At 56.6% G+C, this 53,650-nt stretch carries 64 protein-coding genes and 8 pseudogenes (2 of these 72 running past the window's edge); 39 read left to right on the forward strand and 33 right to left on the reverse strand.

Features of this window, described 5'->3' with window-relative positions:
- The 8 genes from CLG94_RS03005 to CLG94_RS03040 form a co-directional block, all read left to right on the forward strand.
- Positions 1-777, forward strand: partial view of a hypothetical protein gene (locus tag CLG94_RS03005; protein ID WP_107561413.1) — the 3' portion only. 75 nt of this gene lie to the left of the window's left edge; 777 of the gene's 852 nt are visible here — the last part of the coding sequence; its start codon lies off the left edge, out of view; its stop codon occupies positions 775-777.
- A 281-nt stretch (positions 778-1,058) separates the two neighbouring features.
- Complete coding sequence (locus tag CLG94_RS03010) at positions 1,059-2,618, forward strand: glycosyltransferase (RefSeq protein ID WP_107561414.1); 1,560 nt, start codon at positions 1,059-1,061, stop codon at positions 2,616-2,618.
- A gap of 384 nt (positions 2,619-3,002) precedes the next feature.
- Positions 3,003-3,530: an SPASM domain-containing protein gene (locus CLG94_RS03015; RefSeq protein ID WP_107561415.1), complete on the forward strand. Its 528-nt coding sequence runs from the start codon at positions 3,003-3,005 to the stop codon at positions 3,528-3,530.
- A 579-nt stretch (positions 3,531-4,109) separates the two neighbouring features.
- Complete coding sequence (locus CLG94_RS03020; RefSeq protein ID WP_107561416.1) at positions 4,110-5,042, forward strand: GDP-L-fucose synthase family protein; 933 nt, start codon at positions 4,110-4,112, stop codon at positions 5,040-5,042.
- 27 nt (positions 5,043-5,069) lie between these two features.
- Entirely contained in the window at positions 5,070-5,648 is a 579-nt protein-coding gene (gene cysC, locus CLG94_RS03025) for an adenylyl-sulfate kinase (protein ID WP_107561417.1), read from the forward strand.
- Between the two features lie 228 nt (positions 5,649-5,876).
- Positions 5,877-6,656: a hypothetical protein gene (locus tag CLG94_RS03030; RefSeq protein ID WP_133174612.1), complete on the forward strand. Its 780-nt coding sequence runs from the start codon at positions 5,877-5,879 to the stop codon at positions 6,654-6,656.
- The gene (locus CLG94_RS03035) at positions 6,653-8,590 is read left to right on the forward strand and encodes a glycosyltransferase family 2 protein (RefSeq protein ID WP_107561419.1); all 1,938 of its coding nucleotides are present in this window, start codon (positions 6,653-6,655) and stop codon (positions 8,588-8,590) included. Before CLG94_RS03030 ends, CLG94_RS03035 begins: the two co-directional genes overlap by 4 nt.
- Positions 8,591-8,615: 25 nt before the next feature.
- Positions 8,616-9,836, forward strand: coding sequence for a hypothetical protein (locus tag CLG94_RS03040; protein WP_133174613.1), 1,221 nt, complete (start codon positions 8,616-8,618; stop codon positions 9,834-9,836).
- A gap of 445 nt (positions 9,837-10,281) precedes the next feature.
- On the opposite strand, the gene CLG94_RS03045 is transcribed toward CLG94_RS03040, so the two are convergent.
- From CLG94_RS03045 to CLG94_RS13395, 4 genes are all read right to left on the reverse strand, one after another.
- Positions 10,282-10,638, reverse strand: coding sequence for a hypothetical protein (locus CLG94_RS03045; RefSeq protein ID WP_153062381.1), 357 nt, complete (start codon positions 10,636-10,638; stop codon positions 10,282-10,284).
- 31 nt (positions 10,639-10,669) lie between these two features.
- The gene (locus CLG94_RS03050) at positions 10,670-10,912 is read right to left on the reverse strand and encodes a hypothetical protein (RefSeq protein ID WP_107561422.1); all 243 of its coding nucleotides are present in this window, start codon (positions 10,910-10,912) and stop codon (positions 10,670-10,672) included.
- Positions 10,913-10,992: 80 nt separating this feature from the next.
- On the reverse strand, positions 10,993-12,237 hold the full coding sequence (locus tag CLG94_RS03055) for an IS256 family transposase (RefSeq protein WP_107561423.1): 1,245 nt from the start codon (positions 12,235-12,237) through the stop codon (positions 10,993-10,995).
- On the reverse strand, positions 12,131-12,505 hold the full coding sequence (locus CLG94_RS13395) for a hypothetical protein (protein ID WP_193450628.1): 375 nt from the start codon (positions 12,503-12,505) through the stop codon (positions 12,131-12,133). The genes CLG94_RS03055 and CLG94_RS13395 overlap by 107 nt, the downstream gene beginning before the upstream one ends.
- Before the next feature lie 115 nt (positions 12,506-12,620).
- Between CLG94_RS13395 and CLG94_RS03060 the strand changes: the two genes are divergently transcribed.
- The gene (locus CLG94_RS03060; RefSeq protein ID WP_107561424.1) at positions 12,621-15,392 is read left to right on the forward strand and encodes a hypothetical protein; all 2,772 of its coding nucleotides are present in this window, start codon (positions 12,621-12,623) and stop codon (positions 15,390-15,392) included.
- Here CLG94_RS03060 and CLG94_RS03065 read toward each other — a convergent pair.
- Positions 15,377-15,769: pseudogene (locus tag CLG94_RS03065) on the reverse strand (transposase); the annotation flags it as partial. The gene CLG94_RS03060 and the pseudogene CLG94_RS03065 sit on opposite strands and share 16 nt — an antisense overlap.
- A gap of 85 nt (positions 15,770-15,854) precedes the next feature.
- Between CLG94_RS03065 and CLG94_RS03070 the strand changes: the two are divergent.
- Positions 15,855-17,233: pseudogene (locus CLG94_RS03070) on the forward strand (IS3 family transposase); the annotation flags it as partial.
- A 119-nt stretch (positions 17,234-17,352) separates the two neighbouring features.
- On the opposite strand, the gene CLG94_RS03075 reads toward CLG94_RS03070, so the two are convergent.
- Both CLG94_RS03075 and CLG94_RS03080 read right to left on the reverse strand, forming a co-directional pair.
- Positions 17,353-17,610 (reverse strand): hypothetical protein, encoded by a 258-nt coding sequence (locus CLG94_RS03075; protein ID WP_133174615.1) that lies wholly within the window; start codon positions 17,608-17,610, stop codon positions 17,353-17,355.
- Positions 17,611-17,624: 14 nt separating this feature from the next.
- Positions 17,625-18,131, reverse strand: coding sequence for a helix-turn-helix domain-containing protein (locus tag CLG94_RS03080; RefSeq protein ID WP_161953990.1), 507 nt, complete (start codon positions 18,129-18,131; stop codon positions 17,625-17,627).
- A 135-nt stretch (positions 18,132-18,266) separates the two neighbouring features.
- Here CLG94_RS03080 and CLG94_RS03085 point away from each other — a divergent pair, with 135 nt between their 5' ends.
- The 9 genes and pseudogenes from CLG94_RS03085 to CLG94_RS03125 form a co-directional block, all read left to right on the forward strand.
- The gene (locus tag CLG94_RS03085; RefSeq protein WP_161953991.1) at positions 18,267-19,196 is read left to right on the forward strand and encodes a lysylphosphatidylglycerol synthase transmembrane domain-containing protein; all 930 of its coding nucleotides are present in this window, start codon (positions 18,267-18,269) and stop codon (positions 19,194-19,196) included.
- Position 19,197: 1 nt separating this feature from the next.
- The gene (locus tag CLG94_RS03090) at positions 19,198-19,854 is read left to right on the forward strand and encodes a hypothetical protein (protein ID WP_107561429.1); all 657 of its coding nucleotides are present in this window, start codon (positions 19,198-19,200) and stop codon (positions 19,852-19,854) included.
- Between the two features lie 14 nt (positions 19,855-19,868).
- A complete protein-coding gene (locus CLG94_RS03095) occupies positions 19,869-20,744 on the forward strand; it encodes a glycosyltransferase family 2 protein (protein ID WP_161953992.1) in 876 nt (291 codons plus the stop codon).
- Complete coding sequence (locus CLG94_RS03100) at positions 20,741-21,385, forward strand: class I SAM-dependent methyltransferase (RefSeq protein WP_107561431.1); 645 nt, start codon at positions 20,741-20,743, stop codon at positions 21,383-21,385. Before CLG94_RS03095 ends, CLG94_RS03100 begins: the two co-directional genes overlap by 4 nt.
- 73 nt (positions 21,386-21,458) lie before the next feature.
- Positions 21,459-22,262: a class I SAM-dependent methyltransferase gene (locus CLG94_RS03105; RefSeq protein ID WP_107561432.1), complete on the forward strand. Its 804-nt coding sequence runs from the start codon at positions 21,459-21,461 to the stop codon at positions 22,260-22,262.
- A 10-nt stretch (positions 22,263-22,272) separates the two neighbouring features.
- A complete protein-coding gene (locus CLG94_RS03110; RefSeq protein ID WP_107561433.1) occupies positions 22,273-23,301 on the forward strand; it encodes a FemAB family XrtA/PEP-CTERM system-associated protein in 1,029 nt (342 codons plus the stop codon).
- Positions 23,298-24,179, forward strand: a complete 882-nt coding sequence (locus CLG94_RS03115) for a polysaccharide deacetylase family protein (protein WP_161953993.1) — start codon at positions 23,298-23,300, stop codon at positions 24,177-24,179. The genes CLG94_RS03110 and CLG94_RS03115 overlap by 4 nt, the downstream gene beginning before the upstream one ends.
- Before the next feature lie 49 nt (positions 24,180-24,228).
- Positions 24,229-24,423 (forward strand): annotated as a pseudogene (locus CLG94_RS03120) (transaldolase); the annotation flags it as partial.
- A 92-nt stretch (positions 24,424-24,515) separates the two neighbouring features.
- Positions 24,516-24,701: pseudogene (locus CLG94_RS03125) on the forward strand (GDP-mannose 4,6-dehydratase); the annotation flags it as partial.
- Positions 24,702-24,818: 117 nt separating this feature from the next.
- On the opposite strand, the gene CLG94_RS03130 reads toward CLG94_RS03125, so the two are convergent.
- From CLG94_RS03130 to CLG94_RS03140, 3 genes and pseudogenes are all read right to left on the reverse strand, one after another.
- Entirely contained in the window at positions 24,819-25,259 is a 441-nt protein-coding gene (locus CLG94_RS03130) for a type II toxin-antitoxin system VapC family toxin (RefSeq protein WP_320414606.1), read from the reverse strand.
- Complete coding sequence (locus tag CLG94_RS13940; RefSeq protein ID WP_161953994.1) at positions 25,169-25,408, reverse strand: type II toxin-antitoxin system Phd/YefM family antitoxin; 240 nt, start codon at positions 25,406-25,408, stop codon at positions 25,169-25,171. The genes CLG94_RS03130 and CLG94_RS13940 overlap by 91 nt, the downstream gene beginning before the upstream one ends.
- 82 nt (positions 25,409-25,490) lie before the next feature.
- A pseudogene (locus CLG94_RS03140) lies at positions 25,491-25,754 on the reverse strand (integrase core domain-containing protein); the annotation flags it as partial.
- A gap of 177 nt (positions 25,755-25,931) precedes the next feature.
- On the opposite strand from CLG94_RS03140, the pseudogene CLG94_RS03145 reads away from it, so the two are divergent.
- From CLG94_RS03145 to gmd (CLG94_RS03160), 4 genes and pseudogenes are all read left to right on the forward strand, one after another.
- Positions 25,932-26,117: pseudogene (locus CLG94_RS03145) on the forward strand (GDP-mannose 4,6-dehydratase); the annotation flags it as partial.
- A 142-nt stretch (positions 26,118-26,259) separates the two neighbouring features.
- A complete protein-coding gene (locus tag CLG94_RS03150) occupies positions 26,260-26,682 on the forward strand; it encodes an AbrB/MazE/SpoVT family DNA-binding domain-containing protein (protein ID WP_133174617.1) in 423 nt (140 codons plus the stop codon).
- Entirely contained in the window at positions 26,679-26,936 is a 258-nt protein-coding gene (locus CLG94_RS03155; RefSeq protein WP_107561439.1) for a hypothetical protein, read from the forward strand. The genes CLG94_RS03150 and CLG94_RS03155 overlap by 4 nt, the downstream gene beginning before the upstream one ends.
- Positions 26,937-27,103: 167 nt before the next feature.
- Complete coding sequence (gmd, locus tag CLG94_RS03160; RefSeq protein WP_239993097.1) at positions 27,104-28,213, forward strand: GDP-mannose 4,6-dehydratase; 1,110 nt, start codon at positions 27,104-27,106, stop codon at positions 28,211-28,213.
- Here the strand turns inward: gmd (CLG94_RS03160) and CLG94_RS13945 are convergent.
- Together CLG94_RS13945 and CLG94_RS03170 are read right to left on the reverse strand one after the other, a co-directional pair.
- Positions 28,145-28,504, reverse strand: coding sequence for a DUF5615 family PIN-like protein (locus tag CLG94_RS13945; RefSeq protein ID WP_107561440.1), 360 nt, complete (start codon positions 28,502-28,504; stop codon positions 28,145-28,147). The genes gmd (CLG94_RS03160) and CLG94_RS13945 overlap by 69 nt on opposite strands.
- A 9-nt stretch (positions 28,505-28,513) precedes the next feature.
- Positions 28,514-28,759, reverse strand: a complete 246-nt coding sequence (locus CLG94_RS03170) for a DUF433 domain-containing protein (RefSeq protein ID WP_107561441.1) — start codon at positions 28,757-28,759, stop codon at positions 28,514-28,516.
- A 346-nt stretch (positions 28,760-29,105) separates the two neighbouring features.
- Between CLG94_RS03170 and CLG94_RS03175 the strand changes: the two genes are divergently transcribed.
- Positions 29,106-29,543 (forward strand): GDP-mannose 4,6-dehydratase, encoded by a 438-nt coding sequence (locus CLG94_RS03175; protein ID WP_432264754.1) that lies wholly within the window; start codon positions 29,106-29,108, stop codon positions 29,541-29,543.
- 159 nt (positions 29,544-29,702) lie between these two features.
- On the opposite strand, the gene CLG94_RS03180 is transcribed toward CLG94_RS03175, so the two are convergent.
- From CLG94_RS03180 to CLG94_RS03190, 3 genes are all read right to left on the reverse strand, one after another.
- Positions 29,703-30,116, reverse strand: a complete 414-nt coding sequence (locus CLG94_RS03180) for a putative toxin-antitoxin system toxin component, PIN family (protein ID WP_107561442.1) — start codon at positions 30,114-30,116, stop codon at positions 29,703-29,705.
- A 12-nt stretch (positions 30,117-30,128) separates the two neighbouring features.
- Positions 30,129-30,365 carry a ribbon-helix-helix protein, CopG family gene (locus CLG94_RS03185; RefSeq protein WP_107561443.1) on the reverse strand — a complete coding sequence of 79 codons (237 nt, stop codon included), beginning with the start codon at positions 30,363-30,365 and terminating at the stop codon, positions 30,129-30,131.
- A 461-nt stretch (positions 30,366-30,826) separates the two neighbouring features.
- A complete protein-coding gene (locus tag CLG94_RS03190; protein WP_107561444.1) occupies positions 30,827-31,177 on the reverse strand; it encodes a hypothetical protein in 351 nt (116 codons plus the stop codon).
- Between the two features lie 197 nt (positions 31,178-31,374).
- On the opposite strand from CLG94_RS03190, the gene CLG94_RS03195 reads away from it, so the two are divergent.
- Positions 31,375-31,848, forward strand: coding sequence for a hypothetical protein (locus tag CLG94_RS03195; RefSeq protein ID WP_153062382.1), 474 nt, complete (start codon positions 31,375-31,377; stop codon positions 31,846-31,848).
- Positions 31,849-32,212: 364 nt separating this feature from the next.
- Positions 32,213-33,467, forward strand: a pseudogene (locus tag CLG94_RS03200) (ISL3 family transposase).
- A gap of 155 nt (positions 33,468-33,622) precedes the next feature.
- Here the strand turns inward: CLG94_RS03200 and CLG94_RS03205 are convergent.
- Both CLG94_RS03205 and CLG94_RS12960 read right to left on the reverse strand, forming a co-directional pair.
- Positions 33,623-34,801: a glycosyltransferase gene (locus CLG94_RS03205; RefSeq protein WP_333783536.1), complete on the reverse strand. Its 1,179-nt coding sequence runs from the start codon at positions 34,799-34,801 to the stop codon at positions 33,623-33,625.
- 110 nt (positions 34,802-34,911) lie between these two features.
- Positions 34,912-35,562: a hypothetical protein gene (locus CLG94_RS12960; protein ID WP_153062383.1), complete on the reverse strand. Its 651-nt coding sequence runs from the start codon at positions 35,560-35,562 to the stop codon at positions 34,912-34,914.
- A gap of 48 nt (positions 35,563-35,610) precedes the next feature.
- On the opposite strand from CLG94_RS12960, the gene CLG94_RS12965 reads away from it, so the two are divergent.
- On the forward strand, positions 35,611-36,015 hold the full coding sequence (locus tag CLG94_RS12965; RefSeq protein ID WP_161953996.1) for a hypothetical protein: 405 nt from the start codon (positions 35,611-35,613) through the stop codon (positions 36,013-36,015).
- Between the two features lie 167 nt (positions 36,016-36,182).
- On the opposite strand, the gene CLG94_RS03215 is transcribed toward CLG94_RS12965, so the two are convergent.
- From CLG94_RS03215 to CLG94_RS03225, 3 genes are read right to left on the reverse strand one after another with little or no spacing between them, the layout of a single operon-like run.
- Positions 36,183-36,374: a hypothetical protein gene (locus CLG94_RS03215; RefSeq protein WP_107561448.1), complete on the reverse strand. Its 192-nt coding sequence runs from the start codon at positions 36,372-36,374 to the stop codon at positions 36,183-36,185.
- Positions 36,371-36,664: a DUF5615 family PIN-like protein gene (locus CLG94_RS03220; protein WP_107561449.1), complete on the reverse strand. Its 294-nt coding sequence runs from the start codon at positions 36,662-36,664 to the stop codon at positions 36,371-36,373. Before CLG94_RS03220 ends, CLG94_RS03215 begins: the two co-directional genes overlap by 4 nt.
- Positions 36,657-36,941: a DUF433 domain-containing protein gene (locus CLG94_RS03225; RefSeq protein WP_107561514.1), complete on the reverse strand. Its 285-nt coding sequence runs from the start codon at positions 36,939-36,941 to the stop codon at positions 36,657-36,659. The genes CLG94_RS03220 and CLG94_RS03225 overlap by 8 nt, the downstream gene beginning before the upstream one ends.
- 513 nt (positions 36,942-37,454) lie before the next feature.
- Here CLG94_RS03225 and CLG94_RS03230 point away from each other — a divergent pair.
- Complete coding sequence (locus CLG94_RS03230) at positions 37,455-37,763, forward strand: nucleotidyltransferase domain-containing protein (RefSeq protein WP_107561515.1); 309 nt, start codon at positions 37,455-37,457, stop codon at positions 37,761-37,763.
- Between the two features lie 91 nt (positions 37,764-37,854).
- Complete coding sequence (locus CLG94_RS13235; RefSeq protein ID WP_161953997.1) at positions 37,855-38,010, forward strand: hypothetical protein; 156 nt, start codon at positions 37,855-37,857, stop codon at positions 38,008-38,010.
- Between the two features lie 299 nt (positions 38,011-38,309).
- Here the strand turns inward: CLG94_RS13235 and CLG94_RS03235 are convergent, their stop codons facing one another.
- Entirely contained in the window at positions 38,310-38,657 is a 348-nt protein-coding gene (locus CLG94_RS03235) for a type II toxin-antitoxin system PemK/MazF family toxin (protein WP_107561450.1), read from the reverse strand.
- Positions 38,635-38,844, reverse strand: a complete 210-nt coding sequence (locus tag CLG94_RS03240; protein ID WP_107561516.1) for a toxin-antitoxin system, antitoxin component, Xre family protein — start codon at positions 38,842-38,844, stop codon at positions 38,635-38,637. Before CLG94_RS03240 ends, CLG94_RS03235 begins: the two co-directional genes overlap by 23 nt.
- A 354-nt stretch (positions 38,845-39,198) precedes the next feature.
- Between CLG94_RS03240 and CLG94_RS03245 the strand changes: the two genes are divergently transcribed.
- Entirely contained in the window at positions 39,199-39,651 is a 453-nt protein-coding gene (locus CLG94_RS03245; RefSeq protein WP_107561451.1) for a transposase, read from the forward strand.
- 55 nt (positions 39,652-39,706) lie between these two features.
- Complete coding sequence (locus CLG94_RS03250) at positions 39,707-40,030, forward strand: hypothetical protein (protein ID WP_107561452.1); 324 nt, start codon at positions 39,707-39,709, stop codon at positions 40,028-40,030.
- 364 nt (positions 40,031-40,394) lie between these two features.
- Here CLG94_RS03250 and CLG94_RS03255 read toward each other — a convergent pair whose 3' ends face one another.
- Complete coding sequence (locus CLG94_RS03255; RefSeq protein ID WP_107561453.1) at positions 40,395-40,700, reverse strand: hypothetical protein; 306 nt, start codon at positions 40,698-40,700, stop codon at positions 40,395-40,397.
- Positions 40,701-40,703: 3 nt separating this feature from the next.
- A complete protein-coding gene (locus CLG94_RS03260; RefSeq protein ID WP_107561454.1) occupies positions 40,704-41,039 on the reverse strand; it encodes a hypothetical protein in 336 nt (111 codons plus the stop codon).
- Between the two features lie 350 nt (positions 41,040-41,389).
- On the opposite strand from CLG94_RS03260, the gene CLG94_RS13950 reads away from it, so the two are divergent.
- Together CLG94_RS13950 and CLG94_RS03275 are read left to right on the forward strand one after the other, a co-directional pair.
- The gene (locus CLG94_RS13950; protein ID WP_133174620.1) at positions 41,390-41,845 is read left to right on the forward strand and encodes a transposase; all 456 of its coding nucleotides are present in this window, start codon (positions 41,390-41,392) and stop codon (positions 41,843-41,845) included.
- Between the two features lie 103 nt (positions 41,846-41,948).
- Positions 41,949-42,461 carry a hypothetical protein gene (locus CLG94_RS03275; protein WP_133174621.1) on the forward strand — a complete coding sequence of 171 codons (513 nt, stop codon included), beginning with the start codon at positions 41,949-41,951 and terminating at the stop codon, positions 42,459-42,461.
- A 34-nt stretch (positions 42,462-42,495) separates the two neighbouring features.
- On the opposite strand, the gene CLG94_RS03280 is transcribed toward CLG94_RS03275, so the two are convergent.
- From CLG94_RS03280 to CLG94_RS13240, 3 genes are read right to left on the reverse strand one after another with little or no spacing between them, the layout of a single operon-like run.
- A complete protein-coding gene (locus CLG94_RS03280) occupies positions 42,496-42,855 on the reverse strand; it encodes a DUF5615 family PIN-like protein (protein ID WP_107561458.1) in 360 nt (119 codons plus the stop codon).
- Entirely contained in the window at positions 42,852-43,148 is a 297-nt protein-coding gene (locus tag CLG94_RS03285) for a DUF433 domain-containing protein (RefSeq protein WP_107561459.1), read from the reverse strand. Before CLG94_RS03285 ends, CLG94_RS03280 begins: the two co-directional genes overlap by 4 nt.
- Positions 43,132-43,272 (reverse strand): hypothetical protein, encoded by a 141-nt coding sequence (locus CLG94_RS13240; protein ID WP_161953998.1) that lies wholly within the window; start codon positions 43,270-43,272, stop codon positions 43,132-43,134. The genes CLG94_RS03285 and CLG94_RS13240 overlap by 17 nt, the downstream gene beginning before the upstream one ends.
- Before the next feature lie 546 nt (positions 43,273-43,818).
- On the opposite strand from CLG94_RS13240, the pseudogene CLG94_RS03290 reads away from it, so the two are divergent.
- A pseudogene (locus CLG94_RS03290) lies at positions 43,819-44,283 on the forward strand (GDP-mannose 4,6-dehydratase).
- Positions 44,284-44,596: 313 nt separating this feature from the next.
- On the opposite strand, the gene CLG94_RS03300 reads toward CLG94_RS03290, so the two are convergent.
- Positions 44,597-44,863, reverse strand: coding sequence for a hypothetical protein (locus CLG94_RS03300; protein ID WP_107561460.1), 267 nt, complete (start codon positions 44,861-44,863; stop codon positions 44,597-44,599).
- A gap of 377 nt (positions 44,864-45,240) precedes the next feature.
- On the opposite strand from CLG94_RS03300, the gene CLG94_RS03305 reads away from it, so the two are divergent.
- The 3 genes from CLG94_RS03305 (at position 45,241) to CLG94_RS03315 (ending at position 46,647) form a co-directional block, all read left to right on the forward strand.
- Positions 45,241-45,750, forward strand: a complete 510-nt coding sequence (locus CLG94_RS03305) for a transposase (RefSeq protein WP_107561461.1) — start codon at positions 45,241-45,243, stop codon at positions 45,748-45,750.
- A 169-nt stretch (positions 45,751-45,919) separates the two neighbouring features.
- On the forward strand, positions 45,920-46,195 hold the full coding sequence (locus tag CLG94_RS03310; RefSeq protein WP_107561462.1) for an AbrB/MazE/SpoVT family DNA-binding domain-containing protein: 276 nt from the start codon (positions 45,920-45,922) through the stop codon (positions 46,193-46,195).
- The gene (locus tag CLG94_RS03315) at positions 46,192-46,647 is read left to right on the forward strand and encodes a PIN domain-containing protein (protein ID WP_107561463.1); all 456 of its coding nucleotides are present in this window, start codon (positions 46,192-46,194) and stop codon (positions 46,645-46,647) included. Before CLG94_RS03310 ends, CLG94_RS03315 begins: the two co-directional genes overlap by 4 nt.
- A 495-nt stretch (positions 46,648-47,142) precedes the next feature.
- Here the strand turns inward: CLG94_RS03315 and CLG94_RS03325 are convergent, their stop codons facing one another.
- Positions 47,143-47,703, reverse strand: a complete 561-nt coding sequence (locus CLG94_RS03325; protein ID WP_107561465.1) for a Uma2 family endonuclease — start codon at positions 47,701-47,703, stop codon at positions 47,143-47,145.
- 877 nt (positions 47,704-48,580) lie between these two features.
- Between CLG94_RS03325 and gmd (CLG94_RS03335) the strand changes: the two genes are divergently transcribed.
- Entirely contained in the window at positions 48,581-49,621 is a 1,041-nt protein-coding gene (gmd, locus tag CLG94_RS03335; RefSeq protein WP_107561466.1) for a GDP-mannose 4,6-dehydratase, read from the forward strand.
- Between the two features lie 458 nt (positions 49,622-50,079).
- Entirely contained in the window at positions 50,080-50,463 is a 384-nt protein-coding gene (locus CLG94_RS03340; RefSeq protein ID WP_107561467.1) for a cupin domain-containing protein, read from the forward strand.
- A gap of 41 nt (positions 50,464-50,504) precedes the next feature.
- Here the strand turns inward: CLG94_RS03340 and CLG94_RS03345 are convergent, their stop codons facing one another.
- The 4 genes in view from CLG94_RS03345 to CLG94_RS03360 are tightly spaced (at most 9 nt apart) and all read right to left on the reverse strand, a layout consistent with a single transcriptional unit that may run on beyond the window.
- The gene (locus CLG94_RS03345) at positions 50,505-51,731 is read right to left on the reverse strand and encodes an NAD(P)/FAD-dependent oxidoreductase (RefSeq protein ID WP_107561468.1); all 1,227 of its coding nucleotides are present in this window, start codon (positions 51,729-51,731) and stop codon (positions 50,505-50,507) included.
- Positions 51,732-51,740: 9 nt separating this feature from the next.
- Positions 51,741-52,388 (reverse strand): YceI family protein, encoded by a 648-nt coding sequence (locus tag CLG94_RS03350; RefSeq protein ID WP_107561469.1) that lies wholly within the window; start codon positions 52,386-52,388, stop codon positions 51,741-51,743.
- A complete protein-coding gene (locus tag CLG94_RS03355; RefSeq protein WP_107561470.1) occupies positions 52,349-53,071 on the reverse strand; it encodes a methyltransferase domain-containing protein in 723 nt (240 codons plus the stop codon). The genes CLG94_RS03350 and CLG94_RS03355 overlap by 40 nt, the downstream gene beginning before the upstream one ends.
- Positions 53,065-53,650: the 3' portion of a type III polyketide synthase gene (locus CLG94_RS03360; RefSeq protein WP_107561471.1), read on the reverse strand. Its footprint extends 440 nt past the window's final position; 586 of the gene's 1,026 nt are visible here — the last part of the coding sequence; the start codon falls outside the window, past its right edge — the gene reads right to left on this strand; it ends in the stop codon at positions 53,065-53,067. Before CLG94_RS03360 ends, CLG94_RS03355 begins: the two co-directional genes overlap by 7 nt.

The following is a 53,650-nucleotide window of genomic DNA, read 5'->3' on the forward strand; positions in this document are numbered from 1 at the left end:
CGAATCTACGGGTGGGTGGAGAGGACAAAGCCACTGGTTCTCGCCATCACGGACGGGTCCGGTGGGGTTAAGGCAGATCGGACAGAGTCAAGCCGCACCCTGCTGGCGGAGACTGGGGCCAAAGCCGGACCGATCTTCGGGCGGCTTTCCGATAAGGAGGCATATAGCGCCATTCTTCGGAAAGATGTGGGGTTGTTCACGGGCCTTGCGGAGGAGGCAGCCGATATCTATGATCGTGCGGGAGTCACTGTGGTGGTAAGCGATGCGGCGGAAGGATTCAACCCGGTCCACGATCTGTGCCGGCTTATGGCCGATGCGGCGGTACGGCTTATGGAGGGGCGACGGCAGGCTAGGGTTCCAGTGTATGAATTCGACCTGGTCACCCCCCCGTGGGAGACCCAGGCATGTGATGCAGAGATCAGAATCAACCTGACCGACGGTGAGCTTCGCAGAAAGATTGAGGCCGCTGAGCGATACAAGGAGCTGCGCGGCGAGATCAAGCGGGTGCTGGAGAATACCCCTGCCGATGCCTTTCGAGAGGAGATTTTCAGGCCTGGAGGTCGCCGGCTGGGGCCTCCGGGTAAGCCGTTCTATGAGGGCTTTGGCGAGTGTCGTATTGCCGAGGGACTGTATGATCAGGTCATCAGGCGTGACATTCACTTAAAGCCAATTGCCGAGGCTCTGGCAGGATTAGGACGGCTGGCAAGAGGGTGGCAGCGTGAAGCCTCTCAAGATTCTCATTGCCAATATCACCATGGCGAGCCGGACAGGGACTGAGATCAACGTGCGGGATCTGGCTAAGAAACTGATTCGCCGGGGGCACGCTCCCGCCGTCTACAGTCCACATCTTGGCGAGATCACCCACGAAATCGGGCTACCACTATTCCGGTGATCGAGAACCTTTCCCTAATTGGTGAGATGCTAGATATCATCCACGGGCATCACCACCCCGCAATCTCGGAGCGCGTACTGACCTGGCGCGCCACGCTCACACCGTCTAAGCGCGAGGAGTTTGCGAGCGTTGCGGGCGATCTGCTGGATGCTTTGGGGTACGAACCATGAGCCGGCCACTAACGGTATTGCTCACCAACCTCTTTCTGAGTGGTCGCTCCGGAACCGAGATCCAGACGCGGAACATTGCGCTTGAGTTGCTTCGGCAGGGGCATCGGCCGCTGGTCCACGCGCCCGCGCTCGGCCCAATCGCGATGGAACTCAGGAACGCATCGATCCCCGTGGTCACGGATCTGAACGATATCACGCAGCCAATCGACATCGTGCATGGCCATCACCTGCCGACTACGGTGGCCGCGGTGGCACGCTTTCCGGAGACTCCTGCCATCTTCGTCTGTCATGACTTTACTGCGTGGTACGATTCCCCGCCTCAATTCCCGACGATCCGTCGCTATGTGGCTGTCGATGAAACCGTGTACGACCGACTTACTCTTGAAAGCGGCATTCCGACGGACAAGGTGTGCGTCCTGTTGAATGCTGTGGATATCAATCGTTTTGTGCCAGAGGCGTCGCTGCCACCGCAACCTCGACGCGCCCTCGCGTTCGCCAAGAACCAGGGGCACATCGCTGCGATACAAGCGGCCTGCGCGCAACGGGGTATTCATCTCGACGTTATTGGCTACTCGGTTGGCCGCACCATCGACGCACCAGAGCACGTCATTCCGGGCTACGACCTCGTCTTCGGCTCGGCGCTTTCGGCAATGGAAGCGATGGCGTGCGGCCGGGCAGTGGTGGTCTGCGATGGCCGCGGACTGGCGGGGATGTGCGACGTATCAAGATTTGCCGACTGGCGCCGGTTGAACTTCGGTTTGCGCACGCTGCGCCAGCCCCTGACGCCACAGACGATCGGGACCGAGATCGACCGCTACAACGCAATACAGGCAACCGAAGTCACCACGCGGCTGCGAGCGGAGGGCGGCTTAGCCGCGTATGTTGAACAATTGACGCTACTGTACCGGGAAGTGCTGGAAGAGCAGCGCCGGACGCCGCATTCAGCACATGAGCTTTCGCGGGCCATGGTTACATACCTGCAGGATTGGTATCCCAATGACGCGGGCCCCTGGCCTTGGGTACGCGAACGCCGCTTACTTTTGGACACAATCGATGATCTATCGTACGGGGTACTGTGTGCGCCGCTGGACACGCCCCTGACTTTCGGTAGCGGAGAAACTCGTCGCTGGTGGTGGAGAATACGCGGATTCTCGATTCCTGAAGACTGGGGAACGTGGACCGACGGGAGCCCGGCCATCGCCATGTTTCGTGTCGGCCAAGCCTGCGAACTGCACGCGAAATTCGTCATGCATCCGTTTGTGCCCGATGAAAACCGCGAACTTTCGGTAGATGTCACGGTCAATGGCCTGCTGCTGGATACCTGGGTCTTCCGCGGACCAGCCGGTATCGAGCCGCGAATGCGTTGCTTGCGCATTCCCGAGAAGGTTATTGGCGAGGACGGCGTAATCTGGTTGATGTTCGCCATCAAAAACTCTCGCTCGCCAAATCAGCTCGGCTTGTCGGACCTGGATCTGCGTTCGCTCGGAATCGGATTGCGGGAGGTGACGCTGCGAGCGTGGAATGCGTCAATGACTTTGAGACACTTTTTGCATTAATTTAGTGAGCAAGCACGTACGGTTTTGGCAGGGGCGAATTCAATTGTCATGATCCCGTCATAGGTGTTCGCCCTATGTGTAAAGGACTTGAATCTACTGAGGGTTCATTGATCTTGAGGGTGCAGGGCAGGATCTGGAGCGGTTCATTCAACAATCAAGAATTGCTGGTACCGACCCGCGGTCTGGCGAACTATTGGCTCGCATCGCCGAATTAGGCAGCGTCAAAGAATAACATGCACATATTCATGATCCGAAAAATGCGCAAACCCCCTCTTTCCCCCTTTCGAAAGGGGGATGAAGGGGGTTTGTTGCTTTGGTAGATGTAAATGTTAATTGTTGACGCCTCCTTAGAGGGCAAGGTGGTCGACCTGCAGAAGATATGCGATGAGCGGCAGGAAGTCATCGTGGGCCTCGAAGGCGGCGCGGGAACGGCTGGATTGCCGCCAACTACATCATGGATCCGGGCAACCTGGCCGAGGTGCCCGACTTCGTGCGGCTCGCTGCCTCTCTCGGTCTGTGTGCGGTAAGTTTTTTCACGGCCGTTTATATCCCGACATGCGGCTTGCCCCGCTGGACGTATACGTACGTGACCAAATCCGGATCGAAGCTCGGCAGGTCAGCCGGGAAACCGGCGTAACCGTCCGCTTCGCGCGCTCCCGATCGACGCCGCCACCGCAGTGCCCGTTCATGAACAGCGCCTACCTGTGGCTCACCGGCGAGGTCGTCGCCTGCGATCGCATGGAACCGCCCGGTCGACCATGGCCGACCCGTATCTTCGGTAACGTCCGCGAAGCGCCGCTCTCTGAGATCTGGAACCGGCCCGAGTACCGGGCGTTCCGACAGGGGGTACTCTCGGAAAACCTGCCCAGTGAATGCCGCGGCTGCACCTTCTGCGACAGTGTGGTCTGCTGAAACGTCGAGCCCAAGCACCGCGATGCTTGGGCTCGTTGACCTCGACTTTATACCCAAACCGTCATGAGAAACCTACAAGCGAAAGATTGAAGAACGGTAGGTAGGAATTCATAATAGTGCTATATTACAGTATTCGTAATCGTATTAGGCTTTTAACAGTTGAAAACTGACTTAACAAGGACCATGACGGCAAAACTAGGCGTCAGTGAAGGAAGCCGAAACTGTTCAATGAAACCAAGCGATACGGGAGTTTAACTTGACATGCTCCCATGTTTCCATGAGAATACTGGCAACCTTCTTACCGTTGTCCTCTGAACTCTTGCTGTTGAATCTACTGAGGGTCGATACCCCGCGGCTTGCCGCGAGTTCGTCATACCGGCGGAAGCCGGTATCCAGAGGGCCCGACTGGATTCCGTGTCAAGCACGGAATGACGGGCCAGAACAGAAGGCGATACTCCGCGGCTTGCCGCGGGGAGGCTTCACCGAGGAGCCTGGAGTTCGGCCTGAGCGCCTGGCAAGACGAGGCTAACCGCAGGACAATAGGCCTCTCTACCGGAGGGAGATCGAAGGGGATGGCCGATGGATGACTTGCAAGGGAAGCGAGTCCTGGTAACTGGAGGCGCGGGGTTCCTCGGCTCTCAAGTGGTGCGACAGCTCAGAGCGCGAGGATGCGGGGAGCTGTTTGTCCCCAGGAGTGCCCAATACGACCTGACGAGCGAGCAGAAGATCACCGAGGTCTTGAGAAGTGTCAAGCCTGACATTATTATCCATCTGGCCGCGGTGGTCGGCGGAATCGGCGCCAACCGAGAGCGGCCGGGAGAGTTCTTTTATAAGAACCTGATGATGGGGATTCAGCTCATGGAGCAGGCCCGCCTTCACGGCATCGAAAAGTTTGTCGCGATCGGGACGATCTGCGCCTACCCCAAATTCGCCCCAATCCCTTTTCAAGAGGGGGACCTCTGGGACGGCTATCCGGAAGAAACTAACGCACCCTATGGTCTGGCCAAGAAGATGCTCCTGGTCCAGGCGCAGGCCTATCGGGATCAGTACGGATTCAACGCCATCTATCTGCTGCCGGTCAATCTGTACGGTCCAGGCGACAACTTCGACCCCGCCTCGTCGCACGTGATCCCGGCCCTCATCGGGAAGTGCTGTGACGCCATCACTACCGGTCAGCGAGAGATCATTGTCTGGGGGACTGGGAAAGCCACGCGGGAGTTCCTCTATGTCGAGGATGCCGCCGAGGGAATCGTTCTAGCTACCGAGCGGTACAACAAGCCGGACCCGGTGAATGTGGGGGCCGGCTTCGAGATCTCGATTCACGACCTGGTCCACCTCATCGCCAAGTTGACCGGCTTTACCGGGACCATCACCTGGGACACGACGAAGCCTGACGGGCAGCCGCGTCGGTGCCTGGACACTTCCAGAGCCGAGCGAGAGTTCGGGTTCAAGGCCAGGACGGCGTTCGATGTGGGATTGCAAAAAACTATCGAGTGGTATAGAGCGGTATAACTTTGCCGGACTGATTGTGATCAAACGATGAGCGCTAATGTTGATGGCTTCACCTTGTGGTTTACCGGCCTTTCTGGGTCAGGCAAGACGACCCTGGCCCGACAGGTGTGGCGTGAACTCCGCGCCCGAGGGCTCAAGGTTGAAGTGCTGGATGGCGACGTCGTCCGCCAGAATCTGTCCAAGGGGTTGGGCTTCAGCAAGGAAGACCGCGATACGAATATCCGCCGGATCGGTTTCGTCTGCAACCTGCTCAGCCGAAACGGAGTAATTGCCATTGCTGCGGCCATTTCACCTTATCGCGCGGTGCGCGACGAGGTTCGTGCCTCTCAGGACACCGGTCGCTTCGTCGAGGTATTCTTGGATTGCCCAATCGAGCTGTTGATGAAGCGTGACGTGAAGGGGTTGTACCAGAAAGCTCTCACCGGAAAGGTTGAGAACTTTACCGGCATTTCCGATCCCTATGAGCCGCCTGAGAATCCGGAGATCGTCCTCCATACCGACCAGGAGACCGAGGAGCAGAGCATGGCAAAGATTCTAGCTTGGCTGGAAGAGAGGGGCTATGTGCCACCCTACCACGATCACGCCCCGGAGCGAGCATGTCCTTGAATCTGACTTCCCCATGAGAAAGAAGCGCAGGGCGAGGAACCACCGGTGCCAGTTCCAGGCCGTCATTGATGATTCGTGGATTCGTAGCATTAGACGTATGTGAGGTGAAGGTGCACCCCAAGGACGGAGTAGATGTTTCGGCACTGAACCCATAAGATGCGGCCCCTCTCTGCCAACACAGGGGGAGTTTAAATCTCGTTGAGGATCAGAATTCAACCTAAAAGAAACATGAAAACTATTCCTGTTATATATTCCTTCGCGCGCTCCGGCGGAACGCTGGTGAATCAACTTCTCGGTGTACATCCCGATTGTCTGGTTTTGTCGGAGGTCAACCCTGCTGGTTCAGTAGTTCCCGTGGCAATGCAAGCGGCTGACTGGTTAGGGTTCGTTGAGACGACTGAGGTAGGCCGATTCCAGGAATTGCCGTATTCACAGCAAATAGCTCTATTAGACGCACGTGCCAAATCCAAAGGTAAGACGCTGATTATTCGCGATTGGGTAACGGTCAACTATCTTCCGGGTGCGGGCGGCAGTACAATGGGGCCAAGCTACATTCTTGAGCAGTCTGTCTATCTGGCACGAGCAGGGTATTCGTTACAGCCATTAGTGCTTACGCGTAAAGCCAAGAGCGTGTATTGGTCAATCAGGCGTAACTTCATGCATATGGTAAATTTGACGGTAGAGGAATTTGCCTTGTCCTATCTTGCCTATGCCAATGCGGTTAGCAGCTTTCATCGTATTAGTTTGGAGTCATTGCAATCGGCTCCCCGTGAAACGCTGATTCAATTATTGCAAGTAATAGGAGTCTCTATAGACTATGTTGATATGCAACTTAAGACTTTTGCTGATTTTCGCCAGTGTACGGGAAATAACACATTAACAGTGCCATCTGCAACCAGTTATGAGCGTCACATTGTTCAGGTTAGTCAGGATTCTGTAGGTAGTATTGATACTTTGAATGCGGAGGTTTTAATAGAAGCAGATCGTCTCATGGGATACGAACTATGAGGTCTGATGAGCAGCAGGTTTTGTGGAGTATTCTCGATACCCGTGACAAAACTCTACAGATAATGACCACACAACTGGTGAAAAAAGAGGCCATTATCCAACAACTAGCTGCAGCCCTGAGCGAATCACAGGCCGCTATGGCTGAGTTGACAAAGGATCTTCCCTCTGTGTCAATATGTCCGGGAAACTATTCGGAGCCAACCGCGGTTGAACGAATTCTGTCAGAGCGCGTGCAAAGTCTCACTGACCAAGTTGTAAAAAAAGAGGAAGTTCTCCAAGAGCTTCATGTCGAGGCGGAGCGCCGACGGGAGGCGCTTGAGGCCGTGACAACCGACCGCGATGCCTGGGAGGCCCGCTACCAACAGCTCTCCGCAGAATACGAGGCAGTGTCCCAAAGCCCTCTTCTGCAGTCCAAAATCCAGCACACAATCGAGCTCGAGCGTGAATTGGAGCAGAAGGAAAAAGTCATCCAAGAGCTTCACGCCGAGACAGAGCGCCGACGGGAGGCACTCGAGGCCGTGACAACCGACCGCGATGCTTGGGAGGCCCGCTACCAGCAGATGGTCGCCGAAGCAGAGCGCCGATGGGAGGCGCTCGAGGCCGTGACGGCGAAATTGTATACCGTTGCTCAGGGGTCCTCTCCAATACCTTCGGGAAATCTGGCGGCATCGGTTGAAGAAGCACCGGCGAGCCAAATAGGGAGAACTCTCGCAGGATCTCTTACGCAAGCCACAGTTACTCCGGTAGGCCCTCTGGTGTCGATTGTCACACCGTCGTATAACCAGGGCCGCTTTATTGAGGAGACGATCCTGAGTGTTCTCACTCAAGACTACCCCAATATCGAGTACATCGTGATTGATGGCGCCTCAACCGACAATACCCTGGACATCCTCAAAAAGTATGAGGGACGGCTCACCTGGATCTCCGAGCCGGATCTGGGTCAGTCGCATGCCATCAATAAGGGCTTCCGAATGGCCAAGGGTGAGATCCTGGCTTGGCTGAACTCTGATGATACCTATCTTCCCGGGGCGATCGGCAAAGTCGTACAACATTTCCAGGCGAATCCCGCGGCGATGATGGTCTATGGCGAGGGGTATCTCATCGACGAACACAGCCGGATTAAACAACGGTTTCCATATACAGAAGAGTTCAATCTGTGGAAACTTATTTATCTGTGGGATAACATCCTCCAGCAGACGGCCTTTTTTCGAGGCCAAATCTTCGATCATATCGATTTGCTGGACGAAAACCTTCACTACGGAATGGATTGGGATCTCTGGATCAGGATCGGCAAGAAGTTCCGAGTCGATTACATCCCGGAGTATCTGGGCAATCTTCGCGAATACTCGGAAGCCAAGACCTTTTCTGGGGGTACCACGCGCTTTAATGAACTCGTGTCCTTAATGAGACGACACGGGACCATGCGATTTCCACCAGCGTATTTTACCTATGGTTTCGGTACCTATAACAGAACTATGTTCGGCCGTCTGGCGCATCAATATCCACACGCGTACCGGTTCTTGTTTTCGATGCCCCGCCTGTTAGGTCAGCGCGTCTGCAGCCTGATAACACGCTATCTGGTGACCCATTCCCAGGGCTATTATAGTGACGGTTGGGCCACGCCGAAGGCCCATTTCCTACTGGTGAATCCCGGTCAGGCGTCTTATTTGAGACTTGAAGGCGAATGTATCAATTTGCGGCGCGGCTTCTACACCGTCATCCGTGCTCGAGCCAATGGTCGCCCTCTTGGAGACCCGATCACCGTCTTTCCTGGACACTTCAAACTGGAATGGCCGATACCAGAAGAGATGCGATCTTCAGACATTTTTGAGGTGACGCTGCTCTCAACCCGCTGGCATCGCCCCCCACTAGCCGGAGCCAATACCGATCGGCGCAGGCTGTCCTATCGAGTTACGCGAATTGCTGCGGAGTAGGCGATTGCTCGCAGGGCGCATCGCCATGAATATTAAGCAGCCATTCGATCTATTCATCATTACGTGCGGCCGCGACATCAAGTTGCTGCGCCATTTTTTTCTCAGTTACGAGTTGTTCTTCCGGAATCCAGGAAAAATCCATCTCTTCATCTGGAAGAAAGAAGAACATCTTTTCGACCAAATCAATCGCCCGGGCAACCTCGTCATTCACTACAAGGATGCAGTAGAGGGTTTGGGTGAGGACGACTTTCGCAATCAGATGTATCTCAAGCTGATCAGCGATCAGTATGTCGAGACAAACTGGTACTGGGTGGTCGATTCGGATTACTTGATTTGTTCACCGCTGGGGATCGAAGATTTCTTCCATGATGACAGCGCGTACTGGTTCTTCAGACCATGGAGTGGATTACCTGAGCAGTCATGGCGAACTGGATCCGAGCGCTTTCTCGGAAAAGAGATTCCGTATCTGTTCATGGACGCACAGTCATACGTCTTGAATCGGGAGGTGCTACGCGATCTGCGTGCATCATGTGACGTAAGCAGGATTTTGTCCTGCAAGCCTTTGCCTAGTGAGTTTGTAATCTACGGCGCCTTTGCATACAGTCAACATCACGAGAAATATCGCTGGGTCAATCTGGACCGTGACGCTACTCTTTGTGCTGCTTATGTAGTCAACCAGCGTCCCCCAACATATTGCGAACTGGATGAAGGCGTCAATTTATCTTCGATTGGTAGCGCTAAGTATGCGGTGTTGTGGTCTCACTGGGATAAATCTGAGCAAAAAATGGTAGAATTTCTCATTGACGCACAGATTCGTGAATTTGGGGAAGTGCGAGTTGAGCCCGACGCTCAACCTCTTTATCTTGAACTCCAAACCAGCAGCTTGTCACGCGATGACTTCATTGCTATCGGCGGAGCATATTCGGACGGCTGGGTAAAAGCAGAGTCGGTTTTCCGTCTTACAGTTCTTATGCCCTGCGAACTCGTACTCAAGCTTAAAGTACCGTTGTGTTTGTTACATAACACCACGAGGTTATCTCTTCAGACAGACGCTACCGTTCGAAATTTTACGCTCACCAGGAGAAATCACATCTTACGCATTCCTCTTAAGTCAGACGTCGATAACATTGTTCGTTTACATTTCTCTGGGGGGATGCCAGAACCTGACGGGGGGCGAAGATTGTACGCTCAACTTACCCAAATGTTTGTACAGCCATATGGCTGGAACCCACTGCGGCGAACCTAAAGGATTTTAAGTATGGTTGCGTTTTCAATCACACTTTGTTTATGCCTGTATTTCGCGATTGTTGGTTATGCGATCTTGCGGGTTGTTCCATCGAGGCTTAAACCTGCGCTCAACTTGCTAATCGCCCCAGCAATCGGTGTGTGCGCAATACTGTTGCCGGTTTTCTACCTGAACCGGTTCGGTATACCAGTGAAGAGTTTTTCGGTTCCAGGAAGCTTTAAACTGGAATGGGTGATCCCGCAAGAGATGCGATCGTCGGACCTTTTTGAGGTTGCGCTGCTCTCAGCCCGCTGGCATCGCCCCTCACTGGCCGGAGTCAATACCGATCGGCGCAGGTTGTCCTATCGAGTTATACGGATTGCCGCGGGGTAGGCGATTGTTCACAAGGTGCATCGCCATGAACGAGGCCGGAGGCAATCGGGCAGAAGACGCACGCCAGCGTTACCTAACGGCACGTCGTGAGCACTGGGACGCGTTTGCCCGCCGCCTGGATTATTGGGCGGGGTGGGATCGGTATTATCACCGGCGGCTTGGGCAGATCTATCAATTTCTGGTGGCCCCCGGGCAACGAGTGCTCGAGATCGGCTGTGTACACCTGCGCCGGCGCAAGGTCTGCGAACCGATCGTCGTTGAGCATGGAGAGCACCATCTTCCGCTCGTCGGGCGGCAGGGCCCGGAGGACTTGCCGCGGAGGCCTGGGAACCTCTATCTGCGGCTTCTGCCGCCGGTAGAAGGTCGCCCGCACCACGGACAGGGCCACGCACGCCGGGGCGATCCCCACCACCGTCCTCTGTTGAGCCACCACCGCCATCAATCCGTCTCTCTGTTCCGCTTCAGCTCGATCCCCAGCAGCTCCGAGACTTTTTTTGGACCTCGAGCAGCGCTTCGGCGCGCTCGGCACTGGCCTTCAGCCGCCGGCTCTCCTTCTCCAGCGCCGCCACCTTCGCCGCCAGCGGGTTCTTCTCCTTCGATGCAGGACCCCGCTTGGCGGGGGAGAGCCTCGTGAGATTCCCCGCACGCTGCTGCTTGCGCCAGATGCACAGGTGGGAGGTGTGCAGCCCCTCCCGCCGTAGCATGCCGCCGGATCTCCCCGGGCTTTGTATAGCCCATCGGCCTCATGCAGGAGAGGTCGTGTCAAGAGGTGTGCAAAAAGAAGTTAGGCGGCAACCTCCCAGGCTCGCTCCATGACGCGCACGCCATTCACGAATGTGACGCCGTGATAGACCTCCGCCAGCAACTCCGGGGCGTTCAGTCGACGGAATCGCCCCTGGGCGACCAGCAGCATCTTCCAGATGACTGCTGTGGCGTTCTCGACTTGCTTGAAGCGTTTCGCTGCATCGGTCCGCAGCCGCAAGGCCGCAAAGGGCGACTCGATCGGGTTGCTCGTCCGCAGGTGGATCCAATGGGCCTTCGGGAACTGGTAGAACGTGAGCATCCGCTCCCAGTCCCGATCGAGCACCAGCGCAGCCGCCTCGAGTCCCTGCTGCCGACACCAGTGCTGGTAGACCGCCTTCAGCCGCTCCGCCTCCTGCTGGGTGGCCGCGTAAGGAATCTGCGTGAGCAGGAGCCGGGCGTGCGCCTGCCGTGTCTTCGGCACCTTGTCGAGCGCGTTACAGAGTCGGTGATTCCAGCACCGCTGCTCCTTGGCCTCGGGGTACACGTTGCGCAAGCCGGCCCAGATCCCGAGATGCCCATCGCCCACGACCAGCTTGGGCGCCGACAGGCCGCGCGCCTTCAGGTCCCGCAGGACGTCCGACCAGCTCTCGGTCGATTCCCGATGTCCGGGGACGAGCGCGAGGAGCTCCTTGCGTCCGTCGCTCAAGCCCGCGAGCACCACCAGCACCGCCGCCTTCTCGCGCTCCAGCCCGGCCTTCACGTAGACACCGTCCACCCAGAGGTAGACGACCTGCAGGTCTGCGAGGCTGCGGCTCGCCCATTGCTGCCGCTCGGCGTCCCACTGCGCCTTCAGCCGTGCCACCGTCGTGGCCGAGAGCGGCGCCTCCTCCCCGAGCAGGCCCCGCAGCGCCAGATCGAAGTCGCCCAGGGCGAGGCCGTGCAGGTACAGCTCAGGCAGCAGCGCGTTGACCTCCGGTGTCCGCCGCGCGAACAGGGGCAGCAGACGGCTCTCAAACCGCGGCTGCAGTCCTCGGACCCTAGGTCGTCGGAGCGTGACTGTGCCGTTACACAACGTCAGCCGTCGGGGCTTGCCGTGTCCGCTGCGGTAACCTGGCGCAGCATCCACAGCCTGGCGCCGCTCCGACTTACGGCGGCCCAGCAACTCGTCCATTTCCGCTTCAAGCAGCTCTTGCAGCCACTCGCGCATCTTGCTTCGCAGGCACGTTTCCAGGTCGTTCCATGTTACCCTTGACTCCGCGGTTGATTCTGTGGTCTGCTTCGGCATGGCGGTGTTCTCCTCTCACTGACCGGGTGTCAGCCCGGTGGGTTCGTAGATCACCCGAGAGGGTACACCGCCTTTCCTCTATTTGCACACCTTTTGAATATAGCTCACGCAGGATCCTGAGCTTGTACTCGACCGTAAACCGCCACCGCGTGGGCTTCGCCGCCACCTCCGGATCAGGTACCGGCGTCAGCGACGCCGCGCCCGCCGGCAAGCCCTCGCCGCGCCGCGCGCTCAACTTCTCTACAGTCGCCTCAGCTCCCGTCGTCATCCCTAGTCTTACTCATGTTTCCCTTCTCTCCTCGCCCCCCTATACTAATTTCCGAGGAGTCGGTGTCTCATCGATCATAGACAAAGAGAGTGGCTGAGAAAGCTGTGATAGTTCCATGAAAATAATACTAGTTCTATTAGGAATGCTGCTCACTTGTGGGCTGTCCGGGGCACTTCTGGTATTTACGTTTCGTGCAAACGACAATTCAAAAAGACTCGTATTACATATTGGCTACGCCTATATATTGATTGCGTTTTATGTTTTGTACATGCAATTTAATTCTGCGTTTATCGCTACTGTGTTCACGGTGGCATTGCCATTTATTTTGGCAGCACTAAGTCTACTAGCGCGTGGTTTAAAGTTCTGGGCAGGAACCAGAGTGACAGCACATCCCTCAAGCAAGACGGTTACCCGCATCCCGGGTAGGTTTTCATACCCTGTGGCAGCCAGTTTAGTCGTTGTTCTCTTGGCTGCTTGGCCGTATTTATTTTCAGGCTGGGGAGCTTATTGGCATTCTGGAAATTACGACATGGAGGATGGCCTCAATGGGAGGGATGCCTATGTTACTAATCTGATAGCTGATACGCACTCATTCGATATGGGAGAAATTATCGGAGATAGGTCTTGGTATGACTTTGCCAAGGTTACAGGCACGTTGGCAAAAAAGGCGCGGGAGGCTGATTCGTACAAGGCGTGGTACGCCGGCGATGGATTTCGTTTCCAATACAGCAGCCTTGCCTTCTGGTCCGTTCTTTTTGATGAATACCATGGGATTGATGTGCTGTTGATACAAGCAATCCTTAATTTGATTCTAATAACGGTTGGTATTTTCTATCTGTCCAGGCATGCTTTCTCCATGACACCTGCAGCTTCGGCGGCGGCATCAGTGATTTCAGCGAGCAGCACTTTTTACTTAACAATTTTTTTTGCCGGGCATGTGGGTTCATTGATGTATGGAGCACTGATACCGGCACTGCTTTATCTGGTGCTAGCCAAAGATGATGCCAATCTGGACATTAAACATAAACCGATTTTCGGTGGGTTAATCGTAGGTGCAATTGCATTCTCTTACCCCCACCCGCTGGCGATCCTTGGTTTGCCGTTATTGGTCTACTGGTTATCATCTCTGGAATCGTTTCGTAGCCGCGTTACAGTCATTCGATCGGCAATTGAAAGAAATCCGCGCATTCTGTACATAACCATTCTCGTTTTTGCACTCGTAGTTATGATTGCACTGACAGGGTTGTGGTATGTAACCGAGGGATACAGGCTGAGACAGGATGGGCAGTACCGTGCATGGAGTTTCACCCATTGCTGGCTGATTGTTCCGCTTTTTCTTGGGCTGATACCTTCCCCCATGGAAGGGTCAATATTTGTTGGAAGTATTCTCGGTAAGACCGCTTACTTGGTGTTTATCCTGCTCTCGTCTTTGATAGCAGGAATACTGTTGGTTAGTTATTTCAAAACGAAAACTCTGAAAAATTCTGGATTTTTCCTGATATTCGGTCTTTTTTGGATTGTGGCGTATTTTGTGTTCAGATACTTCATCGTTGATAGTTATTACCTCTACAAATTTCTATACATCCATCAATTCATCTTCGTGATTGGCATCGTTGGTTACGTGTTTCACACGAAGTCGCGCGCTATTAAATTGCTTTGTGCCACTATCATCCTGGCTAACTTTGGTTCTGACTTGTACATGGCGTACGGGATTTATCGCCGTCCGTATAACCAGAACGCGGAGCGCTACACGAGCTTGCTTCAACTTGACCGTACTTTATTGCAGAAGTCGTTTGTTGAGCTAACTGGAGGTGATGGAGTTTCAGTGCGGCAAACGCTGAAGGCACATGGTGTAGAGACGATACGTGATCCACGATTTGCAGATTACTTTATTGTCCCGTCCGGGCGCGAATCAGACATTACTGGTGCTCAATTCACCGAAACAGTAGCTGAAATAGGTGGCCTTGCCATCAAGCGCGCCATAGCGAAAAATTACCTGATGATCCGCACATGGTTCGACCCCGAGCGGTTTTCTGCTGATCCTGTTTTGAAAAATACTGTGTTCCGGTGGATGGGGCATAGAAAAAATGACAATCTTGGCATCTATGTCATTCGTCCTAGTTCGGCTGATGAGATGCGGGATAACTACCTCAGAATCTGCTTTCAGAAAGGCCCAAGTGCAGAAGGGGCCATCAATATGGTCGTGTCTGCGGCTGGGAAGGAGGTTCTCAGCAAGTTCACGTTGGACGGTGGTGGCGTGTATTGCAAATGGATTCCATCTAAGCGGGTTGTGAGTGCCGAGCAGCCACTGGTTATTCGATCTGGGGCAAAGGGAAACAGTTTGCTCCCTCATGATGACAGAGTATTGCTGTATCGAGTTTTTGCGGTTGGCTGGTCGGATCGAATATATGACGACAGGGCAATGACTTTCTTTAATGCAACTGAGGACATCGTCAAGGACAATCCCAAGAAAGCCGAAGACGGATTCACGCCTAGTGTTGCCCTTCACTTGGGGCAGGGTTGGGAGGCCTATGAAAACTTTGGTGGAGAGCATTTTCGCTGGGCGGGTCGCTCCACCGAACTCCTTCTGACGGGGGGCAACAATGACGGAGTAGCTAATGTTGTGCTTGATTTGGAACCGGGACCGAGCCACGGCAGTAGTCCTTTAAAGCTTGAAGTATTGGATAAAGATGGAAGCCTAGTTTTCACCAGTACTACAATTACCGGCCGCAACACAGTCATGCTGCCTTTGAACTATCGCAAACAGCAGACTTCTGTGTACACATTAAGAACAAAAAGCGACAATCTACCAATTTCTGGCGATCCCAGAGTACTTAACTATCGGGTGTTCAGCCTAGTACTATGTAACGTTTACAGTTGCGGATAAAGACGTTTCAGCTTGATCCGAGCGTCCGCCGTAGTGAATTGCCAATTGATTGTCCGTGTGCGGTTGTTTCGGTCTGTTGTCCAGGCGGCTACCTCTGCCTGCATGGTGGCCATGTCGGGAATACGACGATCAAGGCACTGTCCTTTGAGGACGCTGAGTTCAATCTCAGCCATATTCAGCCAGCTCCCATGTTTGGGCGTGTAATGGATCTCAAGTCGCGCCGCCAGCCTCCTGGCATCCTCTGGTGGAAAGGCGTCATAGAGTGAGGCAATGCGGTGAGTGTTCAAGTTATCCAAAATCAGCCGTACCTTGATGGCGTGCGGATACCGTACATCAAGCATCTGCTGGATCTGCCTCGCCCAATCCTTCGAGGTGCGATGCGCCGCCCTCTCTGCCAACATGAGTGAGACAGTGACCCCCCTGGAGTTTAATGTAGAAGAGGGCTGGGAAAGAGTTGGGTAAATGAGTGAGTTGAGCGCAGCGGTTATCGCACCGGAGGTGGAGGTGACGGAGAAGGCAGCCCGGCGGCGGTTCAGCGCGGAGTACAAGCGCAGGATTCTCAAGGAGGCGGAGGCCTGCGGGACTGGGGAGATCGGCGCCTTGCTGCGGCGGGAAGGGTTGTACAGCTCCCACCTGACAGTATGGCGGGCGGCACGCGAGCGGGGCGAGATCGCGGGGCTGGCGCCGAAGAAGCGCGGACCCAAGGTCGTCCCTCCCGACCCGCGGGACCGGAAGATTGTCGAGCTCGAGCGCGAGACGCGGAGGTTGCAAGCTCGGCTCGAGCGGGCCGAGGCCCTGGTGGATCTCCAAAAAAAAGTCTCACTGATCCTGGGGATCGCGCTTCCCGAAAGCGACGAGAAGCCATGATGCAGACCGTCGCCACTGTGAAAGATCGGCTGGGCGTCGCCCCGACCTGCGCGGCGATGGGACTGGCTCGCGCAAGCTTCTACCGGAGGCAGCGGCCGCAGCCGGTGCGCACCGCACGGCGCAGCCCGCCGCGAGCGCTCACGCCGTCGGAGCGCCAGACCGCCCTGGCGGTGCTGCACGAGCCGCGATTCGCCGATCTTGCCCCGGCTCAGGTCTACACCCGGCTCCTCGATGAATACCGCTATCTGTGCTCGGAGCGGACCTTGTACCGGATTCTCGAGGAGAACCAGGAAGTGCGGGAACGCCGCGATCAGCTGCGCCATCCGGTCTACCAGAAGCCCGAGCTGCTGGCGACCGCCCCGAACCAGGTCTGGTCCTGGGATATTACCAAGCTGCTCGGACCGGTGAAATGGACCTACTACTACCTCTACGTGCTCCTGGACATCTTCAGCCGTTACATCCCCGGCTGGCTGCTGGCCACCAGGGAGAGCGCCGCCTTGGCCACACATCTCATCGAGGAGACCTGCCGCCGCCAGGGGATCGAGCCGGGGCAGCTCACGACGCACTCGGACCGCGGCCCCTCGATGACCAGCCAGCCCGTCGCCTTGCTGCTGGCGGACCTCGGGATCACCAAGTCGCTCTCGCGGCCGCATACCTCCAATGACAACCCGTACTCCGAATCTCAGTTCAAGACCCTAAAGTACCTTCCGGGTTTCCCGGACCGCTTCGGCTCCCTCCAGGATGGGCGGGGGTGCTGCGGCAGGCTTATCGACTGGTACAACACCGAACACCATCATTCGGGAATCGGCATGATGACCCCGGAGGCCGTCCACTACGGTCGGGCCCCGGTGATCCTCGCAGCCCGGCAGAGGACGTTGGATAAGGCCTTCGCCCTCCATCCGGAGAGATTCGTGCGCAACCCGCCCACTCATCAGGAAATACCCCAACAGGCATGGATCAATCCGCCAAAGCCGAAAAGGGATCTCCCGGTTGTCACAGGATCGACGATCGTCACGCAGGCCGACCTACGCATCGCGGGTTCCATGAACTTCTTGCAGACCGAGGTGAGCCCACTGACAAAGAGAGTCGCACACTAAATGCCTACGGTCAGTGTCTCAAAGTCGTTGACAGGCTCCGTCGTGACCGCCACATGTCTTTTGCCGGCAAGCGGCTCGACTGCCATAAATATCTCGGCCACGCCGTTCCTGACATATTCGTCGTCAATGCGTGCCGGGCGTCTAGGTGCGCAGGGGATCGGCTGGTGCACTTCGCCGATCATCTGCTTGCAGGACTCATCCATGCACACCACCGGATAGTCAGGATCGTACGGCAGGTGATACACCGCCAGCACGTCCTCCATATTGGCTACGAACGCCGCGCTCCCTTCCGGAGGGATTTTCCAGTACTTGCTGCGATGAGGCTGCAGTGCGTTTTTTTTAACGCTCGCTGTACGGTCATGTGTGATACGGACGCAACAAAGTTCAATTCGACGACCTTGTCGGCAAGGAGCCTGACCGTCCATCGCCGATGCCCCTCCGGGGCCTCGGCGCAGGCCAGGGCGATCAATCGTGCCTCAAACGCCCCATCAAACGTGACTTCCCGCGGCGGCTTCTCCCGTGGTTTTCGTTCAAGCGCGGCATCAAGTCCATCTTCTACAACGCGTTTCTTGAGGTGCTCGATCGATCGGCTGCTGATCCCAAGGGCTTCCGCTGTATCGGCAACCGTCCAGGCCGGGCCGCATTCTCCGGCGTCACACAACAACAGTGCTCGCGCATGTATGACTTTCCTCGCCTGCGTCTTGCCACGTTTCGTTACGGCATCCAGCTCCCTGCGCTCTTGCTCTGTAAGGGTCACGCGGTATCTCGGCGACATGGCGGCCTCCATTGTGAGGTTTCCGCCAGTATGCCATAGGTTGGCTAAATACGAAATACTAACTGTTACATGGTACTAGAATGGAAAGCATGAAGTCTGCATTGATGTGTAATATTCCAGCGCGGAGAGACGCCGGTGGCTAAGACTTCGTTTCGCTGGCTCCGACTTATCGGGATTCTGCTCTTCATCTGGATTGTATTCCAAATTAACTGGATTACGGTATGGAAGCTTCTGAAGGAAATTCGGCCGGTTTATGTCGTTGGGTATTTCGTCGTATTTTTTATTGCTGTTTTGCTGAAGGTTGTTCGCTTGCGTTGGTTTTTATATCGCCTTGGCTATCGTGTGGCGTTCAGAGATGTATATCAGAGCGTGATTGAACCGGCGTTTTATGGCATGGTTACACCTGCGAGAATTGGAGAGTTTTCCAAGGTAATGTATTTGACGCGCTTTGGATTGAGCGCCCGCTTGGCATGGGGTGTTGTTTTGATGGAGAGGCTGGTTGATTTTTCGGTTTTGTTGATGGCCAGCGTAGCCGGAGTTTTCTATTTCATGATTTTCGGTGTTGAGACCAGGGGTTTAACGCTCGTAGTGTTCTTAGCCTTGGTGGTTGTGCTGTATGTCTGTCTGATAAATATAGGGGGATTGAGCAGATTGGGTAGTCGTGTGATGGGGTTGTTTCCTTGGAAGCATCCTGCATATAATGACCTGTCGTCTTTAGGCGAAGGATTGGCCCGGCTTGGAAGATTGGCGGCATCCCTTTTCTTTCCATTCTCACTTGCGATCCTAATCCTGTCGTTTGTCCAACTGTGGTTCTTGGGGCTGGCTTTGGAAGTGTCCGTTTCCGGGCTATATCTTGGTTTGGCCTATGCGTCTTCGTCCCTTGTGTCTCTGCTCCCGCTGTCAGTCGGCGGGCTTGGAACGAGGGAGGCTGTATATATCGGCCTTCTGCACCGGCAGGGTGTTTCTTCCGACATGGCGATAACGATCTCATTACTCGATGGACTGGTTTTCTCCATGATGGCACAGCTGATCCTGCTCATTCCCATTGCATGGAAAAGAAATTGAGATGGGAAAGCTTGAGTTAGTGCTCCGATCAATCAGGCGGCGCGGTTTGTTGAATACCGTGCGTTATTTGTCTCACGAGGTAGGATTTGATCTTAAGTATGGAACAGACACAAAACCTGAAATGGCTGATTACGTCTTGGCAGGCCAGTATCTTGATAACTACCGCGCGCCATGTCAAGGCGCCAACCCGTGGATTGTTAATCAATGCTTTGACGAACTATCACGGCTCGGTGTTCAGCCTGAACAGAGTGCTTTTCTGGATTTTGGCTCAGGGAAGGGCAGAGTCATGCTCATGGCTTTGATGGCTGGTTTTAGACGCGTCATTGGCGTGGAGCTGGATCCGGCGCTATGTAAAATCACATCACATAACCTTGATGGGAACCCTACCCTTTTCATGCGTGACCAATGCATCGTGTGCAACGAGGACGCAACCCAATACATCCCGCCGGCCGACATCAATGTTGTTTTCCTATATAACCCTTTTGGATGCGAGCTGGTTCGCGCAGTCATGCTGAATTTGCTCCTGTCATTCCGTGCATCCCGTCGGCCGATTTATGTTATCTACGTTAATCCAGTATGCGCCCAAGTGCTCATCGAATGTGGTTTGAGGCCTGTATCAGAGATCGCCGGCGAAGCGAAGATATTCATGATTGCTTAGAAAGGCAGGTATCAGTGAAAACCATAAAAGAATCCGTTAGCATCATCATTCCGGCATACCAGGAAGCCGCGAATATTTCCTCTGTGGTTGCCAAGGTCAAAGCGGTCTTGCAAACGCTTCCTTGCGAGAGTGAAGTCATCGTCGTTTGCGACGGCTCTACCGACGGCACGGGGGATGTTGCCGAAGCCGCAGGGGCGAATGTTGTCAGGCACCCGTACAACAAAGGCTATGGGGCGGCTTTGAAAACCGGCATCCGCGCGGCTGCCGGGCGGACCGTCGTTTTCATTGATGCGGACGGGCAGCATGACGCGAATGACATTTTTCGCTTGGTGGCCGAACGCCAAACCTACGACATGGTTGTGGGCGCCCGAAAGGGGACGGCGGGCTCCCCGCTGATGCGCAAGCCTGGAAAGATATTCCTCGGTTGGCTGGCCAACCGCCTGACCGGGCGGAAGATACCGGATCTGAATTCCGGCTGCCGTGCGGTGGATCGCGAAATGGCCCTGCGTTTCCTGCCGTTGCTGCCCAATGGTTTTTCATTTTCAACCACCGCGACCATTGCGGCGTTCAAGGGCGGCTACACGGTCAAGCACATTCCGATCGAGGTGGCCAGGCGCGCAGGGAAAAGCACGGTGTCCGTGGCGGATGGTTTCAATACCATCATGCTGATTATCCGCATCGTCACCTTGTTTGCCCCGTTGCGAGTATTCTTGCCGATAAGCCTCGCCACGTTTCTGATCGGGGCCGGATTTACCATCAACAGCTACTATACGGTGGGTGAATCGAGCCTTCGCGGATTGATCGCTTTATTGGCATCGGTTCATTTTTTTCTGTTTGGCATTTTGGTTGATCAGGTGGTTGCCATTCGTCGGGGGGAGCACATTCAATGAAACAGTCAGTCCGTGGACTTCCACAGAGAATTTTGGATGCGCTGTTTTTCCCAATAAGAGCTTTATTCGTGCCGGAGGAACGTTCCTTCGGTCTGACTTCATTGCGCGATGAACGATTTGAAATCGTCGCCATGCATGCCAAGGGCAAAGTTCTCGACATCGGCTGTGGAAAGGACAACCTGTTTATCAAAAACTGGTGCGATCATCCGGAGAGTGTCGGGATTGATGTCTACGCCTACGGCGGCGTTGAACGGGTACATCAGGATATGACCCACTTGCCGTATGCGGACAATACCTTTGACACGGTCACTTTGATCGCGGTCGGGGGGCATATTCCGGAAAACGTGCGCGTGAAAGAATTTGTGGAAATTGCGAGGGTGTTAAAGCCCGGCGGAAATCTGCTCATGACCGAAGGCGAACCCGTTACGCAGACGGTTGGACATCTATGGCGGCATTTCTCTTATGCGGTCATCGGGAAGAAGGATATGGACAGCGAGCGCGGTATGGAGGAAGACGAGCAGTACTGCATGCCGTTCAATGAAATCATGGGTTACTTGAATGCCCCTCCCCTTAAATTTACCAAGCAGGTAAAATTTATGTGGGGGCTGAATAATCTTTATGTTGCGCAGAAGTCAAATTGAGTTAAAGGCGGCGTGGTGAAAAAATACCAGATTGATCGCTCCCCCAAGGGTTGAATAATAAAAGAGGTAAGCAATGGGAAAACAGCAGATGCCGACTGAAAAAAGTGAACTGTCCGAGTCACAGCAGAATTCAATTGAGTATCAAAAAAAGCGATACAATAATGAGGCCCAAGAGCATGTGAGGCATCATGGGGATCAGTATAGCCAGTTGTACCGTACAGAATTTATCCGAAGCAAACTTTTTGATTTCGATTTGCAGGGCAAGGTTGTACTCGATGCCATGTGCGCATCGGGAATCGAGACGGAATATTTAATCTCGAAAGGTGCAATAGTTACCGGCTTGGATATATCTGAGCGGAACGCTGAAATGTACCGAGAGAAATGGCATCGAGAATGTGTCGCTACCAGCATACACGATACGAAACTGGCCCAGGCCTCATTCGATGTGGTTTATATATTCGGAGGGTTGCATCATGTTATCCCTTGTCTTGGGGAAACAATCCGAGAGGTTTATCGGTTATTAAAGCCGGGAGGGCATTTTGTATTTGTCGAGCCCAATAAGGATACATGGTTCAACGCACTCCGAATGGTTTGGTACCGTTTCGATAGTCGATTTCAAAAAGACGAAGAAGCGTTAAGTTATAAAGACCAGCTGCGTCCTTTCCTTGAATCGGGGTTCAGGGAAGTCGCTTTCTTCACTGGCGGAAATATTGCGTACCTCCTGATCAGCCAATCCTTAATCATCGGAACGCCCACTCGCTGGAAAAAATGGCTTTACCCGATTCTTTCTAATCTTGAGCGGCTTGTTACCCGCGTCCCAATACTGCCAAGGTTATTTTTGGCTGCAGTGTGGCAAAAATATCCAGATAGAAATTGAAGGGGACGGTTTGCAAAACTATCAGGTTGTGGACTGTCATGCAGATTCCATTGATAACTGGAATGCGTTCGTACAAAAGAACAATGGCAATTACTGTCACCTCTACCACTGGCGCGATGTCATACGTAATTCGTATGGGCTGATGACATTCTATCTTGCGATTGTTCGTGAATCGGAATGGGTTGGTATTCTGCCGTTGGCTCTTGTTCCCGGCGTTGGTGGGCGCAGCGCCGTCTCTGTCCCTTATTGTAATTATGGGGGGCTCTTGGTTGCCAACGACTCCGATCCGGTTCTTGTAATGAAGGCTGCGCTGTCCTTTCTTACAGACAAAGGAATTCATCGAGTAGAAGTCAGGGAGTTATGTCACCCAGGGGACGTTTTCTCTTCAGAAGAAGTTACCTTGATCCTGGAGCTTCCCGATAGCCGTGATCTGTTTTGGAAAATGATCGGCGACAAGGTGCGCAATCAAGTGCGCAAGGCTGAAAAAGCGGGGCTTGAAGTTCAGTGGGGCCGTGAGCAAGCACCTGACTTGTACGAGGTTTACGCGGATAACATGGGACGGCTGGGCACGCCGGTTCATCCGCGGGCTTTTGTGGACGAGATACTATCATCCTTCGGGGATGATGCGGATGTCCTGACGGTTCGCCTGCAAGGGCGCGCGATTGCGGCGATGTTGGTGCTTAAATTCGGCGATACCTGGATAGACCCGATTGCTTCCAGTCTGGTTGAGTTCAGACATCTGAATCCCAATATGATTTTGTATTGGGAGGCGTTGCAACGGGCCATGGCCGCCGGAATGCGCCGTTTTGATTTTGGCCGCAGCAAGCGGGATTCAGGTACATACAAGTTCAAGCAACAATGGGGGGCGACGGAAGTTCCGTTGAACTATCATTCATACGAGAAGGGTGTTCGGGTTTCATCGGCATCTACGGATCTCTATCGCGGCAACAAGGCAGTGATGTTCGCCAGGGTCTGGTCGGTGCTGCCGGGCCGTATTCAGCGCATTCTCGGTCCAAAAATCAGGCGGTACATTCCATGAACATTCAGCACAAACATTTTCTTACCTTCGATGTGGAGCATTGGTACGAAGGATATCGCTATCGAGGAATGAGCGGCTGGGAGGGGATCGCCCCCCGAGATCATATTATCGTCGAGCGGCTCTTTGATTCGTTGGGAAAACATAATCAGAAGGCCACATTCTTTTTCACCGGGCGCTTTGCGAAAGATTTTCCGGGATTGGTCAGGCGGTGTGCCGAACTCGGCCACGAAGTGGCATCCCACTCCTATGAACACAGAGTGATTAGGCGGATAGCAAGTAGGGAAGAATTTAGACAAGACCTGCGTGATTCCCTTAATATCCTTGCCGACCTTTGCGGGAAACCCATTTTGGGCTATCGCGCCACAAAATGGTCAGTAACTCCGGATAATCAAGAGTGGGTGATGTCCATCCTTGCCGAGGAAGGGCTGAGTTACGACAGTAGTTTTTTCCCGACATTTGGGGCGGATGAGCTCCGGCGAAACGGGAGACCATTACTGATTGATTTGCCTGGTGGGCGGCAGATTCTTGAAATCCCAGCATCCGGTTTGAATTTTGGGCCACTCTGTGTTCCCGTCGCCGGCGGTCTTTATTTCCGTGCTTTTCCGGCCTGGATAACTTTGGCAATGTTGAAACAGAAAGAGCGGCAGGGTCTTTGCGGGATGTTGTGTGTGCATCCCTACGATCTTGACCTGGATAGCCCTAACATTGCTGGGGGTGGGATCCTGTTTCGGTTGTTTCGAGCTTACGGTGTGGCGCAGGCATGGGGGCGGTTAGATCGTTTGCTGAGCTTGAAGAAATTCACCAGTATTGCGGACTGGATCCAGTCCGCTCCATCGGATTTATGCCGAATTAATTATAGGGACGTGAAGAATGACTGAAACAACCATCGCGGTAGTCGGACTCGGCTATGTTGGCTTGCCCCTTGCTGTTGAATTGATCTGGGCCAGCCCCCGTGAACTGCTCAATATCATTCAAGCCGACGTCATTGGCTGCCATATCATTACCGTGACACAAGATCTTTTGAAGAAATCGCACCTCATTGGCAAGGATCTGCATGAGTACTCACTCGACACCGTCAAGATGTTTCACGATGACGCCATGAAGGCCGGTTATACGCTGTAGGGAACGGATTGTCGTACCGGATAGCGTAGACCCTCCCGGCTATTGGCGGCATCCGACGTCGAGAGAGAAGAGGCCTAACAAGGAGACCCTATATGACAACCGCCCTCATCACGGGCATCACCGGCCAAGACGGCTCGTACCTGACCGAGCTGCTGCTCGCGAAGGGCTACACAGTCCACGGGCTGATCCGGCGGGCCAGTACGTTCCATACGGAGCGGATCGAGCATGTCTACCAGGATCCACACGACCCGCAGGCCCGTCTCGTCCTGCACTATGGTTGAGAGGAGACTGCCTCTCCGATTACGACGAAGACCATCTGAATTGCCGGTAAATAGGGACAGGTAAATAGGGACAGACACTCGTAACTTCCCAATGAAGCCGTCCCTTCCCATGGGTTATCTATTGGGGAGAATAGATGCCTGTTTGAAATGTAACAAGCGGTCATCCGCTGTAACCAGCGTCAGATCATAGACCCGAGCTGAGGCAATAAGAAAACGATCAGCCGGATCCTGGTAGGGAAGATCGACTGATCGGCTTTGAATGGCGACTTCATGATTCAGTACGGCCTCCTGAAAGGCAATGGTCCTATAGACCTTGCGGATCCAGGTGGCTGGATCCGGTTCCAGGATGACGCGCCCCTTTTCGGCAAGGAGGATCATTTCCCAGGTGCTGATGGGTGAGACCCATAGCTCATTGGCCGGATCCTGAAGGGCTGTGGCGACACGTTTACTCAGACGAGCGGGCTCTAAAAGAGCCCAGAGAAGGATATGGGTAGTGCGGGCGAAGTGATATCTCCCACAATCTTCCCCGTGGATTGAAATGCGCCCAACCAGGATGCCTGTTTTTCCGGAGGAGGAGGTGGGATTACCTGAGCCATGGGTTCACCCCGGCGTGTTACCAGGATGGGCCGTCCTGTTTTCTTTACTTTATCCAAGAGCGTGAGGCAGCTCGCTTTGAACTTAGAGATTTTCACCTTTTCAATCATTGAAATGTAAGTCCTCCTTTCTGATCCGATAGCTACGTAAATTGTACCATAGTTATGGACTGCACCCTTAAGTTTGGACGGTTTAGGTGAGAGTCCCTCGACAGGGGTCTTGGTTAATCTGGGCGGCCGTCCAGAACGCTTCAAATTCCTCCGGCGGTCGGTAGCCCAAGGCTGAATGCAGTCGCTTATGATTATACACCTGTTCGATAAAATACGGGAGTCTGGTCTGGACATCGTCCAGCGTCCGGTACCCCGAGAGATACACTTCTTCGATTTTTAAGGTTTTCATAAAACTTTCGGCCATGGCATTGTCATAGAACCGCTCCTTCGACGATGACCGCGACTGTCTTCCAGTTGAGCCGGAAGTGGGCGGCCATCGGTTGTCTTGACATCGGGGTCTCCTTCAGGCACGCTGTAGCAACCGGATGGTCCCGCCTGCCGGCGAAGGGGCCAGCCCTGCACGAGGAGGATGCAGGGAGCTACCGCGGGCGACTCCATTGCACGCGCAACGAGGAGACCCAGAATGAAGACCGCCCTCATCACCGGCATCACCGGGCAGGACGGCTCCTACCTGGCCGAGCTGCTGCTTGCGAAGGGCTACACAGTCCACGGGCTGATCCGGCGGGCCAGTACCTTCCATACGGAGCGGATCGAGCATCTCTACCAGGATCCGCACGACCCTGAGACCCGCGTCGTTCTGCACTACGGTTGAGAGGGGGCTGCCCCTCCGATTACGACGAAGACCATCTGAATTGCCGCAGCTCATGTCGCGTGCTATACTTTCTTAGAATAAGGAAGTAAGTACGATTGTCGTGACCTCATTTCTCCTGCCCATTCACCGGAGGCAAGCGATGGCGTTAACCCGGATCGGCCCGAAGCACCAGATCACCATTCCGAAGGAAGTGTTCGAGAGGTTACAGCTTCAGGTGAGGGACTACCTGGAAGCCGAAGTCGAGGGGCGAAAGATTGTGCTGACGCCCAAACAGCTTGCGGAGAAGGCCCCAGCCCTGAAGCTCTCACTTAGAGAGCAGCGCCTCCTTGCCGGCGCCCAGGCGAAGATCGAGCGGATCCAGAAGAATCTCATGCAGGCCAAGGGGCTGACGCTTGCAGAGGCCAGGGTCGCCGCGAGGGTGGGGCTCATCGACCCTGAACAGCTCTACTGGTGGACGGAGGAGTGGCAGAAAGTTGAGCGGGAGGCAGAGGCCGAGATCAGAGCAGGTGGGGCGAAGAGCTTTGAGCGAATTGAAGATCTCCTGCGGGATCTCCGCTCGTGATCCTCGCCCGAACCGAGCGCTTCAAAAAGGAGTTCACCAGACTGCCACTCTCTCTGAAGGGGAGAGCGGAAAAGCAGCTCGCCCTGCTCCTCCAAAACCCGGCTCATCCCTCGCTCCACGTGGAAAAGATGCGAGGGTACCCGGATATCTGGGAAGGAAGGATCGCCGAGGGATACCGCTTCACGTTTCAGATTACGGGGACGGCGTACCTTCTCCGTCGAATCGGAACCCACGACATTCTCAAACGTCCGTGACCCGATTTAGGCTCACGGTTCCCGATACGATGATGCCAGGAACGTCGGCTATACGCTGTAGCAACCGGATGGTCCCGCCTACGGGAGACGGGGGCCAGTCCTGACCGAGTAGGACTCAGGAATCTACTGCGGGCGGCTCCATCGGACGCGTAACGAGGAGCACCCACATGACGATCGCGCTCATCACGGGGATCACCGGGCAAGATGGCTCGTACCTGACCGAGCTGCTGCTCGCAAAGGGCTACACAGTCCACGGGCTGATCCGGCGGGCCAGCACCTTCCATACGCAGCGGATCGAGCATCTCTACCAGGATCCGCATGACCCTGAGACCCGGCTCATCCTGCACTATGGTGATCTCTCCGATTCGAGCCAACTCACAAACCTCTTCTATGAGGTCCGGCCGGATGAGGTCTATCACCTGGGGGCGCAGAGCCATGTACGCGTGAGCTTCGACATGCCGGACTACACGGGCGACATCACCGGGTTGGGCACAGTCCGCTTACTGGAGGCGATCCGGAAGAGTGGGGTGGGGTGCCGGATCTACCAAGCCTCCAGCAGCGAGATGTTCGGCGATGCTCCGGCGCCCCAGAACGAGCAGAGCCGCTTTCAGCCGCGCAGCCCGTATGCGATCGCCAAGCTGTACGCTTACTGGATGGTGCGCAATTACCGCGAAGGGTACGGCCTCTTCGCCTGTAACGGCATCATGTTCAACCATGAGTCGCCCCGGCGGGGGGAGACCTTTGTCACGCGGAAGATTACGCGGGCTGTGGCCGCCATCGTCGCTGGACGGCAGAAGACGCTGTTTCTGGGTAACCTCGATGCTCGACGCGATTGGGGGTTTGCGCCGGAGTATGTGGAGGGGATGTGGCTGATGCTCCAGCAGGAAGCACCGTGTGACCTGGTCTTCGGGACCGGTGAGACCCATTCGGTGCTGGAGTTTGTGGAGGAGGCCTTTGGCTACGTCAACCTCGACTGGCGGGACTACGTCACCGAGGACCCGCGCTACCGCCGCCCGACAGAGGTTCCGCTCCTGCAGGCCGATCCCTCCGAGGCCAAGCGACGCCTCGGGTGGGAACCTACCGTCGCATTCCGGGACTTGGTCAGGATCATGATGGACGCCGACCTCGAGGCCGCAGGCCTACTCGCGCCAGGGCAGGGGACGCGGTGCCTGACCGATGGATGTAACCCGCGCGATAGTACATTGAAACTACCGGTGAGGTTGCCGTTTGATCAATCGGTGCCGCTTCTCCTCGAGGAGAACCAGTACGCCGGTTAATTCATCAAGATGGGTAGTGGTGAGCAGATGTTTAAGGCGGGGTTCATATCGCACGGGGGTGTTGGGCCGGATCGTGGAGATGATGATCCCACCGCATCGAGCGGGGTCAAACATACGAAAGCCTTTGTCGGTTGTGACGATGACACGCTTTTGCTGACAGGCGATACGATAGATTTCGAAATCTTGAGTTCCGAAGCGTTCAAGCTCCTTAATATCCAGAACGTCGTGGCCTAGGCCCCTGAGCAATGCAACAGTTGTGGGCGAGACGCACTCATCGATCAAGAAGCGCAAGCAGAGGCCTTATCGTTGAAGGGCGTTCGAGCCATAACGGAGAGCTTCGTTGATATCTTCCGGTGTCAGATGAGGAAACTGATCGAGAATGTCTTTGATCGAGTAACCATCGGCCAGGTAATCAAAGATCAGGGAGACGGGGATACGTGTGCCCTTGATGATCGGCTGGCCGTGCATGATACTCTTAGCACGAACGATCCTCGCAAAGGTCCCTGTCTCACCATATTTTTTGGGAGATGTTGCGGTTTTGGGCATGGATAGAGTCTCCTTGATTGTTAGTGTAAGATGAAGGTGTATGAAAGTCAACTGTACCGCTGCATCGGTGGGTGCAGCAGAACCTCTTCTGGCACCTGGGCTCGCAGACCAGGGTACACCTCCATGAGCACCGCAATATCGGCCAGACCCTTCTGTGCTGATCCACGATCACCGCCTTCCAAAACGTGAACGCCCTCATCGGACCACTCACATTGACCCGTCACTTCCTGCCTTTCTGGAGTCCTCTGATTACGCCAGATCCCTTTCATGTATTCGGTTCGGCATGAGGTAACTGCAACAGGGCTATAGGGAAAGAACAAGGACGCTGGAGAAGGGGAACCTTTGTCTGAGAGAGGCGACGAGGCGCCAAACAAAGCTGTTCCTGGGCAACCTTGAGGCCCGACGCGATTGGGGGTTTGCGCCGGAGTACGTCGAGGGGATGTGGCTGATGCTCCAACAAGAGGTACCGTGTGACCTGGTCTTCGGGACCGGAGAGACGCATTCGGTTCAGGAATTCGTGGAGGAGGCCTTTGGCTACGTGAACCTGGACTGGCGGGACTACGTGGCGGAGGATCCGCGCTACCGCCACCCGACCGAGGTCCCGCTTCTGCAGGCCGATCCCTCCGAGGCCAAGCGACGGCTCGGGTGGGAGCCCACAGTCACGTTCCGGGACTTGGTCAGGATCATGATGGACGCCGACCTCGAGGCCGCGGACCTACCCGCGCCAGGGCAGGGCAAGCGGTGCCTGACCGATGGTCGACTGGCGTGGCTCAGGAGACCGTGATGGACAGCCTTCCTCATGCCCAGACCCCTTCCGCATCACTGTCTGCTAGAACCGTCCCTGCTTAGGAAGTGATCGCCATTCGTCCTCGGTGTGCACCACCAAATCTCGCCACGCTAACACCGGTCACCATTAACCAAGCGATCTCGCTGATGTAGTGTCCTAGATACCTTGTGTCAGGAGATCAAGGTATTGAGCTGGACTGACGATCTTGATGCCATGGTAGGATCCTAGAGGTAGCAGATGCTCCTTATCACCAGTAACCAGGAACTCGGCTTGAGCCGCAGCAGCACACTCCAAGATGCGGTTATCATCATCGTTGGCTGTCACAATGGTAATCCGCTCTATCGGTGTAATCACATGGGCAATGGCACGGATCGCATTGACCCGAACATCCACCTCCTTGTTCGTGAAACGGAATTTCTCTCGCAGAACGCGGTCGAGCTCGGACAGGATGAAGGGGGAGATGAACAGCTCGCTTGCTCGTCGGCGGATGCGAGAAAGGATTTGATCCGGCTTGCTTCCCGGGAAGGCCAGGGCGGAGATCAGGACATTGGTGTCAAGGACAATCCGCATGGAAGGGAGGGATTATTTGCGGATTGCGTGCACGAGTCGATCCACGTCCTCTTCCGTTCTGATCCCGAGCGCCTGTACTTGGAGGGCTGTCTTTCTCTGAAGTGTCCGCCACTGTTGGTCTTCAAGGTACAGGCGTAGGGCCTCCCGGACCAGTTCGCTCTTGGTTCGGTGTTCCTCCTTAGCCGTACGCTCGGCCTCTCGGACAAGCTTGGGGGGAAGCGAAATAGTCCATGTCTTGGTGGTACGCATCGCGTCACCTCCTGTTCAGTTGAAGCCTACTCAGTAGGATGAAATATTATTACAGGGATGTCAAGGGAAACTCTAGCACCCGCTCCTCACGCCGAAGGGGTATTTAAAATTCATCAAGGGGACACCGATGAACCCTTCCATCTCGGCGAGTTGGACGATGTGGATATCCCGGAACCTGCTGGGCGGTGCCAACACCCTACAGGGAAGCGGCCGGGACAGCCGTCGTATTCGAGACGGTGGTCGCGCTCACCGAGGCCCCGAAAAGGTCTCGGGCGACCGCCATTCGTGCCCCGTGTTCCAGCACGTCCGTCGGCACAGGGAGTTCGGTGAGGGGGGCGAGGGGGCAGCAGGCCAGTATGGGCTATACTGCGCCCCGCCGTTGGAGAGGTCGACAGACCTGTGGAACGCTGATCGTGCAGAATCGAGTTTAGAATGGGGTCAGGAATGGGGTCAGGCATGCCTTATTGCCTCTTGGTGATTCCCGTCGTACGTCGTATGATCGGCCATGGCACGAAAACCGCGAGCGTATTGTCCCGGCGCTCTTTCTCCTGTGATCTGCCGGGGCAATCACGGCCCACGGATCTTGTCGGATGACGCCGACCGGCGGCGATATCGTGCAGTTGCTTCAAGGCACCCGATGGCGGTGTGACTGTCGCCTGTAGGCCTATGGTCTGATGAGTACTCACGTCCACCACCTGATCGACGTCGGTCCACCCCCGTTGTCCGCCTTCCTGCACACTCTTCTCTTCCGTGACACGCGGGACTGGACCCAGCGATACCGGGATGTGGGATATCTGTTTCACGGCCGGCATCAAGCGATCCTCTGCGAGAAGGACAGCTATTACTCAGAGCCTAAAATAGCCGGCCTCCCCCTTTAGCAAAGGGGGGTAAGGGGGGTTTTGAACGATCGGTAAAACCCCCTCAGTCCCCCTTTTGTAAAGGGGGAAGTTGCTGGAGATGTTGTGCCAGAGTGCAATCTAGTTAGTGCTCCCCGTAATATGTGCTGGAGGTGATCCGATACAGTCATCTCAATCCGGTGCGGAAGCCGACTCGTCCGAGATCCGAGCCGATACGCCTGGAGCAGCCACGGGGCGTCTGTCAGGGGGAAGGGCTCCGGGTGGATGGCGGTCGAGGACGTGCTGCCTCGGTGGGGGAGGAGGTGGGGGCCTCTCAGCGATGTGTGCGCGAAGGGGTGAAAGAAGGACATCGGGCGGATGTGTACGAGGTGGTGGATCAGCGGTATCTGGGAGATGATGCGTTCGTGCAGGAAGTGACGGGGCGGTTAAAGAACGAGGATCCGCCGCAAGCGGTGGCCGTGACATGGGAAGAGATATGCAAGGGGGTGTTCAAACAGTGTGGTGTGTCGGCTGGGGCCGTGATGGATCGGGGCAAGGAGCGGGGCGCGGTGCGGATCAAACGGGTGATGGCCTGGGTAGGAAGAGAGGTCGGCGGCTTGAGAACCGGGAGATGGCTCAAGCCCTGAGGCAAGACCCCGGGTCGTTGAGCCGGGGTGTCAGAAATCTGGTGGACCAGAGGGAGAAGGACCAGGACCTCGTGACGTCGGTGCAGGTCCTGTGTGAGACGATGCGAAGAGGGCGGCCTTTTAAAAAGACAATAAGGCAGGCCTGACCCCTACTGACTGCTCAGCCCTGATAAGGCAATGACCAAACTGATCAATGCGATAATCCGGCTCGTCCGCAGACTCTGTGGGTAGAACTGTAGGAGTTTGTGGTGTTGCTGGATAGAGAGATGAGAGAGGAGTCTCATGTGAGAGAGTGCATCCCGCACCCTGATTCTGAGAAGATGGAAGTTACGAGCAACCATCGATCAGAAAGTAAGGAGGCGGGATGCAGATCAAGACTATCCTCAATCGTGTCCAGAAATTCAAGTCTTTTGTGTACGGCACCGTGCGTTGGGTTGAAGACGCGGCGGTGCCGGCACTGGAAGTAGACCTGCACCCGCGGATGAACAGTCGGCCGATCTGCGCTGGCTGTGATCGACCCAGGCCGGGGTACGACACCCTGGCGGTGCGCCGCTTTGAGTTTGTGCCGTTGTGGGGGATGAAGGTGTTCTTTGTGTATGCGCCGCGGCGCGTGGACTGTCCAGCGTGTGGGGTTCGGGTGGAGCGGATGCCCTGGGCAGAGGGTAAGCAGCATCTGACCCAAGCCTACGCCTGGTTTCTGGCCTCCTGGGCCAAACGTCTGTGCTGGAAGGAAGTGGCAGAAGCTTTTCGCATGAGTTGGGATTCGGTATTCCGCGCTGTGGAGATGGCCGTCGACTGGGGCCGGGCGCATCAAGATCTTTCTGGTATCGGTGCCATCGGGGTGGATGAGATCGCCTGGCAGCGTGGCCATCGGTATTTGACGCTGGTCTATCAGATCGATGCCCACCGCAAGCGGCTGCTGTGGGTGGGCGAGAAACGCACGGTCAAGACCCTGCTGCAGACCTTCCACTGGTTGGGCCGGGAGCGCAGTCAGGCGTTGCAGTTTATCTGCAGCGATATGTGGAAGCCGTCCCTGAAGGTCATTGCCAAGAAGGCCGGGCAGGCCATCCATGTGCTGGACCGCTTTCACATCATGGCGCACCTGAACCAAGGCCATTGATAAGGTCCGTGCCGAAGAGGCCAATGCGCTCAAGGCGAAGGGGTATGAACCGGTACTGACCCAGACCCGCTGGCTGGTGCTCAAGCGGCCGGAGAATCTGAGCGACAAGCAGGAGACCCGACTGGCCACGCTGTTGCAGTACAATCTGAAGACCGTCCGCAGCTATCTGCTGAAGGAGAACTTCCAGTTCTTCTGGTCGTACACCTCGGCGCATTGGGCGGGACGGTTTCTGGATCAATGGTGCACACAAACACTGCGCTCGAAGATCGAGCCGATGAAGAAAGTCGCCCGGATGTTGCGCGGTCATCGTGAGCTGTTGTTGAACTGGTTCCGTGCCAAGGGGCGGGTTTCCAGTGGTGTGGTGGAGGGTGTGACCACCCAAGCGAAATGGACGACCAGAAAAGCGTATGGTTTTCGGACCTATCATGCGGCTGAAATCGCTTTGTACCATACGCTTGGCGCTTTACCCGTGCCAGAATCTACCCATAGATTCTACTGAGGAGCCTCAAATTTACATGCAGTTGATGTCGGATTGTCGGAATGTTCATGGTGACGAACTCCTTTGCGTTAGCCTCTCGGATGATGCTACGTATACAGCCGCTTCAGCCGCTCTCGCGCAACACGAGGTCGACGGCCGTTAGCGGGCATACTCAGTCACCGCAGGCGATCCGCGACGAGCTGAGCGAAGTAGTCAAGGTACGCATCAACCATGCGATCGAGCCCGCAAGACACGCGGGCTCGCTTGGCTGCGGCGGCGCTGAAGGTTTCGCGGCGCCTAGGGTCGGCGAGCAATTGCTCAATCGCCCCGGCCAGCGCGTCCGGCCGATAGGGCGGGACGAGGAGCCCGGTACGCTCGTGATCGACGAGTTCGGGCAGCGCCGCGACCCTGCTTGCTACCACGGGCAGTCCCACGGATATCGCCTCGGCAACGACGTTGGAGAAGCTCTCCTCGTGCGTCGCGTGAACGAGCAGGTCCGCGGCACGATAGTACGCGGCGAGGTCGGCTGGCACATCGAGATACGGGACATGGCGGACCTCGGTCGACCCCCACTGTTCGGTGCGTGGCTTGCGACCGCCGACAATCACGAACAGCGGCTCATGTCCGACATTCGCATCGGAGAGCCGGCGTACGGCGGCTTCAAGCGTGGCCCAGTCCTTGAAGCGGTTAGACACGCCTCCGTGCGCGACGGTGAGGAAAATCGGCCGGAGGTGCGGTAATCCGAGAGCATCTCGGGCCTCCCGGCGCGATCCCTGGTGAAAGATTCCGGGATCGACACCGTTAGGGATCACGCGGCTCGAGCGGATAGACGGCCCGAGCATCGATTGGTTCAGGCGCTTCAACTGCCACTCGGACAATGCGATCACGTGCAGCTCGGAGTGGGCATAGATCCGCTGCTTGCGGCGCCAATTGAAGGCGGTCGCGTCGCGCGGGATGGCCGGTTCGCGCTCGAGGTCCGGGCAGTGGCCGCAGCCGCGCAGCCAGCGATCGCACTGGCCGGGGCAGGCGCAGTGGCCGGTGACGAGCCAGCTGTCGCCGGGGCGCAGCACTACTGGCACCTGTTTGGAGAGGGGCGCGAGCGCCCGCAGGTCGAAAAATCCGCCGTGCAGGTTGACGCCGAGCACGAGGTCCGGAGGCGGCTGCCCGGTAAGTTCGAGGAGCAGGGTGGAGTATGGATGCGCAAAACCCTCGAGCCCCAGCCAACGTTCTGCTGCGAGCGTGAGTCGCCGACGCGCTCGATCCACCACGCCTGCGTAGGGTCGGTAGTCGAAGTGTGGGCTGCCCCAGAACGGTATCACTCGGGAATCGGTTGTCTTCTTGTCGCCCACCGCCATCCAGGCGTCGACCCCGCGGGCTTCAAGTCCTTTAAGCAGGAGCCACCCGACCCGTTCGGCTCCGCCGCCGCGATCAGTGGTGTTGACTAGAATGACCTTACCTCTCCAGCTCATCGTGACCGCAGCGCGAACAGCGGAATGCCCAGCCGACGCGAGTCCCGCGGACCATTCAGTGCTGGTGGCAAGGGTCGCGTCACGACGGTGAGCCACCGGGGTCCGCTCGGGCCGCGGAGCCGGCAGTGGAGTTCTCCCCTGATCGCCCGGATGTCCCGGCGCGGGACTGCCCGCGTGCCCCACGATACGCCGCGCAAGTAGCGATCCACCGGGCCGCGTAGCTCACGTGTGTCGAGCACGATTTCCCCGGCTCCCGGCGGCAGGCTGACCCGCAGGCGAGCCAGCGGCGCTCCCCACCGGAATGCTTCTCCGTTCCAACTCTCCAGGGCGTGGAAGCCGAGTCGTTGATGTTCGAGGATCTCCTCGATGCCGCGCAGGTGGGTGAGCATCACGGGGTCCGACGGACCGTCGCGATGGGCGAGCGCCATCTCAATCCGCGTCGCGCGGATGCGAGTCTCCCAAGAACGGATGTATGCGCGCCATCCCGCCTCGGGGAACTGGGCGAGCACGTAAGTGCGCAGCTCCGTCCAAGCGTTTACCCATTTCGCTACCGTCAGGCGCGAGCGCGACCCGAATAATGCCCAAGCGAGTCCTGTGGCCAACTCCGCGAGGCCGCTATCTCTCACATAGCCGTGTGCGAGATCCACGGCGCTCGCGCGGGCGAGCGCCAGCACGGCCGAGCAATCGAGAGCACCGTGGTATCCGGCGCGATCGGACCACTCCGGCGCATGGCCGAAGTAGGCATCGCAGAAGGTCGCGTCGCTCAGCAGCCGGTAGCGGCATTCGTCGCAGATGTGCGTATGGATTCGCCGCTGGTGGTCGGCGTAGTCCTCGCTGTTGTGATGGGTGACTACAGCATCGGGGATGGTCGCGACGCGCAATCCCATCTGGTGCAATCGTGCTCCGAGAAGCGTGTTGTTGAACAGACCGAATTCGTGGGGAATGCCGCCGGCGGCACGGAGGGCCGAGCTGCGCACAACGTATCCGTAAGTCTTCAGGAGATTCCACTGGCTGTCAAGGGAGTTCCCGGGGGCGTGCTCAGTAAACCAGCGGCGCTCCATCGGGGCGAGACGGGCCGCTCCAACGTTGCGCACCGATAGCCCCGCACCTGCAATGCCGGGGTTGCGGTCGAAATACTCGATCACCTGCTGGACCAAGTTTGGGTCGGCGGCGCAGTGATGCTCGGTGACTAGCACCAGCTCGGCCTCGGTATCGCGCGAGGCAAGTGCCACGAGATTTTGGGGGTCCAACCCGCGGGGGTATTTGATCATTCGGTCGTGCGGACGAGAACGCGCCGCACCTCCGCTTCGAAGACCGAGTCGGATCCATCCGCAGCGATGACTAGACGGAACGCTTCACGCGCGATGCTTTGTTTCCCGGTCCAGGAACGAACGCACTCCAGCCCATGCTCCCGGGCATCCAACAACGGAAACACCACGTCTACCCGTGGCGTGCTCATGCGAACCAGACCTCTCGGTTCTGCTGGAAACAGAAGTGGGTCATCGTGCGCCTAGAATGCTGCCTCCCACCTTCAATCCAGCCTCGATGGAGGCGTTCGAAGTCAACTCGGTTGTGGGTGAGGAGGATGCGGCTGGCTTCTGCGACGAACTCCAATTGCTCGGAGTCTGCCCGGCCAAGTAAACCAGCATCCCGTGCGGTCAGCGCCTCGAATCCGCGCGCCTGTAATATCGCGGCGACCACCACAGACACATCCTCGTCAAGGTAGACCCTGGCGGGCGGGCTAGCCATCCGTACGGACTGCCGGATGCGTCAGGTCGTCGGGCACTTTGTTGCGTTCGATGCACTGCTGGATCTCCTCCCGATGGTCAGCGTAGTAGCTGAGCGCATCGAACACTTGGGCAAGGGTGAGGTGTGGCAGATGTAGGGGAATTTCCTCCGGATTAACCCCAAGGCGCCAAAGCTCGACAATCGCGCGTACGGGGGTCCGTGTGCCCATGATGATGGGCTCTCCGCTGAGGATGCCGTTATCCCGCATGATATAGTGGTGCTCTGTTTGAATCGTCATGGTATCCCCCTCCCATACCCAGATCGCTTCTCGCATCGCCGGGGGCGTGAGTCAATATTCGGTCCCCTCGCCCTTAGTCCAAGAGTATAGTAGAATTCATGCGAAGAGCAAGCTTGCAGTTGATCCGAGAGCCGGGGTCAGTATCGACGGCACGAACCAAAGCCATCCCGCGCTTGACACCAGCCTCAAAATACGGGTACGCTCCCCATCAAGTAGAGCCTAGTTATTACTCAGAGCATACAATAGCGTGCCTCCCCCTTTCGCAAAGGGGGGTAAGGGGGGATTTTAACGATCGGTAAAACCCCCTCAATCCCCCTTTTGTAAAGGGGGAAGTTGCTGGAGATGTTGTGCAAGAGTGCAATCTAGTTAATGCTCCCCGTAATATATGGAGCGGACTGCGAGGAGTTACGGTTCGTGGAAGCAGAGACGATAGAAGTAGAGCGGGTCAAAGCTACTGGTGTGTACAGCCGAGTATACCACCTGCCACATGACGACGATCAGGGAGATGTTCCAATGGCTACGATCCCAGATGGGGTGAATCAGAGTGCTCAGCGTTTCCTGGCGGCAATGCGACAGCATGTGCAGGCAGCCTACGTGTACGGCTCTCAGGTCAAGGGTACGGCTGTTGAGTGGAGCGACATCGATCTGGCGGTGGTATCGCCGGATTTTTCCGCCGATCTGTTTCAGGAGCGGCTTGCCTTAATGCGCCTCGCTGCCCAAATCGATGACCGCATTGAGCCTCATCCCTTTACACCAGAAGATTTCAACGACACCGATTCGCTTGCTAGTGAGATTCGCCGGACAGGGGTGCGGATCGCGTAAGCCCGTTTCAGCGACTTGAGTTCCTTAACAAAGGGGTCAGGCATGCCTTATTGCCTCTTGGTGATTCCCGTCGTACGTCGTAGGATCGGGCATGGCACGAAAACCGCGAGTGTATTGTCCAGGCGCCCTGTATCATGTGATCTGCCGTGGCAATCACGGCCCACGGATCTTGTCGGATGACGCCGACCGAGGGCGATATCTGGAGTTGCTTCAAGACACCCGACTGCGGTGTGACTGTCGCCTGTAGGCCTATGGTCTGATGGGCAATCACGTCCACCACCTGATCGAAGTCGGTCCAACCCCGTTGTCCAAAATCATGCAAAAATCTTCTATTCCGTTACACGCGGTACTGGAACCAGCGATACCGGAAGGTGGGACATCTTTTCCAAGGCCGGCATAAAGCGATCCTATGCGAGAGGGAAAGCTATTTACTGGAGTTGGTCCGATACAGTCATCTAATCAGAAAAAGGGGACAGATTTATTTTCCTCGACGCGCAGCCGTTGGAACTGGAGCCGGCCGGGATGCGATGACATTCATTGGCGTTATTAACCGAGGATTATGGGAAGTGCTCGCCGAAGCGCCTGCCGATCTTCCTCTATCAATTGTCCAAGCTTTCGGAGGATCAGTTCCTTCTCAACCGTGGTAAAGATAGGCTTGATGGTCGAGGGTTTCAGCAACCCGGCCTGCTGCCAGTGTTGGATTATTACTTCGCCCACCGTGGTCGAGGGTCGGATTTGACTGGTCACGGCCAGCAGAATAAGGTCAGGACGCTCCCGATGGTAGGCTTCAGAGCTCACCACTACGGCGGGGCGCCTCTTACTGGCGGTCTGATCCGTGAAGGGGAAAGGGACCAGGACGATGTCTCCAAACTTAAAGCTTATCGTAGACGGCATCGTCCGGATTGTCCCAAACCATTTGGAAGGCCTCTTCCGACAGCTTCATGGCGGCCCGGGTGAGGCGACGGTCCTCCATGCGCAGGCGCAGGAAGTCCACGAAATCCTCCACCTCGGCCACCTTCTCCGGCGGCAGGGTGATAATCTTTTCCATGAGGTTTTTCTGAGAGTCAGACTGGACGGACATCGTTTTGCCTCCCATGCCTCATTAGCCCTCAGTGGCGTAGAAAGATAACATCAATGATGTTTACTGAGTAGTGTACTGGTGATAAGGCGACATGTCAAATGAAGCGTAAAGTCATAAATGAGCCTGTCCTGCAAACCCCTTGTTGTGCTTAGACAGGCTCAGCAGAACGGGAAAACGTCAATCTTCAATGCCCATACCGTTCGCCCTGAGCATGTCGAAGGGTGAACGGGGGGTTTGCAGGACAGGCTCAAATAAGAATAAATAGAATGGGGTCAGGCATGTTAAGAATGGTAAGAAAGAATGGGGTCAGGCATGCCTTATTAACCTGCGGTGATTCCCGTCGTAGGATCGAGCATGGCACGAAAACCACGAGTGTATTGTCCATGCGCCCTGTATCATGTGATCGGCCGTGGCAATCAAGGCCAACCGATCTTTTCGGATGACGCCGACCGGCGGCGATATCTGGAGTTGCTTCAAGAAACCCGACTGCGGTATGACTTTCGCCTGTATGCCTATGTTCTGATGGGCACTCACGTCCACCACCTGATCGACATCGGTCCACCCCCATTGTCCAAGATCATGCAAAATCTTCTATTCCGTTACACGCGGTACTGGAACCAGCGATATCGGAAGGTGGGACATCTTTTCCAAGGCCGGCATAAAGCGATCCTATGCGAGAAGGAACGCTATGTGCTGGAGTTGGTCCGATACATTCATCTCAATCCGGTGCGGAGCCGAATCGTCCGAGATCCGAGCCGATACGCCTGGAGCAGCCACGGGGCGGGTGTCAGGGGGAAGGGCTCCTAGGTGGATTGCAGTCGAGGAGGTTCTGCCTCGGTGGGGCAGTCGGCGGTCCGACGCGGTGGCGGCCTATCAGCGATTTGTGCGCGAAGGGTTGAAAGAAGGACATCGGGCGGATTTGTACGAGGTGGTGGATCAGCGGTATCTGGGAGATGATGCGTTCGTGCAGGAAGTGACGGGGCGGTTAAAGAACGAGGAGCCGCCGCAAGCGGTGGCCGTGACATGGGAAGAGATATGCAAGGGGGTGTTCAAACAGTGTGGTGTGTCGGCTGGGGCCGTGATGGATCGGGGCAAGGAGCGGGGCGCGGTGCGGATCAAACGGGTGATGGCCTGGGTAGGAAGAGAGGTCGGCGGCTTGAGAACCGGGAGATGGCTCAAGCCCTGAGGCAAGACCCCGGGTCGTTGAGCCGGGGTGTCAGAAATCTGGTGGACCAGAGGGAGAAGGACCAGGACCTCGTGACGTCGGTGCAGGTCCTGTGTGAGACGATGCGAAGAGGGCGGCCTTTTAAAATGACAATAAGGCAAGCCTGACCCCTAATCCGTTCCCGCTCGGCACACCCTTCGTGAACGAAGCTTGCAGAAATGTCTAGCGATTCACGAGTAGGTCCAAGAAGGAGAATGGAGCGCCGCAACGTGTGACAAGGCGAACCCTCCCCCCTTCACGTAACCATATGATGATCGCATGCATGTTGGTGCCAAGTGGAAAGTGGGGTGGTGCTGGACAGGTACTGGTAAAGGATGGTACGGCTTCACGGGTGAGGCGTGATAGCAACAACGATGATCTCACCCCGCTTGGTCCCGTAGTGCCAGAAGATCCGGTAGGCCGCTGGCGTCTTACTCTCTGCGTAGGTTGCAAAAACCTTTTCCCCATGCAGACCCTTCAGGCTTTTGTATTCGTGGGCATTGAGACTCGGATGGTGCATGTTGGTTTCCATGAGGCCGAGGGTTTTTCGTACCGCCTTCAGGCGTTTCTCAAGGCCTTTGTCTCGCTCAAGCGCCTCTAGTTGCTTGCCTGCGGTCGGAGTGAATGTCAGCGTGAATCGAGGCGAGTTCACCCGTTAACCGATCTCATCGTTGGCGTGCTTAGCAAAAGAGCCGATCTTACGTGCCTTACCATGTCCGGCTTCTTCCAGGCCTCGGCGCACGCTCTCAAGTGCGGCCTTGTTGTTGTAAAGCCAAGCTTCATGGAGTGGGACGGTAACTTCTGGGGAGAGCAGGATCTGGCCCGCTTTGTTGCACGCGATCTTGAAGCGTAGCCTCTCCACGTCCTCGCCTATTACGGCTTGCAGGGCTTCGATAGCCTTACTGAGGGTGATGCGCTTTTTGCTGTCCAAGGTGCCCTTTCCAACGGGTGTGAAATACTCGTCTAGCAAAGCTTCATTGGATGACATCATTGCGTAATCTCCTTTAGCCTCGCTCCCACCGCTCGATCAATACCTACCCTCATTTCTTATCACTATCTTGTGGGCAAGAGAAGTTTACCCACTTTCCCACGCATTGTCAAGTTTCATTCTTCTTTGCCTTACGCGGCAACTCGCTCCTCGCGAGATTCCTACCCGGGTGCCCAACCGCTGGAGCGCAAAGGCGAACCTTCCCCCACCCTTTCACGAAACCATATGATGCCCTCCTGCCTTTTGGCGCCAAGTGGAGTCTTAGATAGTAACCGCCTGCGTTTCATCTAGTCATGGAAATGGGGTCAGGCATGCCTTATTAACTTTCGGTGATTCCCGTTGCATGCTCGATCATGGCACGAAAACCGCGAGTTTATTTTCCAGGCGCTCTTTATCATGTGATCTGCCGTGGCAATCAAGGCCAACCGATCTTTTCGGATGACGCCGACCGAGGGCGATATCTGGAGTTGCTTCAAGAGACCCGACTGCGGTATGACTTTCGCCTGTATGCCTATGTTCTGATGGGCAATCACGTCCACCACCTGATCGAAGTCGGTCCAACCTCGTTGTCCGCCTTCCTGCACACTCTTCTCTTCCGTGACACGCGGGACTGGACCCAGCGATACCGGGATGTGGGACATCTGTTCCACGGCCGGCATCACGCAATCCTCTGCGAGAAGGACAGCTATTACTCAGAGCATACAATAGCGTGCCTCCCCCCTTTAGCAAAGGGGGGTAAGGGGGGTTTTGAACGATCTGGAAAACCCCCTCAATCCCCCTTTGCTAAAGGGGGAAGTTGCTGGAGGTGATCCGATACAGTCATCTCAATCCGGTGCGGAGCCGAATCGTCCGAGATCCGAGCCGATACGCCTGGAGCAGCCACGGGGCGTATGTCAGGGGGAAGGGCTCCGGGTGGATGGCGGTCGAGGACGTGCTGCCTCGGTGGGGGAGGAGGTGGGGGCCTCTCAGCGATGTGTGCGCGAAGGGGTGAAAGAAGGACATCGGGCGGATGTGTACGAGGTGGTGGATCAGCGGTATCTGGGAGATGATGCGTTCGTGCAGGACGTAACGGGGCGGTTCACGAACGAGGAGCCGCCGCACGCGGTGGCCGTGACATGGGAAGAGATATGCAAGGGGGTGTTCAAACAGAGTGGCGTGTCGGCTGGGGCCGTGAGGGATCGGGGCAAGGAGCGGGGAGCGGTGCGGATCACACGGGTGATGGCCTGGGGAGGAAGAGAGGTCGGCGGCGTGACGAACCGGGAGATGGCTCAAGCCCTAAGGCAAGACCCCGGGTCGGTGAGCCGGGGTGTCAGAAAGCTGGTGGACGAGATGGAGAAGGACCGGGACCTCGTGAAGTTGGTGCAGGTCCTGTGTGAGACGATGCGAAGAGGGCGGCCTTTTAAAAAGACAATAAGGCACGCCTGACCCCTACTGACCCCTACTACTACTATGATTGGTATCAGTCCCAAGTACTGAGAAATTCCACATGATTCCTCATTTCCTCTGCCGAGTTGGCGGTAATCAGCTTCAGAATATGGCGCATCTGCTCACCCACGGAGTAGCGCTGTTGCCGTACAAGGATCATGCCTGCGTGTGATTTCCCGCACCCCATAAAGGCGGTATGCAGATAATAGAAATCTCCCACGTTGAAACTATACAAAACGCGCCCCTGGGCTGTCGCATAATCCAGGTGCTCCTCATCCGCGCGTTCTATCATGTCCGCCTCAAGGGCGGTAATCATGTCTACGCCGCGAGCCCGCAGAGCCTGAACCAGCGCTTGTCGCATGGAGTCCTCATCGAGGTAGAGGCGAATCGTCATGAAGCCTTGCGGGAGAGAAAGTGCTCCCGCTCAAGTCGCTCAGCCTCCACCTCTTCTGCGGTGATGTTGGCTTCAACCTCTTCCCGGTTGGCGTGATAGTAAGCCAGCGCTGCGTAAACCTGAGCTAGCGTCAGGTGAGGAATCTCGGCAACAATTTCTTCTGGACTCAGGCCCAGCTTGTACCAGCCCACAATGCGTCTTACCGTGACTCCAGTTCCGGCGACCCGTGGGCGTCCCCCACGCACCTCCGGTGTCCTAATAATGAGTGCCCCGATGTCAATTGCAGTTGCCATAGTCCTTATGCCCCTCCTTCGCGGCTTCGCTGTCCGTAGTCAGGGTATCGCGCAGAGTCCGGTATCGCTCCAAGAACCCTTGCTGATCCACGGTCACCGCCCTCCAAAACGTGAGCGCCTTCATCGGACTTCTCGCTTTGACCCGTCACCCCCTGCCTTTCGGGGGTCCTCCGATTACGCCAGATCCCTTTCATGTACTCGGTTCGGCATGGGATTACTGTAGCAGAGCTATAGGGAAAGAACAAGGACGCTGGAGAAGGGGACCCTTAGTGGTCTGTTTCACAATTACGGTCACATATCCGTTCGTGGTGAGCAGTTCGACAGGCTCACCACAGGCTTGTCGAACCATGAACGGGGAGGCCACCCTTCGACTGGCTCAGGGCGAACGGATTCGTGGGCATAGTTATGAAATGCGGTACTTAGGCATCGTCAAAGAATAACATGTACATATTCATGATCCGAAAAATGCACAAACCCCCTCTTTCCCCCTTTCGAAAGGGGGATGAAGGGGGTAGATGTAAATGTTATTACTCAGAGCATACAATAGCTTGCCTCCCCCTTTAGCAAAGGGGGGTAAGGGGGGTTTTGAACTATCGGTAAAACCCCCTCAATCCCCCTTTTAGAAAGGGGGAAGTTGCTGGAGATGTTGTGCAAGAGTGCAATCTAGTTAATGCTCCCCGTAATAATTGTTGACGCCTCCTTAGTCTCGGAGGGGCGCCAAACAAAGCTATTTCTGGGTAACATCGAGGCCCGACGCGATTGGGGGTTTGCGCCGGAGTATGTGGAGGGGATGTGGCTAATGCTCTAGCAGGAAGCACCGTGTGACCTGGTCTTCGGAACCGGAGAGACGCATTCAGTTCAGGAGTTTGTGGAGGAGGCCTTCGGCTATGTCAACCTGGACTGGCGGGAGTATGTGGCGGAGGACTCGCGCTACTTATGGCCGACCGAGGTCCCGATCCTGCAAGCTGATCTCTCCGAGGCCAAGCGACGCCTCGGATGGGAGCCAGGGGTCACGTTCCTGGATCTGGTCCGGATCATGATGGACGCCGATCTCAATGCCGCAGGTCTGCCCGCGCCAGGGCAGGGGACGCGGTGCCTGACCGATGGTCGGTTGGCGTGGCTCAGGAAGCCGTGATGGGAGGTTACACAATTCAGCTCGTCAGGTCTTTTGCGCTCAGTGTCGCACGGCCTGATCCTCGTTAGATCTGATCCAGAAGTTCGAAATAGCGGTCACGACTTATTCCTGCGGTTTTGAGGTTCGTCAAGACGTGGGTGACAGGCAGCTCGTGCGGGCTTGTTTTGATGACCACAGGGCGTTTCATTCTCGGCTTCGTCAGGATGAGATGGTCTCCCTTTTGGCGCGTAACAACTCAGCCATCCAACTCAAAAAGCTTCACGACCTTTTGAAAAGGGAGAGGCGTAATCTTCCGGGAAGTCATTGGTGGGGCTTAGCCAATAGCAACCATTTCGGCAGAGATGGGCTGGCGAGCCATCCATTGCCCATTCTGTCGGACGAAACCCGCCTCTTCCAAGACCTCTTCCAGCGTTCCGATCGCTTCACACTCCTCGAGGAAGGCTTCCACGGCTTCCCGCAGGGCACTCTTGGCGTCTTCCATGGTCTCTCCAAAACTCGACACACTCAGGTCGAGGCAGACCCCAAGATATAGGTGGCCCTCCCGAAAGATTTCCGCCCGCACCACGATGGCCTGTTTCATCTCTCTTGACCCCCATTTTCACTCGACGATCATCGTTTCACGCACCGTTTCGAGTGGTACGCCACGACCCCGCAACCTCAACTTCGGCCACTTCAAGCTGAAGTGGCAACCCGTGCGCCCGATAAGTCTCGGCGCTGAGCGCAATCGCCTCGTGGATGTGTGCTAAGGCCTCCTCGCGGGTACGTCCATATTCCCTCCCCCAAATATACAGTCACCCTACCACAGTCGGAGCGCGCTCACAACCACGTGTCCGACCGTCCACACAGCAGCACGCGGGTGTTGGGCCGGATCGTGGAGATGAGGTCAGGGTCAGAGGTCAGGGTCAGGCATGCCTTATTGCCTCTTGGTGATTCCCGTCGTACGTCGCATGATCGGGCATGGCACGAAAACCGCGAGCGTATTGTCCAGGCGCGCTTTATCATGTGATCTGCCGGGGCAATCAAGGCCAACGAAGCGTTTCGGATGACGCCGACCGAGGGCGATATCTGGAGTTGCTTCAAGAAACCCGACTGCGGTTTGACTTTCGCCTGTATGCCTATGTTCTGATGGGCAATCACGTCCACCACCTGATCGAAGTCGGTCCAATCCCGTTGTTCAAAATCATGCAAAATCTTCTCTTCCGTTACACGCGGTGCTGGAACCAGCGATACCGGAAGATGGGACATCTTTTCCAAGGTCGGCACAAAGCGATCCTATGCGAGAAGGAAAGCTATTTGCTGGAGTTGGTCCGATACATTCATCTCAATCCGGTGCGGACCCGACTCGTCCGAGATCCGAGCCGATACGCCTGGAGTAGCCACGGGACTTATGTCCGAGGGAATGGCTCTGGATGGATTCGAGGTCGAGGACGTTCTGCCTCGGTGGGGGAAGCGGTGCCTTACCGATAGTCGGCTGGCGTGGCTCAGAAGGCCGTGATGCAGTAACGCGATAATACGTGCGATTAATCGTGATACCTTGACCGCTTCGCCCTCCTTTTGCGTACCTTGACAGCGGGAGCTAGTTGATAGTATGATGTGTCTGTAAATCGGTATGAGCAGAAAAACAGAGAGGTATGTTATGGATATCACGCTACAAGTGCGGCAGAGGGGCGCGCTCACGCTCCCCGCCAACCTGCGGGAGCGCTACAAGATCAAACCCGGCGATACGTATCGGGTCTTGGACCTGGACGGCATCCTGGTCCTCACACCCATGGTGCCCATGGTGCCTGAACTGGCCCGCGAGATAGAGCGCGCCCGCATCGAGGCGGGGTTAAGTGTTGAGGACCTGCTGGCGGCCCTGCGAGAGCAGCGTACGCGATACGCGCAAGAGAAGTATGGCCGAAAACGTCGATGAAGAGGCCGCTTGTCTTTCTCGACGCGGACGTCCTCTTTGCCGGAGTTGCCGCGCCGACAGAGCAGGGCGCCAGTCACGTCGTCCTTAGATTAGGAGAGATCACCCTTATCGAATGTGTCACCTCCACCCAGGTGGTCACGGAAGTTGAACGCAACTTCGAAAAGAAGTTGCCCAGCAAGCTGCCCGAACTCCGACTGATTATCAGTCGCAGCCTCCGGGTCGTACCTGATCCGGAACCTCACGAACTGCCCCCTTACAAAGGGCAGGCTGATCCCAAGGACCTGCCGATCCTGATCGCGGCTCTCACGCATGGCTGTCGCTATCTGCTCACGTTCAATATCCGCCATTACGAACCCGCCACATCCGAGATCTTAGTCCAACGTCCGGGTGATTTCCTGGCAACCATTCGGACCCTCCTAGTTCAACTGGCAGCAGGGACCGAAAAGACGTAGAGGTCGTACTCATCGGCCACTTCCTCATCCCGAACAATGGGGTCAGGCATGCCTTATTGCCTCTTGGTGATTCCCGTCGTGCGTCGTATGATCGGAGGGTCGTTGAGCCGGGGCGTAAGAAAGCTGGTGGAAGAGATGGAGAAGGACCGGGACCTCTTGAAGTCGGTGCAGGTCCTCTGTGAGACGATGCGAAGAGGGCGGCCTTTTAAAAAGACAATAAGGCAAGCCTGACCCCTAACTACTCTGACCCCTAACTACTCCGAAGCCAAGCGACGCCTCGTGGGAACCCGGGGTCACGTTCCGGGACCTGGTCAGGATCATGATGGACGCCGACCTCGATGCCGCGGGCCTAACCGCGCAAGGGCAGGGGAAGCGGTGCCTTACCGATGGTCGGCTGGACTGGCTCAGGAGACCGTGATGGCGTACAACGGGTATAGGGGCGATTCGGTGGGCTAGTGAGGCAGTAGGAAGGCGGAAGGATCCCGATATCCAGGACTAGGCGAGCACCTCATCCACCTGGATCTCAAACCCCACCAAGACCGACGATCGAGCTCTTTCCCCATGGCCGAAGCGCCCAATCAGACGATAACTCCCTTGCTCTAAGGCAAACACCTCTATCGTTCCCCCCTCCCAATCTACGATCCAATATTCGCCCACGCCGCATTGCTCATACAGCGCCTTTTTCTCAACATGGTCTCGTCGCCACGTCCCTGGCGAGACGACTTCAACGATCAGATCAGGTGCTCCGCGAATCTGGTCCTGAATGATCTCTTGTCTGGCATGTGAGACATAGACGATATCGGGTTGCACGACCCGCCGTGGTGTCAGGACGACATCCAAAGGCGCAAGTAAGACTTCACCCAATTGAGGTATGGACACAAATTGAGCCAGCAGGCGAGCCACACGGAAAGAGATTCTCTGGTGCTGTGCAACCGGCGAAGGCGTCATGACGAGATCTCCTTCCCATAGTTCGGTCGGTTGATTCGTCTCAGTCTTCTCAGCGAGCAGTTCGTTGTACGTCCACACTCGCTTTCCCTGTAAAGCCTTTGTCGCCATTGTGGTCACCTCCTCCGCCACTCACCAACCCTCACCCTGCGAGAGCATGCTTGGGCGAGCCCATTCGGCATCAAAGCAGCTTACGACGGATCGGCCAGTCCCTGGACGGCTCTACGGCCTTAGACATCAGAGGACCGGCCAGACGTAGGTGAGGTTACTCCTAGCCTCTCTGTACCACATAGAGGTGACGGCCGTCAAGCAGGACGCCGCGCACCCCAACGTCAACGACACACGTTCTTCCACACCCGGATACCCTCCCGTTAGGAGCCACAGTAGCCGATGTACTGCACGCCTTCTTGGGTTTAGCCGATCCTTTTCGCCCATCGTCGCACGGCTCGGTCAACCGTCTGGGCATCAGGCCATGGGAAGACGGGCGAACGTCATGATCTTACCGGCATAACGGAGAGCCTCCCTACTGGGCCGCAAAGCAGGCCCACTCATGCCGGCCCGCATTCCGGGAGTCCTCCGATTGCGCCAGATCCCTTTCATGTGTTCGGTGCGGCATGGTATTACTGTAACAGAGCTATGGGGAAAGAACAAGGACGCGGGAGAGGGGGAGCCTTCGTGGTCTGTTTCACAATTACGGTCACGTATCCGTTCGTGGTGAGCTTGTCGAACCATGAACGAGGAGGCCACCCTTCGACTGGCTCAGGGTGAACGGATTCATGGGCATAGTTATGAAATGCTGTACTTAGTCGCGGAGAGGCGACGGGGCCCTTAGCTGACCGACGTGTTGTCTTGACATGGGGGTCCACTTCAGGCACGCTGTAGCAACCGGATGGTCCCGCCTGCCGGCGAAGAGGGCCAGTTCTGTACGATGAGGATTCAGGGGGCTACCGCTAACGGCTCCATCGGACGCGCAACAAGGAGACCCCATATGCCAACCGCGATCATCACCGGAATCACCGGGCAAGACGGCTCGTACCTGGCCGAGCTACTGCTCGCGAAGGGCTACACGGTCCACGGGCTGATCCGGCGGGCCAGTACGTTCCATACGGAGCGGATCGAGCATCTCTACCAGGATCCGCACGACCCTCTAGCCCGCATCGTCCTGCACTATGGCGATCTCTCCGATTCAAGCCAGCTCACGAACCTGTTCTATGAGGTCCGGCCAGATGAGGTCTATCACCTGGGGGCGCAAAGCCATGTGCGAGTGAGCTTCGACATGCCGGACTACACCGGAGACATCACTGGGCTCGGCGCAGTCCGGTTACTGGAGGCGATCCGTAAGAGCGGGGTGGGGTGCCGGATCTACCAGGCCTCTAGCAGTGAGATGTATGGGGACGCCCCCGCGCCCCAGAACGAGCAGAGCCGCTTCCAACCGCGCAGCCCCTACGCGGCCGCCAAGCTCTATGCTTACTGGATGGTACGCAATTACCGCGAAGGATACGGCCTCTTCGCCTGTAACGGCATTATGTTCAACCATGAGTCGCCTCGGCGGGGGGAGACCTTCGTGACACGGAAGATTACGCGAGCCGTGTCCGCCATCCTCGCCGGGCGGCAGAAGACGCTGTTTCTGGGCAACCTCGAGGCTCGACGCGATTGGGGGTTTGCGCCGGAGTACGTCGAGGGGATGTGGCTGATGCTCCAGCAGGAAGCACCGTGTGACCTGGTCTTCGGGACAGGGGAGACCCATTCGGTGCGAGAGTTCGTGGAGGAGGCGTTCGGCTATGTCAACCTGGACTGGCGGGAGTATGTGGCGGAGGACCCGCGCTACTTACGCCCGACCGAGGTCCCGCTCCTGCTGGCCGATCCCTCCGAGGCCAAGCGGCGGCTCGGATGGGAGCCCGGGATCACGTTCCGGGATCTGGTCCGAATCATGATGGACGCCGACCTGGAGGCCGCAGGTCTGCCCGCACCAGGGGAGGGGAAGCGGTGCCTTACCGATGGTCGGTTGGCGTGGCTCAGGAAGCCGTGAAGGGGGCTACGCGATCGGCTTGGCCTGATCCACGACGAAGGGATCATATGTGGTTGCTTGACAGCGGCCCCCGAATGCAGGAACGCTCCCCATCAAGTAGAGCCTAGTCATATGGAGCGGACTGCGAGAAGTTACGGTTCGTGGAACCAGAGACGATAGAAGTAGAGCGGGTCGCGTAAGCTCGTTTCAGCGACTCGTGTGCGCTGGCGGACGAAGACGTCTTGCTGCGCCGCAAAGCACATCCACTTGTGGCGCCCAGCCCTCTGGGAATTCACCGACTGTTCCAGCCCCCTTAACACAGATGTAAGACGCGATAGTACACCGAACCTACCGATCAGGTTGCCGTTTGATCAATTGGTGCCGCTTCCCTCGAGGAGAACCAGTGCGCAGGTTAATTTATCCGCCAAGGATTACATCGAAGAGGACTTCCGTTCCGAAGGGGTAGGAGGCGGGGGCAAATGCGACCTATACAAATTGTAACACTTTCTCCTTTGCGGGATAGTCGGGGATCGCTTACCGAAATCTTTAGGCAGGAATGGGTGAATAGCGCAATACCTGTACAATGGAACTGTGTTCAATCTGAGACGAACGTCTTACGCGGCGTTCATGTGCATGTGAAGCATACAGTTACCATTCCCAAGGCGCAATACGCGGATGCCAGCATATTGGCATTAAGCTTTATAGCTGAATCACCAGTTCGTCCGGTGGATTTGGGGATTAGTATCGACCCGCGACTACTCGGCGTGGGCCTGGTGTCACTTCGCCTGTCAGCAGTACAACTGCCGAGGCGCAGTGCATTGATTAAAAAATGCGCAGGCTGGTTGAAAAGCGTGGCATATTAGCGTTCGTTCTGAGTCGATTGTCGGAATGACCTCGGCTTGTCTTAAAGGAGAAACTGCCTCAGGGTTTTAATGGACAGGAGTGTGCGGGGTGGGAGCAGATCACCGACTACGCCTAGCACCAGGTCCGCAAGGGGTTGACGTCTCCGGAGTAGTCGCGTGACAGTATTGGCCGCGATGGGATGACGGATGACGGCCTGCAGTGCGGCGCCCAGGCGCTTCCTGCTAGTCAAGGTCTTGCGCTGTTCATCGTCAAACCGCTTGAGGTGAGCCTCCGTGAGGCCTCCGTCACCCTCGGCAAGAGCCGAGGCGATCGTATGGGACGCAAGCTTCGCGCTGTAGAGGGCGTGACCTACCCCTTCGCCGGTAAAGGGGTCGTAGAAGCCGACTGCGTCTCCAATCAGCAGCGCGCCGGCCTTGGCGCTGCGACTCGATCGAAACGCTAAGGGGCCGAGGCATCGGACCGACCCACGTCGGCGCGCATCACGGAGCGTGCGGAGCGCGAGCGGAAACGTCTGCAGTGTGCCATCGAACAGCTCGTCGAGTTGCCCTTTCCAGTTTTGCACGATCCCTTGGTCCACCACGATGATCGCGTTGACCAGCCGCTCGCCGATCGGATTGAGGATGCAGTACGATCGATCGCCGACCGAGATCATCCCGTGATCCCGTAGGGGCACGTTGCAACGTGCCCCCTCGTAGTAGGCGACCAGCGCCATCCGACGCAGTGTTGGATGGGGCTGGTGAAGGCCGAGCCGTCGGGCCACCACTGAGTCTCGTCCATCCGCTCCCACCACGATCTGCCCACGATACGTCTCCTGGCCCGTCGGTCCAATCCCCGTGACGCCGCTAACGCGCCCATTTTCCCAGATCAGATCGATCACGCGCAATCCTTCGACGCATCTCGTCCCGAAACCTCGAGCCCATTTCAGCAACAGGGTGTCAAGGATGGCCCTGGGGATGGAAAGCGCAAAAGGGGAGGTCCCATTGATCTCGGTGATGGCGGGAAACTTGGCCGTGAAGGTCGTACCGTCCGGGGAGGTGACCGTCATTCCCCACAGGCGCCGTGCCCCGGCCGAACGCACGAGGTCGAGTAGGTCGAGTTGGTCGAGGAGCCTGACGGTCCCCGGGCTGAGATAGTCGCCGCAGAGCTTCTCGCGTGGGAAGGTCGCCTTGTCGAGTAGGAGCGTCTCAACCCCGCGCTGAGCCAGAAGACCGGCTAGGACCGAGCCGGCCGGACCGGCGCCCACAACAATCACCGGTATCTGTATCATGGAGATACCCTACTCGGGGACCGCCACCACCTTGAAGCTCACCATCACCTCATCCTTCATCGGGATAAACAGTAGCGAGGGGATAGGGATCTGGAAGGTGGAGAGGCGCAGAGGGACCGCCCCTTCGACCACGAGCCTCTGCTCGGTGAGTACGACCTTGGTCGGGATCAGCAGCAGTGCGGTCACCCCGTGTAGCATCAGGGAGCCTCGAAGAGTGGCGGTGTAGTGGCCGCCGCTCTTGGGCTCTACCAGGTCCACGCCGCTTAGGGTGAAGAGGATTGTCGGAAAGCGATCGGTATGCAGGTGGCTCCTCCCCATCTTGTTGTCTCGCATCGCAATTCCGGTGGTGAGACTACTGGCCTCGATCTCCACACATCCTGCCGCCTTGCTCGCGAGAGGGGCGCTGAGCAGGCGCACGCGACCGGACAGTTGGCCGACAACTCCGGTGAATGTGTGTAACCTGGCGTCGGCGTCGAAACGGATCGTGCTTTCGCGCGGGTCCAGGACGTAAGCCAGATGATGGCCGGACTCTGGTTTTGGCGTCAGTTCGCAGGCGAGCAGGACCGACTGAGGAATGAGCAGCCAGCCCAGCAAGCAGATGCCGGGGAGGAACCGCCCTACGTTGCGATCTCTTTGGTGAGGGCGATGCGGAACCATAGATGGTGGCTTAGCCGCACATTGGCAAGACCAGCCTTGGTCGCCATGCGACGCAGCTCCTGGGGTCTGAAACCCCGAAGGACAGACATCGGGCCGTCGTGGCGCGTCAGACGATTGCCGGACAGCAGCCGTGTGGTAATCGCAGTGAGCCGACAGGCGAGTCGGCTGCGCAGCAGGTCATTGACCAGTAACCCGCGTCGAGCAACCCGCGCCATCTCCCTCAGCAGGAGGATCCCCTCCGCCTCGTTCAGGTGGTGAAAGAAGAGAGAGGCGATGACATAGTCGAAGCTGTGGTCAGGGTAGGGCAAGTGCGGGGCTTGCACCCCCCGCAGTCGGATCTCCGGGAAGTCCCTCGACCATTCGGTCGCAGCAGCCAGAACCTGGTCGCCCCTGTCTACTGCTTCGATGGCGACGGCAAGCTTGCGCTTCCTGGCCCAACGGCAGATGGCTCGCGGGATATCGGCCCCGCCGGTCGCGATGTCCAGAATCGTGAGGGATCTATGTGAACGCTCGCCTACCATTCGGCCGAGGTGCAAAAGTACCGCGCGCACACCGCCGAAGTATCGGTTCAGCCGCTCCAGGTCGCGCAGGTTCTCGCGGATCTCCTTATCAGAGTTGTCGGGGCGGTCCAGCAGCTCCGCCGCCCCTTGGAGACGAGGGAGGGGCAGCCAGGTAGTCACCATCGCAGCAGCGCTCCCTCTGCGCAGAAGCCGGGCCCTAGCGCAATCATCACGCCCAGGTCGCCTGGGGATGCCTGTCCGGAATTGACGAGCTCGTTGAGGACGAACAGCACGGTGGCCGACGACATATTCCCGAATTGCCGAAGCACCTGGCGGGAGAAGCGGAGATCAGCGTCACTGAGCCCAACCTCTCGCTGTGCCCGTTCAAGAACCCCTCTGCCGGCGGAGTGCAGGACCCAGAAGCGAATCTCCTCCTGCTTGAGATGATAGCGATCGAGCATCCTCTCTGTCAGTCCCTTGATCATGGTGCTACCAATCCCCCGGACCTCCTTGGACAACAGGATGCGGGGTCGTCCGTCCGGGTAGGTGAACCCCATCAATTCCAGGTACTCCGAACGGACCAGGCTCATGTGACCCATCACTTCTATCCCACCCCTATCGGATGCCAGGAGGGCTGCAGCGGCCCCGTCGGCAAAGATCGCATTAGCCACTGCGGTCTCGAGTGAGTCATCGAAGTAATAGGTCGCGGAACAGATCTCCGCGGAAACGACCAGCGCCCGATGATCGGGAAAGGCCTGTAGA

It is taken from the genome of Candidatus Methylomirabilis limnetica, from assembly GCF_003044035.1.
GTDB classification, from domain to species: Bacteria; Methylomirabilota; Methylomirabilia; order Methylomirabilales; family Methylomirabilaceae; genus Methylomirabilis; species Methylomirabilis limnetica.

What these genes read in the sequence shown, in the direction of transcription:
- CLG94_RS03050 (WP_107561422.1), bottom strand. Translation starts at nt 10,912, where the DNA reads ATGCTACGGCGGGAGGGGCTGCACACCTCCCACCTGTGCATCTGGCGC.
- CLG94_RS03180 (WP_107561442.1), bottom strand. Translation starts at nt 30,116, where the DNA reads ATGCGGATTGTCCTTGACACCAATGTCCTGATCTCCGCCCTGGCCTTC.
- CLG94_RS03285 (WP_107561459.1), bottom strand. Translation starts at nt 43,148, where the DNA reads ATGGCAACTGCAATTGACATCGGGGCACTCATTATTAGGACACCGGAG.
- CLG94_RS03090 (WP_107561429.1), top strand. Translation starts at nt 19,198, where the DNA reads ATGGGAAAGCTTGAGTTAGTGCTCCGATCAATCAGGCGGCGCGGTTTG.
- CLG94_RS03185 (WP_107561443.1), bottom strand. Translation starts at nt 30,365, where the DNA reads ATGCGTACCACCAAGACATGGACTATTTCGCTTCCCCCCAAGCTTGTC.
- CLG94_RS03340 (WP_107561467.1), top strand. Translation starts at nt 50,080, where the DNA reads ATGCGACCTATACAAATTGTAACACTTTCTCCTTTGCGGGATAGTCGG.
- CLG94_RS13950 (WP_133174620.1), top strand. Translation starts at nt 41,390, where the DNA reads ATGGCACGAAAACCGCGAGTTTATTTTCCAGGCGCTCTTTATCATGTG.
- gmd (WP_107561466.1), top strand. Translation starts at nt 48,581, where the DNA reads ATGCCAACCGCGATCATCACCGGAATCACCGGGCAAGACGGCTCGTAC.
- CLG94_RS13940 (WP_161953994.1), bottom strand. Translation starts at nt 25,408, where the DNA reads ATGATTGAAAAGGTGAAAATCTCTAAGTTCAAAGCGAGCTGCCTCACG.
- CLG94_RS13395 (WP_193450628.1), bottom strand. Translation starts at nt 12,505, where the DNA reads ATGACGACGGGAGCTGAGGCGACTGTAGAGAAGTTGAGCGCGCGGCGC.
- CLG94_RS03310 (WP_107561462.1), top strand. Translation starts at nt 45,920, where the DNA reads ATGGATATCACGCTACAAGTGCGGCAGAGGGGCGCGCTCACGCTCCCC.
- CLG94_RS03115 (WP_161953993.1), top strand. Translation starts at nt 23,298, where the DNA reads ATGAACATTCAGCACAAACATTTTCTTACCTTCGATGTGGAGCATTGG.
- CLG94_RS03350 (WP_107561469.1), bottom strand. Translation starts at nt 52,388, where the DNA reads ATGGTTCCGCATCGCCCTCACCAAAGAGATCGCAACGTAGGGCGGTTC.
- CLG94_RS03190 (WP_107561444.1), bottom strand. Translation starts at nt 31,177, where the DNA reads ATGCCGGCCGTGAAACAGATATCCCACATCCCGGTATCGCTGGGTCCA.
- CLG94_RS03055 (WP_107561423.1), bottom strand. Translation starts at nt 12,237, where the DNA reads ATGCCGAAGCAGACCACAGAATCAACCGCGGAGTCAAGGGTAACATGG.
- CLG94_RS03215 (WP_107561448.1), bottom strand. Translation starts at nt 36,374, where the DNA reads ATGAGCACGCCACGGGTAGACGTGGTGTTTCCGTTGTTGGATGCCCGG.
- CLG94_RS03040 (WP_133174613.1), top strand. Translation starts at nt 8,616, where the DNA reads ATGAATATTAAGCAGCCATTCGATCTATTCATCATTACGTGCGGCCGC.
- CLG94_RS03230 (WP_107561515.1), top strand. Translation starts at nt 37,455, where the DNA reads ATGGCTACGATCCCAGATGGGGTGAATCAGAGTGCTCAGCGTTTCCTG.
- CLG94_RS03060 (WP_107561424.1), top strand. Translation starts at nt 12,621, where the DNA reads ATGAAAATAATACTAGTTCTATTAGGAATGCTGCTCACTTGTGGGCTG.
- CLG94_RS03080 (WP_161953990.1), bottom strand. Translation starts at nt 18,131, where the DNA reads ATGTCGCCGAGATACCGCGTGACCCTTACAGAGCAAGAGCGCAGGGAG.
- CLG94_RS03280 (WP_107561458.1), bottom strand. Translation starts at nt 42,855, where the DNA reads ATGACGATTCGCCTCTACCTCGATGAGGACTCCATGCGACAAGCGCTG.
- CLG94_RS03100 (WP_107561431.1), top strand. Translation starts at nt 20,741, where the DNA reads ATGAAACAGTCAGTCCGTGGACTTCCACAGAGAATTTTGGATGCGCTG.
- CLG94_RS03030 (WP_133174612.1), top strand. Translation starts at nt 5,877, where the DNA reads ATGAAAACTATTCCTGTTATATATTCCTTCGCGCGCTCCGGCGGAACG.
- CLG94_RS03020 (WP_107561416.1), top strand. Translation starts at nt 4,110, where the DNA reads ATGGATGACTTGCAAGGGAAGCGAGTCCTGGTAACTGGAGGCGCGGGG.
- CLG94_RS03300 (WP_107561460.1), bottom strand. Translation starts at nt 44,863, where the DNA reads ATGAAACAGGCCATCGTGGTGCGGGCGGAAATCTTTCGGGAGGGCCAC.
- CLG94_RS03225 (WP_107561514.1), bottom strand. Translation starts at nt 36,941, where the DNA reads ATGACGATTCAAACAGAGCACCACTATATCATGCGGGATAACGGCATC.
- CLG94_RS03035 (WP_107561419.1), top strand. Translation starts at nt 6,653, where the DNA reads ATGAGGTCTGATGAGCAGCAGGTTTTGTGGAGTATTCTCGATACCCGT.
- CLG94_RS03245 (WP_107561451.1), top strand. Translation starts at nt 39,199, where the DNA reads ATGGCACGAAAACCACGAGTGTATTGTCCATGCGCCCTGTATCATGTG.
- CLG94_RS03150 (WP_133174617.1), top strand. Translation starts at nt 26,260, where the DNA reads ATGGCGTTAACCCGGATCGGCCCGAAGCACCAGATCACCATTCCGAAG.
- CLG94_RS03240 (WP_107561516.1), bottom strand. Translation starts at nt 38,844, where the DNA reads ATGTCCGTCCAGTCTGACTCTCAGAAAAACCTCATGGAAAAGATTATC.
- CLG94_RS03260 (WP_107561454.1), bottom strand. Translation starts at nt 41,039, where the DNA reads ATGATGTCATCCAATGAAGCTTTGCTAGACGAGTATTTCACACCCGTT.
- CLG94_RS03010 (WP_107561414.1), top strand. Translation starts at nt 1,059, where the DNA reads ATGAGCCGGCCACTAACGGTATTGCTCACCAACCTCTTTCTGAGTGGT.
- CLG94_RS03235 (WP_107561450.1), bottom strand. Translation starts at nt 38,657, where the DNA reads ATGCCGTCTACGATAAGCTTTAAGTTTGGAGACATCGTCCTGGTCCCT.
- CLG94_RS13240 (WP_161953998.1), bottom strand. Translation starts at nt 43,272, where the DNA reads ATGAAGGCGCTCACGTTTTGGAGGGCGGTGACCGTGGATCAGCAAGGG.
- CLG94_RS03315 (WP_107561463.1), top strand. Translation starts at nt 46,192, where the DNA reads ATGAAGAGGCCGCTTGTCTTTCTCGACGCGGACGTCCTCTTTGCCGGA.
- CLG94_RS03220 (WP_107561449.1), bottom strand. Translation starts at nt 36,664, where the DNA reads ATGGCTAGCCCGCCCGCCAGGGTCTACCTTGACGAGGATGTGTCTGTG.
- CLG94_RS03205 (WP_333783536.1), bottom strand. Translation starts at nt 34,801, where the DNA reads ATGGCGGTGGGCGACAAGAAGACAACCGATTCCCGAGTGATACCGTTC.
- CLG94_RS03355 (WP_107561470.1), bottom strand. Translation starts at nt 53,071, where the DNA reads ATGGTGACTACCTGGCTGCCCCTCCCTCGTCTCCAAGGGGCGGCGGAG.
- CLG94_RS03305 (WP_107561461.1), top strand. Translation starts at nt 45,241, where the DNA reads ATGGCACGAAAACCGCGAGCGTATTGTCCAGGCGCGCTTTATCATGTG.
- CLG94_RS03325 (WP_107561465.1), bottom strand. Translation starts at nt 47,703, where the DNA reads ATGGCGACAAAGGCTTTACAGGGAAAGCGAGTGTGGACGTACAACGAA.
- CLG94_RS13235 (WP_161953997.1), top strand. Translation starts at nt 37,855, where the DNA reads ATGGCACGAAAACCGCGAGTGTATTGTCCAGGCGCCCTGTATCATGTG.
- cysC (WP_107561417.1), top strand. Translation starts at nt 5,070, where the DNA reads ATGAGCGCTAATGTTGATGGCTTCACCTTGTGGTTTACCGGCCTTTCT.
- gmd (WP_239993097.1), top strand. Translation starts at nt 27,104, where the DNA reads ATGACGATCGCGCTCATCACGGGGATCACCGGGCAAGATGGCTCGTAC.
- CLG94_RS03345 (WP_107561468.1), bottom strand. Translation starts at nt 51,731, where the DNA reads ATGATACAGATACCGGTGATTGTTGTGGGCGCCGGTCCGGCCGGCTCG.
- CLG94_RS03105 (WP_107561432.1), top strand. Translation starts at nt 21,459, where the DNA reads ATGGGAAAACAGCAGATGCCGACTGAAAAAAGTGAACTGTCCGAGTCA.
- CLG94_RS03015 (WP_107561415.1), top strand. Translation starts at nt 3,003, where the DNA reads ATGAGCGGCAGGAAGTCATCGTGGGCCTCGAAGGCGGCGCGGGAACGG.
- CLG94_RS03170 (WP_107561441.1), bottom strand. Translation starts at nt 28,759, where the DNA reads ATGCCCAAAACCGCAACATCTCCCAAAAAATATGGTGAGACAGGGACC.